We start from the raw sequence: 45867 nt of genomic DNA, 5'->3' as shown, positions 1-45867 counted from the left end.
CCCAAGCCCGCCGCAGGCGACTCCCCCACCACCCCCGCACCGCCGCTCTCAACCTCTCTTCCTCAGCCCGCCGCAGGCGCATCCCCACCACCCCTCGCACCACCACCCTCAACCCCCCTCCCCCAAGCCCGCCGCAGGCGACTCCCCCACCGCCCCCCGCACCGCCGTGCGGAAGGCGATCGGCGTGGTGCCGGTGCGCTGGTGGAAGAACTTGGCGAAGTTCGCGGCGTCGGCGAAGCCGAGGTGGTCGGCGATGCGGGCGGCGGAGCTCTCGCTGTGGGCGAGCAGGCGTTTGGCTTCCAGGACGACGCGGCGGTCGACGAACTCCTTGGCGCCGACGCCCGCGGCGGCGAGGGTCGCCCGGGAGAGGGTGCGCGGGGAGTAGCCGAGGAACTTCGCGTAGTCCTCGACCCGGCGGGTGCGGGTGAAGTGGTGTTCGACGGCCTGCCGGAAGCGCCGGTAGGTCTCGCCGGGTTCGGTCGCGGCGCTGCCGCACGGCGCGGGCGGGTTGGCGAGGCGCAGCAGGAGCGCGGCGAGCAGGTGGCGCAGCAGGGCGTGGTGGATCTCGGCGGGCAGGTCCGCGCCGGAGGCGTACTCGCGGTGGAGGTGCCGCACCGCGTGCCGCAGCGCTTCGCGTTCCGGCCCGTCGGTGTGCAGGACGGCGGCGGCGAAGGGGTCGTCGAGGCGGGCGGCGGCGACCGTCGCGGGGTCGGGGAAGCCGGGTTCGAACAGGACCAGGGTGCCGTCGGCGTCGCCGAGCTCGCCCCACTGCTGGACCTGTCCGGGCCGGACCCACAGCCAGCTGCCGGGTCGGACGGTGTGCGCGGTGAAGTCGACGGTGTGGTGCAGGGTGCCGCGGTCGAGGGTGAGCAGGTGGTGGAAGGCGGGGCGCTGGGGCCGGTGGAAGTCGCCCGCGGCGGCCGCCGCGGTGGCGCGGCGGGTGCGGAGTTCGGCGAGGGTCATGACTTCGACGCCGACCGGTCCGCCGGGTGGCGCGGTGAACGGGACCTCGGGGATCGCCGTCCCGGACGCCTGGGGTTCGTTCGCTCGCATGGTCACCACATCCGCTGCCAGGCTACCTCCGGTTGATCTTCCACCGGGAGGGCGATCGACCGCGCCGGGGAAAGGGCGCGGCGGCGGTGGCCGGCCGACCCTTGACTACCCGCGGGTAACCGTTGGAACGTGGCCCCACCCCACCCGGCCCACCGAGGAGCGCGCATGGCCCCCCAGTTCGGCGACTACCAGAACGAGGTCTATTTCGAGGCGCTGTTCGGCGTCGCCCCGAAGTTCCCCATGACGTACGAGGGCCTGGCCGAGCGGGCGCGGCACGCGCTGACGCCGGAGCTGTGGTCGTACGTGGCGGGCGGGGCGGGTGACGAGCACACCCAGCGGGCGAACGCCGCGGCGTTCGAGCGGTGGGGGCTGGTGCCGCGGATGCTGGTCGGCGCGAAGGAGCGGGACCTGCGGGTGGAGCTGTTCGGGCTGGAGCTGGCCTCGCCGCTGTTCCTGGCCCCGGTGGGGGTGGTGGGGCTGTGCGCGCCGGACGGGCACGGGGACCTGGCGACGGCCCGGGCGGCGGCCCGCACGGGGGTGCCGATGGTGGCGTCCACGCTGTCGGTGGACCCGATGGAGGCGGTGGCGGCGGAGCTGGGCGGCACGCCCGGGTTCTTCCAGCTGTACACGCCGACCGACCGGGCGCTGGCCGAGTCGCTGGTGCACCGGGCCGAGGCGGCCGGGTTCAAGGCGATCGTGGTCACCCTGGACACCTGGGTGACCGGCTGGCGGCCGCGCGACCTGGGCAGCGGCAGCTTCCCGCAGCTGCGCGGCCACTGCCTGGCGAACTACACCTCCGACCCGGTGTTCCGGGCCCGGCTGCAGGACCCGGACGGGGACCCGCGCGGTGCGGTGATGGACTGGGTGCAGATCTTCGGCAACCCGCTGACCTGGGACGACCTGCCGTGGCTGCGTTCGCTGACCAGCCTGCCGATCGCACTGAAGGGCCTGTGTCACCCGGAGGACGTGCGCCGGGCGAAGGACGCGGGCGTGGACGGGATCTACTGCTCGAACCACGGCGGGCGGCAGGCGAACGGCGGGCTGCCCGCGCTGGCGTCGCTGGCCGAGGTGGTCGAGGCGGCGGACGGCCTTCCGGTGCTGTTCGACTCGGGCGTGCGCAGCGGCGCGGACGCGGTGAAGGCGCTGGCGCTGGGCGCGACGGCGGTCGGCGTGGGCCGGCCGTACGTGTACGGGCTGGCGCTGGGCGGCGAGGCGGGGGTGGTGCACGTGCTGCGCTCGCTGCTGGCAGAAGCGGACCTGCTGATGGCGGTGGACGGGTACCCGTCGCTGCAGAGCCTGCGCGCGCCGGGCGCACTGCGGAGCTGCTGAGCGCCCCCGGGGCCGCCGGGCGCCTGCCGGGCGCCTGCCGGGTGCGTCGCGTCCGACGGGCCCGGCGGCCCGCCTTATTGCGACTTACTTGCAATAACTCTGAGCGTGCAGCAGAGTGGAGGCTGCGGGGTCGTCCGACGATCGTCTTCCCAACCGGCGTCCGCCGGGACGCGGCGCCGGCCCCGCGCCAGCCTTCGGCGCCGCGCGCTCAGCACTCCAGCGGGAGCCGCACCAGCATGGTCTTGCCGCCGCCGTCCTCGTCCGCGACGGCCTCCGCCGCCCCGCCCGCCAGCGCGGCCAGTTCGTGCACCAGGGCCAGGCCCCAGCCGCCGCTGCCGTCCTCGTGCGGGACCTCGCGGCGCTGCGGACAGTGCGGGTGGCGGTCGTGCACCCGGACGGTCAACTCCCGCTCGCCGAAGTCGAGTTGCAGCGTGGTGCGGGGCGAGCGGGGGGCGGCGTGGCGGACCGCGTTGGTGACCAGTTCGCTCACCACCAGCAGCACCGTGTCGGTCAGCGGGTGGTCCGCGTCCAGTCCGCGGGCGGCCAGTTCGGCCCGCACGCCGCGGCGCGCCTCGGGCACGGACGCGGGTACGGTCGCCAGGCTCAGGCGGTAGCGCACGGTCTGGGGTGGGTCCGCGACAGCCATGGTCGGTCCCTTCACGAACGGGGGCGACCGGGTGGGAGCGGAAGGGCGCCGTTGTCCGGCCGCGTCGGGGCTCGGCAGCCCTGCCCCGTCCGAGTGAACCGGACAGATTACCGATACTCAGTACGGTAAGGCCGAACGCCCTGAACTGCGGCGGCGGATGCTGGACAGTGGCCACAACTCGCCAACGCCCGCCATATCCTGGGGATCATGTCCGACGACCTGCTGGAGCCCCTCGGCCTCGGCCCGCTGGAGAGCGCCCTGTACCTGCGGGTGCTGGCCGCCCCGCGCTCCACCTCCGCCCGCCTCGCCGACTCGGTGGACGCCGCCCCCAGCGCACTGCGCACCGCCCTGCACCGCCTGGTGGCGGCCGGCCTGGTGACCAGGCTGGCCGGCAGCCCGACCAGGTACACCGCCGCCCCGCCGGAGGTCGCGGTGGACGCGCTGGCCACCCGGCGCCAACAGGAGCTCGACCAACTACGGGTGCGGGTCAGGGAACTGGCGGTCACGTACGCCGACCTCGGGCCGTCCGTCTCCAGCAAGGGGGCACCTCCCGGCCGAAGGCTGGGGGATGGTCGAACTGGTCGAAGGACAGGACGCGTTGCGGCACCGCGCCGAACAGCTCCAACTCGGCGCCCAGCAGGAGATCCTGGCGATCGACTGCCCGCCGTACTTCGACAGCCCGACCGACAACCCGATCGAGTTCCAACTGCTCGCCCGGGGCGTGGAGTGCCGGGTGCTGTACGACGCGCCGGGCCTGGAGAGCGCCGACAAGCGGGAGTTCGTGCTGCGCTGCGTGGACGCCGGGGAGCAGGCCCGCAGCCTGCCCTCGGTGCGGATGAAGATGCTGGTCGCGGACCGGCGCTGTGCGATGATCCCGCTGAGCTTCGAGGCCACCGAGTCCACCGCCGCGCTGTGGATCCGCCCCTCCCCGCTGCTGACCGCCCTGGTCACCTGCTTCGACCTGCTGTGGGAGCGTGCCACCCCGCTGGCCGCGGACCGGCCGCGCGACGAACTCGACGACAAGGACCGCGAGTTGCTCGCCATGATGGCGGCGGGCGCGAAGGACGCGGCGATCGCCCGCAGCCTGGGCATCACCCAGCGCACCATGACCCGCCGGATCGCCCAGCTGATGGGCGAGTTGAACGCCCAGACCCGCTTCCAGGCCGGCCTGCAGGCCGCCAAACGCGGCTGGCTATAAGCGGATTGACGGCGTATTGACGATGGGTCAGATCTTCGGACCGCCGCCCGGGACCCGCTCGAAGACCAGGTTGGTGCGGGTCTGCGCGACCGCCGGGTGGGCCGTCAGGTGGTCGACCACGAAGCAGCGCAGCGCCTCCGGGTCGGCCACCGCCACGTGCAGCAGGTAGTCGTCGCTGCCCGCCATGTGGAACACCGCCAGCACGCCCGGCAGGTGCGGCGCGGCGGCCCGGAAGCTGCCGTTCTGCTCCCGGGTGTGCGCCCGCAGCCGCACCGAGATCATCGCCTGCAGCGGCAGCCCGACCGAGGGCAGGTCCACCTCCGCGTGGTAGCCGGCGATCACCCCGCGCTCGCGCAGCGCCCGCACCCGGGCCAGGCAGGTGGACGGCGCGACGCCGACCCGTTCCGCCAGCGCGTTGTTGGGCGTCCGGGCGTCGGCCAGCAACTCCCGGACGATCGCCCGGTCGACCGCGTCGAGCCCCGCCGCGCGGCCCCGTGGAATGTTCGGCACGCCCCCAGCGTGGCGGCCCGCGCCGAACATCCGCAAGAGCGCCCCCGCCCGGACCGAATCATCTGCCGCCGCCCTGGCCATTCAACACTTCCAACTTCACCATCACGGCCATGAGCCGACTCGACACCCGAGCCGTGCACGCCGGCCGCGAGGACCTCGCCGGACTCGGCACGCACGTCCCCCCGCTCGACCTGTCCACCACCTACCCGGTACCGGACCTCGGCGCCGGCGGCGACGCCTACCAGGCGCTGGCCGGCGGCGGACGGCCGCCCGCCGCCGGCGGCCTGGTCTACCAGCGGCTGTGGAACCCCACCGTCGCCCGCTTCGAACGGGCGCTGGCCGAACTGGAGGGCTGCGCCGAGGCGGTGGCCTTCTCCTCCGGCATGGCCGCGCTCTCCGCCTGCCTGCTGGCCGCCGCCGCGGACGGCCGCCGGCACGTGGTCGCGCTGCGCCCGCTGTACGGCGGCTCCGACCACCTGCTGGACTCCGGCCTGCTCGGCACCGAGGTGACCTGGGCCGCCCCCGACACCCTCGCCGCGGCGCTGCGCCCCGACACCGGGCTGGTCCTGGTCGAGACCCCGGGGAACCCCACCCTGGACCTGCTCGACCTGACGGCGCTCGCCGAACGCTGCGGCGGCGTGCCGCTGCTGGTCGACAACACCTTCGCCACCCCGGTGCTGCAGCGGCCCGCGGCGTTCGGCGCCACCCTGGTGCTGCACTCCGCGACCAAGGCGATCGGCGGCCACGGCGACGTGCTCGCCGGGGCGGTCGCCTGCACCCCCGACTGGGCGGAGCGGCTGCGCCGGGTCCGGGCCGTCACCGGCGCGGTGCTGCACCCGCTGGCCGGCTACCTGCTGCACCGCGGCCTGCAGACCCTCCCGCTGCGGGTGCGCGCCGCCTCCGCCACCGCCTTCCGGCTCGCCGACTGGCTGGCCGGGCGGCCCGAGGTCACCGCCGTGCACTACCCGGGCCGGTCCGGTTCGCCGCTGCTCGGCCGCCAACTGCTGGGCGGGGGCAGCGTGCTGGCCTTCGAGGTCGCGGGCGGGTTCGCGCACGCCGCGGCGGTCGCCGAGCGCTGCGAGCTGATCACCCACGCCGTCTCGCTCGGCGGCGTCGACACCCTGGTCCAGCACCCCGCCTCGCTCACCCACCGCCCGGTCGCCGCCGCCCACCGGCCGTCCCCGGCGCTGCTGCGGCTGTCCGTCGGCCTGGAGGACCCGGACGACCTGATCGCCGACCTGACCTCGGCCCTGGCCCCGGCCCCGGCCCAGACACAGGCCCCGGCCCCGGCTCCGGCCCCGGCCCCGGCCCCGGCCCCGGCCCGCTGAGCGAGGCGGTCGGGGCCGTACGTCCACGGGCGGCCGGACGCCGGTACGAAGCCTCCTCGTACGAAGCGCGGACGGAGGGGCGTCGTCCGGTTCGGGACACGCGCCCGGAACGGACCGGTCGCCCCTGCTCCGCGCCGGGGCGACCGGGTCAATACGCGGATCTGCCCGGTACCCCGGGGGCGGCGGCGCGGGACAGGGTGTGACCGCACCGCCACGCGGAGTACCGCACCCGACCGGCTCCGCGACCCGACCAGACGGAAGTGGGGAAGTCCCAGCATGCCCTTGACCGCAGCCGACCTCGTGAAGCTCGGCGACGTGCCCGTCGCCATCCAGTCCGCCTTCTTCCACAACATCTTCGTGCGCCTGGACGGCACCGGCGTCACCTCCGCCACCGACGGGGGCGGCGGCACCGTCAACGCCCAGTACGGCCTGGGCCCGCTGACCACCTTCAAGGTCCGCGCGCAGGCCGACGGCTCGTTCGCCTTCGAGTCCACCGCCTTCTCGAACGTCTTCCTGCGGCTGGACGGCACCGGCGTCCCGGCCAGCCAGGCCGGCGGCGGCAAGGTCAACGCCCAGTTCGGGGCCGGCCCGTACGAGAAGTACCGCGTCCTGCCGCAGACCAGCGGCACCGCCTCGTTCGAGTCGGCGGCCTTCCCCGGCACCTACCTGCGCCTGGTCACCGGCAGCGGCGTCACCACCGCGACCGGCCCCGGCGGCACCGTCAACGCCCAGGTCAACGCGGACGGCGGGGAGAACGAGACGTTCTACTTCGTGGTCGCCTGACCGTCGCGCCACCACCTGCGGACGGCCGTCACGCCCCGGCGGCCGTCCGCAGGTGCGCCAGCACCACCGGGTCGATCCGGCCCTCGGCGAGGCGGCCCTCCAGGTTCTCCAGGCCCGCCCAGCGGTCCAGCGAGTCGTACCCGAGAGCGCCCAGCAACTCCCGTACCTCGGCGGCGAGTTCGCCCTCCAGCGGAAGCAGCTCCGCCGGGTCCGACGCCCCGTGCAGCACCTCGTGGACGGCCAGCAGCCGGCGCAACTCGGCCACCGGATCGGCGTGGTCGTCCACCCGCAGGTCGTACGCGGTGTCCCCCCAGCCACCGACCCCCCGCCCCGGGTCGACCACGTACAGCGCGGCGCTCTGCCGCCCCCGGGCGTCCCCGCCCGCCGCGTCACCCGCCGCGAGCGCGGCCACCAGCCGTTCCGCGAACGGCAGTTCGGCGGAGGCCAGCCAGACCGCCGCCGTGTCCCGGACCACCTCGGGCCCGGTCAGGACGTTCCCCTGCACCGCGTAGCCGTCCCCGGCCAGCCCGCCCGCCCAGGGCAGGCACTCCTCCCCGGTGTACGTCACCGCGGTCCCGTCCGCCCCGACCACCCCCAGCTGCCGGTGCGCCCGCCCCTCGTCCGCCGCCAGCAGCGCCGCCAGCGCCCCGGCCGGCCCGACCCCGCTGCGCAGCATCGCCAACCCCTGCGGCCGGTACGCGACATTGGCCCACGCCTGCGTCGCGAGCGCGCCGACACCGACCTCGGCCGCGGGCACCAGCGCACCGACCGACAGGAACTTGCTCGCCACGGCGACACCGAGCGCGGTGCCCTGACGGGCCACGATGGAGAAGGTCACGACCCGCGACGATAGCCCTCGCCGGGCGGTTCGTCCACGCCCCGAACGCACCCGGCAAACCCCGGCAAGAACCGCCGGAAGGCGAAGGCAGCGGGCCTCAGAGGTCGAACTTGCCGCGCTTGTCCGCCGGCACCAGGTCCACGTACTCCGGGTGCTTGGCGATCCAGCCGCGGATGAACGGGCAGTACGGCAGGACGCTCGCGCCGCGCTCGCGGACGGCGTCCAGCGCGGCGCGGGCCAGCTTGCCGCCGAGGCCCTGCCCCTCGAAGGCGGGGTCGATGACGGTGTGCACGAACGCCACCGTGCTTCCCCCGTCGCGGAGTTGGTACTCGGCGAAGCCGGCCTGCCCGGCGTCGGTGCTGATCTCGAAGCGGGACTGCTCGGTGTTGTCACGGACCTGGGGTTCCATGGCCGTACCTCCTGGGTGTCAGTGGGCGCGCAGCGCCGCGAGTTGCTGGGCGAAGGGGACGACCTGCTCGGCCGCCCGGGCACGGGGGGCCGCGGCGGGCCGGCCGGCGAGGCTCTCGGCGAGTTCGCCGGCCGCGCGGGCGATCCGTCCGGCGAGGGAGCCGTCGGCGCCGTCGGCGCCCCAGTCCTCGGAGGCGGCGAACACCGCGGTGGGGAGGACCACGGCCCGCAGGTAGGCGAACAGCGGCCGCACGGCGTGTTCGAGGGCGAGGCTGTGCCGGGCGGTGCCGCCGGTGGCCGCGATCAGCACGGGCTTCCCGGTCAGCGCGTCCCGGTCGAGCACGTCGACGAAGGACTTGAACAGGCCGCTGTAGGACGCGGAGAAGATCGGCGTGACCGCGATGATCCCGTCCGCCTCCTCCACCGCCCGGACGGCCTCGGCCAGCGCGGGCGGCGGGAAGCCGGTGACCAGGTTGTCGGCGACGTCCCGGGCGAGTTCGCGCAGTTCGACGGTCCGGACGTCCACCTCCCGCCCGGCCTCGCGCAGGTCGCGGGCGGCGGCCTCGGCGAGCCGGTCGGCGAGCAGCCGGGTGGAGGACGGGACGCTGAGCCCGGCCGTCACCACGACGAGCTTGAGGGTGCTCACTTCGCCGCCACCTCCTCCGCCCGGGCGGCCGCGACGCGCGCGGCGTGGGTGGGCCCGTCGGGCACCCCGGCCGGCCGGTTCTTCGCGAACTCGGCGCGCAGCACGGGGACGACCTCCTCGCCGAGCAGGTCGAGCTGTTCGAGGACGGTCTTGAGCGGGAGCCCGGCGTGGTCCATCAGGAACAGCTGGCGCTGGTAGTCGCCGAAGGTCTCGCGGAAGGCGAGGGTCTTCTCGATGACCTCCTGCGGGCTGCCGACGGTGAGCGGGGTCTGCTCGGTGAACTCCTCCAGCGAGGGGCCGTGGCCGTAGACGGGGGCGTTGTCGAAGTACGGGCGGAACTCGCGGACGGCGTCCTGCGAGTTCTTCCGCATGAAGACCTGCCCGCCGAGGCCGACGACCGCCTGCTCGGGGGTGCCGTGGCCGTAGTGGGCGTAGCGCTCCCGGTAGAGGTTGATCAGCTTCTGGAAGTGCTCCTTGGGCCAGAAGATGTTGTTCGCGAAGAAGCCGTCGCCGTAGTAGGCGGCCTGTTCGGCGATCTCGGGGCTGCGGATGGAGCCGTGCCAGACGAACGGCGGCGTTCCGTCGAGCGGGCGCGGGGTGGAGGTGAAGGACTGCAGGGGGGTGCGGAAGCGGCCCTGCCAGTCGACGTTCTCCTCGCGCCACAGCTGGTGCAGCAGCGCGTAGTTCTCGACCGCGAGCGGGATGCCCTGGCGGATGTCCTTGCCGAACCAGGGGTAGACCGGGCCGGTGTTGCCGCGGCCCATCATCACGTCGACCCGGCCCTCGGCGAGGTGCTGGAGCATCGCGAAGTCCTCGGCGATCTTCACCGGGTCGTTGGTGGTGATCAACGTGGTGGAGGTGGAGAGGATCAGCTTCTCGGTGCGGGCCGCGACGTAGCCGAGCATGGTGGTCGGCGAGGACGGGACGAACGGCGGGTTGTGGTGCTCGCCGGTGGCGAACACGTCGAGTCCGACCTCCTCCGCCTTGAGCGCGATGGCCACCATGGCCTTGATCCGCTCGTGCTCGGTGGGGGTCCGCCCGGTGGTGGGGTCGGTGGTCACGTCGCCGACGCTGAAGATGCCGAACTGCACCGCTCTCAACTCCTTCGAGGTTGATTCAACATTCAACCACTCGCGACAACGGCACGCCACCCGCCCCTATTCCCGCCCCTCCCGCACCGCCTCCCCCACCGACCCGCTCTCCCCCAGCGCCTCGTCCAGCCAGGCCAGCCAGAACGACTCCAGCTGGATGCCGCCGCGCAGCACCAGGTGCTGCAGCCGGTTCTCCCCGGCCGCCGCGTCCGGCGGGAAGTCCCGCCGCTCGATCTCCAGGTACTCCGCCAGCTGCGCCCGGTGCAGCTCGCGGTGCCGGGCCAGCTCCTCCGCCAGCCCGTCCAGCCCCAGCACGGCCGCCGCCCGCAGGCGCAGCAGCAGCGGATCCCGGACCGGCTTCGGGTCCTGCGGCAGGGCGGTCCAGCGGGCCAGCTCGGCCCGCCCGTCCGGCAGCACCTCGTACTCCTTGCGCTGCCCGCGTCCCGCGCCCGGCCCGGACGCCCGGACCAGGCCGGCGCCCTCCAGCCGTCCCAGCTCGCGGTAGATCTGCTGGTGGGTGGCCGACCAGAAGAACCCGATCGACCGGTCGAACCGCCGGGTCAACTCCAGCCCCGAGGACGGCTTCTCCAGCAGGGCGGTGAGGATCGCGTGCGGCAGTGACATGCGGCAGATCGTACGGGCAGGCCGGGCGCCGGCGGGTGCGCCGACCCGTGACGTCGGCTCAGGAGGGTTGCCGCGAAACGGCGTTGCCGACCGACCGGTCGGACGGGAAAGCGCTTACGGGGTCTTGCGCGGTCGCGCCGGACGTCCGCATACTCCCGGGTAGCGCCTGTCAGGGTCAGATCAAGCACCGGGCCACGAGCCGGTGCCGACCTCCCCTGCCCGCGCCTCACGGCCCCTACCCCAGGGCCTCTCCCACTCCCCCAGGAGGAGATCTGTGAGGACCACGCGCACCACCTCCCGCCCGCGCCGCACCGGCGACCGCCTGCTCGCCGTCGCCGCCGCCCTCGCCGCGGCGACCGCCCTCGCGGTGCCCGCCGCCGGGGCCGCCACCGCGGCGCCGGACGCCACCGCCGCCCTGGCCCGGGTCAGCGACTCGGTCGAGCTCAGCGGCGTCAACGGCATCGCCTGGCACACCGATCCGGCCTCCGGGAAGGTCGTGGTGACCGCCGACAGCACCGTCACCCCCGCCGCGCTGGCCCGCCTCACCGCGGCCGCCGGGGCGGACTCCGCCCGGCTGAAGGTCGAGCGCGCCCCCGGCACCTTCAGCCCGAAGCTGTCCGCGGGCGCCGCGATCTACGGCGGCGGCTACCGCTGCTCGCTGGGCTTCAACGTGGTCAAGGGCAGCACGTACTACTTCCTGACCGCCGGGCACTGCGGCAACATCGCGAGCACCTGGTACACCAACTCCGGCCAGAGCACGGTGGCCGGCACCACCGCCGGGTCCAGCTTCCCCGGCAACGACTACGCCCTGGTCCGCTACACCAACACCTCGCTCAGCCACCCGGGCGGCTTCACGGCCGCGAACGCGTACGTCGGCGAGGCCGTCAAGCGCACCGGCTCGACCACCGGCACCCACAGCGGCAAGGTCACCGCGCTGAACGCCACCGTCCGCTACTCCGACGGCGGCACCGTCAGCGGCCTGATCCAGACCACCGTCTGCGCCGAGGGCGGCGACTCCGGCGGCCCGCTGTACGACGGCACCAAGGCCCTGGGCCTGACCTCCGGCGGCAGCGGCGACTGCACCTCCGGCGGCACCACCTTCTTCCAGCCCGTCACCGAGGCCCTCTCCGCGTACGGGGTCTCGCTCTACTGAGCACCGCCGACGCCCACCGGAGCCCCCGGCCCCGGTGGGCGTCCGCGCGTCCGCGCGCCCGCACCCGGCACCCGCGGCCCGGCCCGCGGGGCCGCTCTGTACGATTCCTTCACTCCGCCCCCGCTCCCGAACCCGCAGGTGGCCGTGAAGAAGCACGAGAGCCCGTCGCCGCGGTTCACCGGCCCCCTCCCGGTGCTGCCCGGCCGCCCGGACGCGCCCCCGGCGGGCGCCCGGTGAGCGGCGCCGAGTCCGCCTGGCGGGCGCTGACCGTGCTGTCGGTGGCCGCCGCCGTCGCGGTCTGCCCGCTCACCCGGCTGCGCCGCCGGCTGTCCCCCGCCGTCCTGGTGCCGCTGCTCGTCGGCTGCCTGGCGGTGGCGGGCACGGTCGCCGCCCTGCACCCGCCCGCCCGCGGGATCACCGGCTTCGCCCTGGTCTTCGGCGCGGCCTGGCTCACCTCCCTCTGGGGCTTCGACGCCCAGCGGGACCAGGCCGCCCGGGCCGAACGGGGCCTGCCGCCGCTGCTGAAGGGCGACGCGGTCACGCGCAGCCGGTTCGACCCGGTCTGGCTCCACCGCTACCGCCGCCGGATGCGCGCCACCCCGCTCCCGGAGCACCGGCCCGAACCGCCCGTACGACCCGAGCAGCCCCGGAGGACGCCGTGACGCGCCCGAAGAAGTACACGAACCCGTGGTACCCCGTGCTGGGCGTGCTGCTCGGCGCGCTGGGCGCCGTGCTGCTGGTCGGCGCGCCGGAGCAGCACGGCGCCGAGCAGGTGCTCGGCCAGGGCGGAGTCGGCCTGGCCGCCCTGCTCTGCGCCGTCCGGACGGCCCGGCTGGCGGTGATCCCGACCCCGGCGGGGGTGCTGGTCCGCAACCTGTTCTTCACCAGGACGGTGCCCTGGGACCGGATCGCGGGCTTCTCGCTGGTCCGGATCCTGGACATCGACCTGCTGGACGGTGGCACCGTCACCTGCTCCGCCGTCCAGCGGGGGCCCTCCCACCGGGCCGGCGGCTACACCGACCGGGCGCTGGCCGCGCTGGAGGCCGCCCTCGCCGCCCACCGCACGGCGGCCCCCTCCCCCGCGGCCGACCGGTGAGCACCGGCGCGCCGGACTACCGCAACCGACCACCGGCGCTGCTCGGCCGGCCGGGCCTCGCGGGAGCGGCCGCGGGCTTCGGGCTGCTCGCCGGCTGACGGCCGCCCGGCGCGCCGGTCCCGGCGCGTGCCGGTCCCGGCGCGTGCCGCTCAGAGCACGCGCCGGTCAGCGCACGTGCCGGTCAGAGCGCGGCGGCCAGCCGGGTGCCCTGGTCGATGGCGCGCTTGGCGTCGAGCTCGGCGGCCACGTCCGCGCCGCCGATCAGGTGGGGTTCGACGCCGCGCTCGCGCAGGGCGTCGAGCAGGTCGCGGCGGGGTTCCTGGCCCGCGCAGAGCACCACGGTGTCGACGGGGAGCAGCCGATCCTCACCGTCCACGGTGACGTGCAGGCCCGCGTCGTCGATCCGCCGGTACTCGACGCCGGGGACGCTCACCACGCCGCGGTGGCGCAGTTCGGTGCGGTGGATCCAGCCGGTGGTCTTGCCGAGTCCGGCGCCGACCTTGCCGCTCTTGCGCTGGAGCAGGAAGACCTGGCGCGGGCTCGCGGGCCGCTCGGGGGCGGCCAGGCCGCCGGGGCCGGCGTACGAGCGGTCGACGCCCCACCGGGCGAGGAAGTCGGGGGCGTCCGCGCCCGGGTCGGTGAGGTACTCGGCGACGTCGAAGCCGATGCCGCCCGCGCCGATCACCGCGACCTTCGCGCCGGCCTTCGCGCGGCCCTGCAGCACGTCCAGGTAGCCGAGCACGCTGGGGTGGTCGACGCCGTCGATGGCGGGGGTGCGCGGGGTGACGCCGGTGGCCAGCACCACTTCGTCCCAGCCGGTCAGCTGCTCCGGGCCGACGACCGCGCCGAGGCGCAACTCGACGCCGGTGCGGGCGAGTTCGTGCCGGTAGTAGCGCAGCGTTTCGTCGAACTCCTGCTTGCCGGGCACCCGCCGGGCGACGTTCAGCTGGCCGCCGACCTCCTCCGCGGCGTCGAACAGGGTGACCCGGTGGCCGCGGCCGGCGGCGGCGGTGGCGAAGGCGAGTCCGGCCGGTCCGGCGCCGACCACGGCGATCCGCTTGGCGCGGCGGGTGGGGGCGAGGACGAGTTCGGTCTCGTGGCAGGCGCGCGGGTTGACCAGGCAGGAGGTGATCTTCGCGCTGAAGGTGTGGTCCAGGCAGGCCTGGTTGCAGCCGATGCAGGTGTTGATGGCCTCGGGGGTGCCCGCGGCGGCCTTGTTCACGAAGGCGGGGTCGGCGAGCATCGGCCGGGCCAGCGAGACCAGGTCGGCGTGCCCGGTGGCGAGCAGCTCCTCGGCCAGCTCGGGGGTGTTGATCCGGTTGGTGGTGACCAGCGGGATGCCGACCCGCCCCATCAGCTTCCTGGTGACCCAGGCGTAGGCGCCGCGCGGCACCGAGGTGGCGATGGTGGGGATCCGGGCCTCGTGCCAGCCGATGCCGGTGTTGATGACGGTGGCCCCGGCGGCCTCGACCTCGCGGGCGAGCCGGACCACCTCCTCGAAGGTGGAGCCGCCGGGGACGAGGTCGAGCATGGAGAGCCGGTAGACCAGGATGAAGTCCGGTCCGACCCGCTCGCGCACCCGCCGGACGATCTCGACCGGGAAGCGCATCCGGTTCTCGTAGCCGCCGCCCCACTCGTCGGTGCGGTGGTTGGTCCGCGCGGCGGTGAACTCGTTGATCAGGTAGCCCTCGGAGCCCATCACCTCGACGCCGTCGTACCCGGCGGAGCGGGCGAGTGCGGCGCAGCGGGCGAAGTCCTCGATCGTCTGCTCGATCTGCTCGGCGGTGAGCTCGTGCGGGACGTACGGGCTGATCGGAGCCTGCAGCGCGGACGGGGCGACCAGGTCCTCGTGGTACGCGTACCGGCCGAAGTGCAGGATCTGCAGGGCGATCTTCCCGCCCGCGGCGTGCACGGCGTCGGTGATCGCCCGGTGCTCGGCGGCCTCCTGCTCGGTGGTGAGCTTGGCGCCGCCCGCCCAGGGCCGCCCGGCCTCGTTGGGGGCGATGCCGCCGGTGACGATCAGGCCGACGCCGCCGCGGGCGCGCTCCGCGTAGAAGGCGGCCATCCGCTCGAAGCCGTGCTCGGCCTCCTCCAGCCCGACGTGCATGGAGCCCATCACCACCCGGTTCGGCAGGGTGGTGAACCCCAGGTCCAGCGGGGCCAGCAGGTGGGGGTACGCAGCGGTCATCGACGCCTCCGGTCGGGATTTGTTACCCAACGGTAGGGCGCGACGGACCGAGCGTGCAACTAGTTGCAAAAAGGGCGGCCCGACTAGAGTCGTGCCATGAGTGCGGACGAGGTGAGCGTGCGGATCGACAGCTGGATCTGGGCGGTCCGGCTGATCAAGACCCGCTCGGCGGCGGGCGCGGCCTGCCGGGCCGGGCACGTGAAGGTGAACGGGGCCACCGCGAAGCCCGCGCAGCACGTCAAGCCGGGTGACGACGTGCGGGTGCGGATCGAGGGCCGGGAGCGGGTCGTCCAGGTGGTGCGGCCGATCGCCAAGCGGGTCGGCGCCCCGGTCGCCGAGACCTGCTACGTGGACCACAGCCCCCCGCCGCCGCCGCGCGAGGAGCGCCCGGCGGCGGGCGCCCAGCGCGACCGCGGCGCCGGGCGGCCGACCAAGCGCGAGCGGCGCGACCTCGACCGGCTCAAGGACGGCTACCGCCCGTACTTCTGAGCCGCCGCCGGGCTCCGGGGGCCGTCACTCCTCCATCGCCCTCTCCTTGGCGATCCGCACCTGCTCGGCGAACTGCTCGGCGGAGATCCGCTCCACCGGGGCGCCGTACTTCGCGGCCAGTTCGTCGGCGGGCCCCTCGTGCTGCTCGGTCAGGTAGACCACCAGCAGCGCCTTCCCGTTGTCGACCCGCGAGGAGAGCACGATCAGGCCCGCGCCGCCGTCGGTGATCTCGGCCTGCTCGGCGGCGTTGCCGATCACCGCGCCGGCGGCGAACCCCAGCAGCACGCCGATCGGGCCGCCGAGCAGCCCGACCAGGCCGCCGACCAGGCCGGACCCGACGGTGGGGACGCCCGCGCCGCGGATGTGGCTCTCCGGGATGTCGACGATCCCCTCGGCGTCGCGCTCCAGCACCGCGACCTGCCGGAGCCCCGGCAGGTGCATCGCGTCCTCGTAGGCGCGGCGGCAGTCCGCCGGATCGGTGAAGCCGAGCAGCAGCACGTTGTGGTGGTGGTCGCTCATCGCGGTTCCCTTCGCCTCGCCGACGGTCGTCCATCCGGTGCCGCGCCGGGCGCGGCACGCGCCCATCCTGCCCGCGCCGCCCGGACCCATGCCTGCGCCACACCGGGGCGAACCAGACAAAAGTCGACAATCACACTGCCGGGACGGGGGCCCGGCCGCGCGATAATGGACCACATGGCCCGCCGACGCACCCCCGCCCCCGCCCCCGCCGCGCCCGCCGACTGCCCCTGCGGCCGGTCCGCCCGGTACGCCGAGTGCTGCGGCCGCCTGCACCGCGGCGAGGCCGCGGCGAGCAGCGCCGAGCAGTTGATGCGCTCCCGGTTCAGCGCCTTCGCGGTCCGCGACGAGCCCTATCTGCTGCGCTCCTGGCACCCGGAGACCCGGCCCGCCTCGGTCGACTTCGACCCCTCGCTGCGCTGGGAGCGCCTGGAGATCCTGGGCGCCACCGAGGGCGGCCCGTTCCACACCGAGGGCAGCGTCGAGTTCCGCGCCCACTACCTGGAGGGCGGCCGGGCCGGCGCGCTGCACGAGCACAGCCGCTTCGTCCGGCACGGGGGCGAGTGGGTCTACCTGGACGGCGACGTCCGGGCCTGAGGCCGCCCGACGCCACCCCGATCCCCGTCAACCCGCCTTCCGCAGGCGGTGCTTGAGCGCGAGCAGCGCCCCGCCGGGGCCGTGCGGCAGCAGCCAGCCGGTGTCGGTCCGGTCGACCGCGCCGAACCGGTACTTGTACGGTTCCCGGCCGCGCAGGAAGTCGAAGGTCCGCACGCCCTCGGCGGCGCAGTTGCGGATCGCCGCGTCGACCAGCGCGGTGCCCAGCGACTCGGCGGCCCAGCGCGGGTCCCAGCCGGTCTGGTAGTAGGCGAACCGGTCGGCCCAGCGGAAGCCGTAGAGCACGCCGACGAGTTCGTCGCGGTGCCGGGCGATCTGGAAGGCCGGGCCGCGGCCGGGCGCGGCGCCCCGGAGCAGCTGCCGGTGCAGCGGCAGCCGGTCGGCGGCGAAGCTGCTGGCCCCGCCCGCGACGGCCTGCCGGCGCAGCCGGTGCAGGTGCAGCAGGTCGTCCAGCAGCCCGGGCTCGGCGGTGCCGGGCGGCAGCCAGTGGAAGCTGACGCCGGCGGCGGCGAGGCGGCGGTGGGCGCGCCGGTTGGCGGCCCGGAAGTCCCGGGAGCCGAGCCGGTCGGGGCCGTCGGTGAGGTCGGCGCGCGGGCAGGCCGAGCGGTCGACCGGCCGGGCGCCGGGCGGCAGCAGGTCGTCGTGCGCGGCGTCCAGTCCGGGCAGCCACAGGGTGGTGCGGCGGGAGCGTTCGGCCAGCCACGCGGCGACCTCGGCGCGCCGGTGCGGGCGGACGGCGGGGCCGCAGTGGTCGGCGGCACCCGGCCCGGTGCCGAGCAGGGTGAGCGCGGGCACCTCGACGGGCAGTCTGCGGTGCGCCCGCAGCCGGACGGCGGCGAGCGGCAGCACCGCCTCGGCCCGGCCGTCCGGTCCGCGCCACACCGCGACCTCGCCCGGCTGTCCGGCGCCCAGGGTGCGCCACCAGGCGAGCACCCAGTCCGGCCCGGCGAACCAGGATCCGTCCGGGTCCTGGTCGACCAACTCGCGCCAGTCGTGCACGAGTTCGCCGTCCAGTTCGGGCGTGCGGTGGATCTCCGGCACTGCTCCCCCCTCCTCGGTGTGCTCAGCGGCCGCCGCGCAGCCGGTGCACGGCCGGGTGCAGTCCGGACAGGATGGTGTCGAAGCGGTCCCGTCCGGTGTGCGAGTTGACCCGCAGCCGGCTGATGCGCAGCCGGTGTGCCGGGGCCAGTTCGGCGTGCCGGTGGTCGAACAGGAACCCCGTACGGTACCCGAGGGTGCGCAGCACCCGGTCGGCGCGCGGGTCGTAGTTGCCGTTGGGGTAGGCGAAGCTGGTCGGCGGGCGGCCCATCCAGTGCGTCAACCGGTCGTGCGAGCCGACGAGTTGGGCGTCGATTTCGACGTCGTCGCAGCGGTCGAGGCAGGGGTGGGAGGCGGTGTGGTTGCCGATCGCCACTCCGGCGTCGGCCAGGGTGTGCAGTTCCGCCCGGCTCAACTGGCGCTGCCTGGGGGCCTGGTGTTTCGCGGTGGCGCGCAACTCGGCGATGGCCGCTTGCCGTTGGGCGTCGGGGAGGGTCTTGAGCCGGCGGACGGCGGCGGCCGGGTCGAGGCCCTGCAGGGCCGCGGCGCGGCCACCGCCGCGGGCGAGCAGGTGGGCGGCCTCGGTCCACCAGTACGGCTGGTCGCCGTCGATCAGGTCGGTGATCACGTAGGCGGCGGCGGGGATGCCGAGCCGGACGAGGACGGGCAGCGCCTCGGTGAGCACGCTGCGGTCGCCGTCGTCGAAGGTGACCAGGACGCTGCGGGCGGGCAGCGGGCGGCGGTGCTCGGCGGCCCGGGCGACCTCCTCCGGGCCGACCGGGCGGGCGGTGCGGGCCAGGCGTTCCATCTGGGCGCGGAAGGCCGCCGGGTCGTCGATGCCGTGGTAGGCGAGCACGGCGAGCCGGCGGGCGGCGCGGGCCCGGAAGACGGGCTGCAGCGGGGAGCGGCGCAGCAGCGCGTCGATGCCCCGGCGTCCGGCGGCGCGGTCCGCGATCGGCATGGCCCGTCCCCCTCGGGTGGTGCGCGCGGGCGCCCCGGGCGGTCGGCCCGGGGTGTCCGCTGGAGTCAAGGTCATCAGAGTCCCATGAACGGGTAATGCCTGTCCCAAGTTCCTGGAAGCCGGCTGGGAACCGGCCGGATGCGCGCCCCGCCACCTGTCCGGATCATCCGCTTAGCGACCGGTATCACCCGTTGGCATAGTTCGGGGGGACCGCTGCCCGCCCGCCCATGGGAGTGCCTCCGCGATGACCGTGCCCGGCTTCGGCTCTTTCGGCTCCGACGACGCCTTCTCGGACCTGCTCAACCGCTTCTTCGGCCTCAACCCGGCCGCCTCCCCGCCCGCCGTCCAGCGGGTCCCGATCGGGCGGCTGCTGACCGAGTCCGCCCGCGACCTGATCGCCCGCGCCGAACTGCGCGCCCAGGAGGACGGCAGCGCCGACCTGGACACCCCGCACCTGCTGTGGGCCGCCACCCGGGTCGAGCCGTCGCGCGGCCTGCTCGCCCGGGCCGGTGCCGACCCGGACGAGCTGGCCGCCGCCCTGGAGCGCAGCCTGCCCGCCGGCTCCGCCGACCCCTCGGTGGACCCGGGCCTGACCCCCGCCGCCAAGCGGGTGCTGATCGGCGCGCACGCCCGCTCGCAGGCCGCCGGGGTCTCCTACATCGGGCCCGAGCACATCCTGGCCGCGCTGCTGGACGACCGGGACTCGGCGGTCGGCAAGCTGCTGGACGCCCGGGGCGCCGACGCCTCCCGGCTGCGCGGCGCCACCGAGGCCGCGGCCCGCGGCGAGCGCCCGCCGGCCGGGGCGGAGAGCACGACGCCGACCCTGGACGAGTACGGCCGCGACCTCACCGAGGAGGCCAAGCTCGGCCGGCTGGACCCGGTGGTCGGCCGGGCCGAGGAGATCGAGCAGACCGTCGAGATCCTCTCCCGCCGCTCCAAGAACAACCCGGTGCTGATCGGCGAGCCCGGCGTCGGCAAGACCGCCATCGTCGAGGGCCTGGCCCAGCGGATCGTCTCCGGCGACGTGCCGTCCACCCTGAAGGACCGCCGGGTGGTCTCGCTGGACCTGTCCGGGCTGGTCGCGGGCTCCAAGTACCGCGGCGAGTTCGAGGAGCGGCTGAAGAACGTCATCGACGAGGTCCGCGGGGCCGCCGACTCCACCGTGCTGTTCATCGACGAACTGCACACCGTGGTCGGCGCGGGCGCCGGCGGCGAGGGCGCGATGGACGCGGGCAACATGCTCAAGCCCGCGCTGGCCCGCGGCGAGCTGCACGTCATCGGCGCCACCACCATCGACGAGTACCGCAAGCACATCGAGAAGGACCCGGCGCTGGAGCGCCGCTTCCAGCCGGTGCTGATCCCGGAGCCCTCGGTCGAGGAGACCGTGCAGATCCTGGAGGGCCTGCGCGACTCCTACGAGGCCCACCACCAGGTCCGCTTCACCGACGAGGCGCTGCGCGCCGCCGCCGACCTCTCCGACCGGTACGTCTCCGACCGCTTCCTGCCGGACAAGGCGATCGACCTGATCGACCAGGCCGGCGCCCGGGTCCGGCTGCGCGGCCTGGGCCGCTCCACCGAGGTGATCGGCCGCGAGGACGAGCTGGCCAAGCTGCGCCGCGAGAAGGACGAGGCGGTGGCCGCCGAGGACTTCTCCCGCGCCTCCGAACTGAAGGCCCGGATCGCCGACCTCCAGGCGCGGACCGCCGAGGTCGAGGAGCGCCGCGAGGGCGTGGTCTCGGTGACCGTCGACGACATCGCCGACGTGCTCTCCCGGCAGACCGGCATCCCGGTCTCCCAGCTCACCGAGGACGAGAAGGCCCGGCTGCTCAAGCTGGAGGACGAGCTGCACGCCCGGGTGATCGGCCAGGACCGGGCGGTGGTCGCGGTCTCCGAGGCGGTGCGCCGCAGCCGGGCCGGGATGGCCGACCCGGACCGGCCGGTCGGCTCGTTCCTGTTCCTCGGCCCGACCGGCGTCGGCAAGACCGAACTCGCCAAGGCCCTGGCCGAGTTGATCTTCGGGGACGAGGACCGGCTGGTCCGCTTCGACATGAGCGAGTTCCAGGAGAAGCACACCGTCTCCCGCCTGGTCGGCGCCCCGCCCGGGTACGTCGGCTACGACGAGGCCGGGCAGCTCACCGAGGCGGTCCGCCGCCGCCCGTACAGCGTGCTGCTGTTCGACGAGGTCGAGAAGGCCCACCCGGACGTCTTCAACGCCCTGCTCCAGGTCCTCGACGACGGGCGGCTGACCGACGCGCAGGGCCGCACCGTCGACTTCCGCAACACCGTGGTGATCATGACCTCCAACATCGGCTCGCAGCTGATCCTGGCCCACAAGGGCGAGACCGACGAGATCCGCGACCGGCTGATGGAGGAGCTGCGCGGGCGCTTCCTGCCCGAGTTCCTCAACCGGATCGACGACATCATCGTCTTCGACGCGCTGGACGCCGACGACCTGCTGCGGATCGTCGACCTGATGCTGGCCAGCTCCGAACGCCGGGTCAAGGCCCAGGGGATGGAGCTGGAGGTCACCGAGGCGGCGAAGAACTGGCTGGTCGACAAGGGCCACCAGCCCGAGTTCGGCGCCCGCCCGCTGCGCCGCACCATCCAGACCCAGCTCGACAACCGCCTCGCCACCATGCTGCTCGGCGGCGACCTGCGCCCCGGCGACACCATCGTCGCGGACGCGCGGGACGGCGAACTGATCTGCTCGATCGGCCGTCCCCAGCCGTCCTGACCGCCCCTCCCCGGAGCCCCGGCGCACCCCCGCCGGGGCTCCGACGCATCCGCCGACAGTGCCGCATGGCACCCTACGGATCATGAACATCACTGCCGCGCCCACGAGTTGGGACGCATGCGTCGCACTCTTCGACTCCCGCGCCCTGCCCGTCTCCAGCTACGAGAACCTCTACGACGTGCACACCGGCGCGCTGACCGTCCCCGGCCCGCTCGACCTGGACGCGCTGGACCTGCACGGCACCGGCCTGGTCGTCGACGGCGACCTGACGGTCGAGGGCGCGGTGCTCAACGCGGACGACGGCTGCCCGGCCCTGGTCGTGCTCGGCGACCTGACCGCCGCCGCCGTGCACCTGGAGGGCGACGCCAAGCTGCTGGTGCGCGGGAGCGTCCGGGTCGGCGCGTTCGTCGGCCACCTGACCGACAAGCTGGTGATGATCGGCGGCGACCTGGCCGCCGGAGTGACCGTGCTCTCCGCCGGCTTCTTCCCCGACCTGGTCGGCGGCACCCTGACCGGCCCCGTCCTGGCCCCGCCGTACGCACTGGCCGAACTCGGCCACGAGGTGGCCGCCCCGCCCGCCGCCGAGGTCCTCGCCCCCGGGGTCCTGCTCGCCGACGGGGAGCAGGAGCCGGACAGCTGCTTCGACGCCCCGGGCGTCCACGGCGACCGCCTGTACGACCACCTCGCGGCGGGGCGCTCCGTGCTGCGGAGCTGACGCCCGCTGTCCGGGGCCCGGGGCGGCACGGCCCCGCCCGGGCTCCCGTCGGTGACCCGTCGTCACGAGATCGTCGCGGGACTCGAAGCGGAGGTTCCAGGCAGGTGGCGACACGGGCGCTTCACGTTGTCAGTCCGCACCGAGAGCATCTGCTGGTCGAAGCCCACCAACCCGGTCGGCGACTCACGGAAATCAGGTGCGATCCATGACCCCTCGGAATTCGGGCCCGCGCACGGCACGGTCCTCCGCCCCGACGGCGCGGCAGTTGCCGCGCCTGATCGCCCTGGTCGCCTCCGGCGCCCTCGGGCTGGGCCTGCTCGGCGTCCCGGCCACCGCCACGGCGGCCGGGGAGCAGGTCGTCACCTACGGCGACGTCACCCGAGACGGGCTCCCCGACATCCTGCTGCCGGACGGCGCCGGCGACCTCCGCGCCGTCCAGGACGCCACCGGCACGGTCGACACGGGTCAGCTCGTCTCGTACGCGGCCAGCTCGCCCACCGGCACCTGGCAGGACGTCCAGTTCACCCACCGCGGCACGCTGCGCGGGGGCATCTACTTCGACGAGCTGATCACCCACATAGCCGGGGGCCAGCAGCTGTACCTCTACCAGAACTCGGCCACCGGCTTCTCCTCCAGCACCTCGTTCTACCTCAACGGCAGCACCATCCAGGGCGCGGTCACCTGCGTCGACGGCGTCGGCAGCGCCATCGCCTGCCCGCCCGAGCTCGGCACCGACTGGAGCAACGCCACCCAGGTCCTCGCCGTCGGCTCCGTCAGCAACGAGACCACCGGCACCCCGGCCAGAACCAACCTCGTCGCGGTGATCGGCACGAAGCTGTGGCTGTTCTCGCCCGGGAGCAACAACGTCAAGCTGCTCTCCACGACGGACACCCTGCTCTCCGGCCTCGACTGGAGCGGCTACGACCTGATCGGCCCCGGGCCCGCCAACGGCACCACCACCTGCACCGACGCCGCCGGAACGACCACCACCACCGCGCAGGCCACCCTGTGGACCCGCGAGCGCGGCACCGGCCGGATCCTCGCGTACCCGATCACCCGGAACCCCGCCGCCAACTGCTCCGTCGACCTCTCCGCGCTGGCCGACCCGGCCCGGGGCACCGTCATCGGCGGTGGCGTCGATCCCGCCGCCTACCCCGTCGTCGGTTCCGTCGGCGACCTGACCGGTGACGGCGTCCCGGACCTGTACGGACAGGACCCGGCGGGCCGGGTCACCGTCTGGCCGGGCACGGCCGACGACCCGGCCGGACGCCCGGGTGCCGTCACCGGTTTCGCGGCCCCGTCGGCCCCCTAGCGGTCAGCGGGGCGCGGAGTGCCTGCTGCGGCCCATGCGCATGCCGGCCACCAGTAGGGCGCCGACGAACAGCACCGCGCCGATGACCAGCAGCCACAGCAGGCCCTTCGCCAGCACGCCGACGAAGCCGCACACCACGGCGATCAGGACGACGAGCAGCAGCCACGCCATGTCGGCCTCCCTCGGTCCGTTCCGCCCGCGGGGCCCGGCCCGGGAGCCGGGCCCCGCGGGAGCGGGTCAGCGGTGACGCCCCTGGCCGGGGGTGTCCTTGCCGGTGGTCGGCGGCAGCTTGTGCTCGCCGTCGGGCAGTTCGGCCTCGATGCGCTCCTTGCGCACCTCGCCGGTGACGGTCCGCTGCTCGACGTGCTCCTCGGTCACCAGCCGCACCCGTTCCACCGGGACGGCCTCGGTGCGCACCACCGGGCGCTCGCCGTGCAGGGTGACGTCGTACTCGGCCTCCGAGATGGGGTCGCCGGACAGCGCCTCGCCCCGGTTGGCCTCGGTGATCGGCTCGCGCTCGATCCGGACCTCCTCGTGCCGCACCGGCACGGTCTGCTGCTCCTCCTCGGTGACGACGTACTTGCGCAGCCGGGCGTGCCCGGTCTCGTACCGTTCGATGCCGACGTGCATCCGCTCCTCCGAGCGGGTCATCGCGTCGTCGCCCCGCTCCGGCCGGCCGGTGTCCCCGGCGGCGTGGCGCGGGGTCCCGGGCCGGGTGGACGCCGCCGTGACGCCGGCCGCGGTCGGGGCCCCGGACAGGCCGGCGGTTCCGGCGGTTCCGGTGCCGCCGGCAGCGGAACCGGCCGCGCCGGGGGTGGCCGGGGTGCCGGTCAGCCGGGTGTCGGCGGGTCCGGTGCCGGCCGCGGTGGGACGGGCCGTCGTGGGCTTGGCCGTCGTGGGCTTGGCCGTCGTGGGCTTGGCCGTCGTGGGCTTGGCCGCCGCCGCGCCGGCCGCACCGGCCGCGCCCGCGGCTCCGGCGGTCCCCGCCGCACCGTCGCCCTTGCCGCCCGCGTGGGCCCAGCCGCCCTCGCCCGGTTCGTTGGCCGCCTTCCAGGCGTCGTCCCAGGCGATGCCGTAGTGGCGGTACAGCCGGCGCTCCTCCTGCTCGGAGAGGTGGCCGCCGTTGTCCACGTCCACGTTCGGCGCGTCCTTGACCTTCTCCTTCTCGTAGGGGACCTGGAGGTGGCCGTCGACCACGTGCGCGTCCCGGATCGGGACGAAGGACTCGCTGGAGCCGAACCAGCCGGTCTTGACGCTGACCCACTCGGGCTTGCCGGTGGAGTCGTCGAGGTAGAGGTGATCGGCCTTGCCGATCTTGTTGCCCTGGGCGTCGTGGACGGGCTGGTGCAGCATGGAACGCATCTGTTGCTCGGTGATCATTTGCACACGCCTCCTTCACATTCCAGCACTGGCACGCGTGGCCCGCTGCGGCGAAACGAAACACGGCCGCGCGCCGCGCCCCCGGATCGGCATATGCCAAACCGGGACGCGACCGGCGTGCGCGCAGAGGAATCCTCAGGCGTTCTCGGCCTCCACCTCCCCGGAGGCGACGGCGGCGGCGAGCCGGGCGTGGTCGGCGTCGTTGAGCTCGGCGTAGTGGTGGGCGAAGGCCGCGATCGCCCGGTCGAAGGTGTCGCCGCGGCCGAGGTAGGCGGCGATCGCGACCCGGTCGCCGGAGCGGGCGTGCGCCCGGGCCAGCGCGGCGCCGCAGAGGGCGGCGTAGGCGCGCAGGCCGCGGGTGGTCATCTCGCCGACCTCGGCGGAGCCCTTCATGTCGCGCAGCTGGCGCCAGTAGAAGTGGCGCCCGGCCGGGCCGGTCATCCAGCCGAGGAAGATGTCGCTGGCGGCCTGGGTGAGCCGCTGCCCGGCGACCACCCGCTGCCCGTGGTGGGAGTACTGGCTGGGCCCGGCGTAGGGCTCCAGGACGGACGCCTGGGCCTCCTTGACCTGGAGGACCAGCGGGTCGTCGGCGTCCCGGCCCTGGAGCAGGACGACGAAGCAGCGGGTGCCGACGCTGCCGACCCCGACCACCTTGCGGGCCGTGTCGACGTACCGGTAGCGGTCGAGCAGCCGGCCGCGCTCCTCGGGGAGGGTGGCCCGGTAGTCGGCGAGCAGCGAGCGCACCTCGTCGGTGTCGAAGCCGACGTGCTCGATCAGCGGGGGCTGGTCCTTGAAGCGGCGGCGGCCGCTCGCGGTGGTCTCGGTGAGCTTGCCGGCGGCCTGCAGGCTGTCGCGGCGGCGGGCGGCGGCGAGGTCGGCCTCGATCTGCCGCCGGGGCCTGCCCTTGAGGCTGGTGAGCAGTTCGTCGGCGTCGATCCGCTGGTACCAGACCGGGAGTTCGCCGAGTCCGGCGAGCTGCCGGATCCGCTCCCGGTAGGCGCGGACGGCCCCCAGCACCACCCGGTGGGCGTCCTCGGGGCTCTCGCCGTTCTCGCGGGCGGCGACGGCGAGGCTGGCGGCGAGGCGCTGGACGTCCCACTCGAACGGGCCGGGCAGGGTCTCGTCGAAGTCGTTGAGGTCGAACAGCAGGGCGCGTTCGGGCGAGGCGAACAGCCCGAAGTTGACCAGGTGGGCGTCGCCGCAGAGCTGGACGGTCAGTCCGCTGTCCGGGGCGGTGGCGAGGTCGCCGGCCATCACGGCGGCGGCGCCGCGCAGGAAGGCGAACGGGGAGGCGGCCATCCGGCCGTTGCGGATCGGCACCAGGTCGGGCAGCCGGCTCCGCGCCTGGGCGCGCAGCACCTCGACCGGGTCGGGGCGGTCGGCGGCGGGCCGCCAGTGCCCGGAGGTGGAGCGCGGGGCCCGGCGGCGGGCGGCTCGGCCGGCCTCGGCGCGCTCGTCGACCGTCAGGTAGGGGGCGGTGGCGTCCATCGGAGGGCTCCTCACGGCGTCGGGGCCCCAAGACGTACCGCCCCGGCGCGCTCCCGTACCGGCGGGAGGCGACGGGGCGGCGCGCGCTCACCCGAACGGCGGTGCTACATGTTGATCATGTGACCGGCGAGGCCGTGGACGGCCTCCTTGACGGCCTCGCCCAGCGTCGGGTGGGCGTGCACGTTGCGGCCGACCTCGTGCACCGTCAGGTCCCACTGCTGGGCCAGCGTCAGTTCCGGCAGCAGCTCGGTGACCTCGGGGCCGATCAGGTGGGCGCCGAGCAGTTCGCCGTGGGTCTCGTCGCTGATCACCTTGACGAAGCCGACCGGGTGCCCGAGGCCGTGCGCCTTGCCGTTCGCGGTGAACGGGAACTTGGCGACCTTGACCGCGTAGCCCTGCTCCCGGGCCTGCGCCTCGGTGTAGCCGAAGCTGGCGACCTGCGGCTGGCAGTAGGTGGCGCGCGGGACCATCACGAAGTCGATCTCCATGGTCTCGGCCCCGGCGATGGTCTCGGCGGCGATCACGGCCATCGCCTCGGCGGCGTGCGCGAGCATCAGCTTCGCGGTGACGTCGCCGATCGCGAAGATGTGCTCGACGCTGGTGCGGCCGCGCCCGTCGACGGCGATCGCGCCGCGCTCGGTGAGCTGCACGCCGGTGACCTCCAGGCCGTAGCCCTGGACCCGCGGCGCGAAGCCGATCGCCTGCAGGACCTTGTCGGCCTCCAGCACCTCCTGCTTGCCGTCCCGGGTGACGGTGACCTTCACCGGCCCCGCCGGGTCGGAGTCGTCGATCGCGTCGACCCGGGTGGAGGTGAGCACCTGGATACCCAACTTGCGGTACTGCTTGGCGAGTTCGGCGGAGACGTCGGCGTCCTCCAGCGGCACCATCCGGTCCAGGAACTCGACGATGGTGACCTTGACGCCGTAGTTGTGCAGCACGTACGCGAACTCGACGCCGATCGCGCCGGCGCCCGCGATGACGATCGACTCGGGCAGCCGCTCGGTGAGGATCTGCTCCTCGTAGGTGACGACCCGTTCGCTGAGCGAGGTGCCCGGCAGCAGCCGGGTGGTGGCGCCGGCCGCGACGATGCAGTGGTCGAAGGTGACCACCTCGAAGCCGCCGCCGTTCAGCGCGACCTGCAGGGTGTGGTCGTCGACGAAGGTGCCCCGGCCGTCGTACTCGGTGATGCCGTTCTTCTTCATCAGGTAGTGGACGCCCTTGACCCGGCCGTCGGCGACCTGCCGGGAGCGGCTGAACGCCTTGCCGTAGTCGAAGGACACCTTGCCGTCGACCTCGATGCCGTACAGCTCGGCCTCGTTCAGGACGGTGTGCGCGAGCTCGGCGTTGCGCAGCAGGGCCTTCGAGGGGATGCAGCCGACGTTGAGGCAGACGCCGCCCCAGTACTTGGCCTCGATCACGGCGGTGCGCAGGCCGAGCTGGGCCGAGCGGACGGCGGCGGTGTAGCCGCCGGGGCCGGCGCCCAGGACGACCACGTCGTAGTGCGTGCTCATGTTCCTCGATCCTTCAGGAAGCGACGGACGGCCTCGCGGCCCATGCCTCCCAGTACACCAGGCCGGGGCTCCGCGGCCGCTCCCGAGCGCTCGGGCGGGGCGGTGGGCGTCGGCAGCGCGGGCAGCGCGCCCCGGTGCAGCCAGGCGTCGAACAGCGGGCCGAGCGGGCGGTCGGTGTAGCGGGCGGCGTGCGCGGCGAAGTCGGCGGTGGTGACCACCGCGTGCCGGTAGGCGGTGGCCCAGTCGCGCAGCAGCCGGAAGAACTCGGCGTCGCCGAGGGCGCAGCGCAGCGCGTGCACGGTCAGGCCGCCGCGCTCGTAGACCCGGTCGTCGAACATGTGCCGCTTGCCGGGGTCGCCGATCGCCAGGTCCTGCGGCAGCGCGCGCAGTTGCTGGTGGGCGTCGGCGGCCCTGCGCTGGGCGGTGGGGCCGCCGGTGCGCTCGGACCAGAGCCATTCGGCGTACTTGGCCAGGCCCTCGTTGAGCCAGATGTGCCGCCAGTCGGCGACGGTGACGCTGTTGCCGAACCACTGGTGGGCCAGCTCGTGGGCGACCAGGCGCTCCCAGCCGCGCCGCCCGTCGACGTGGTTGCGGCCGAAGGTGGCCATGCCCTGCGCCTCGACCGGCACGTCGAGGTCCTCGTCGACCACGGCGACGGTGTACCCGTCGAACGGGTACGGGCCGAACAGCTCCTCGAACAGCCGCATCATCTGCGGCTGCCGGGCGAAGTCGTGCTCGAACCGGGCCACCAGCGGCTGCGGCACCCAGCCGCTCTGCGGCACCGTCCCGGGGGCCCGCTCGGTCAGCGGCACCTGGCGCAGCGGGGCGAGCGCCAGGCCGACCAGGTAGCTGGCGGTGGGCGCGGGCTGCTCGTACACCCAGGTGGTGGCGGAGGAGCGGGTGGTGCGGCTGAGCAGCCGGCCGCCGGTGACCACGGCGTACGGGGACGCGGTGGTGACGGTCAGCTGGTAGGACGCCTTGTCGGCGGGGCGGTCGTTGCAGGGGAACCAGGACGGGGCGCCGGTGGGCTGGGAGGCGACCAGCGCGCCGTCGGTGATCTCCTCGAAGCCGAGGCCGCCCCAGGGGCTGCGCACCGGGCGCGGGTTGCCGGACCAGTGCACCTCGCAGGTGAACACCGCCCCGGCGGCGGGGGCCTTGGCGGGCTTGACGCGCAGCTTGCCGTCCCGGTGGGCGTACTGCGCGGGCTTGCCGTCGACCAGGACCTTGCCGATCCGGAAGCCGGCCAGGTCGAGGGTGAACTCGCGCAGCGGCTCGGGCCCGGCGATGGCGGCGATCCGGGCGGAGGCGGCCAGCCGGTTGGGGCCGGGCCGGTAGTCGAGCGCGAGCTCGTACCGGTGGGTGCGGTAGCGCGGGTCCCCGTGCCGGGGGAAGTACGGGTCGGCGGCGGGGGCCTGCTCGGTGCTCAACGCGGGGGTTCCTCCTGGCGCGGGGGCGGTCACTGCGGTGCTTGCCAGGCTTCGATCGGGTTGCCGAGCCAGCGGGTGTCGGCGGGCACCGTCTCGGCGCGCATCACCAGGGAGGCCGGGCCGAGGGTGGCGCGCTCGCCGACGGTGCTGCCGGGCAGCACGATCCCGCCCGGGCCCAGGGTGGCGCCCTCGCGGAGCTCCACAGTATCCAGTCGCATGATCCGGTCGTGGAAGAGGTGGGTCTGCAGCACGCAGCCGCGGTTGACGCTGACGCCGTCGCCGAGGGTGACCAGGTCGGCCTCGGGCAGCCAGTAGCTCTCGCACCACACGCCGCGGCCGATCCGCGCGCCGAGCGCGCGCAGCCACAGGTTCATCAGCGGGGTGCCGGCGGTGCGGCCGACCAGCCAGGGCACGGCGAGCACCTCGGTGAAGGTGTCGGCGAGCTCGTTGCGCCACACGAAGCCGGACCACAGCGGGTGCTCGACCGCCCGGAACCGGCCGACCAGCAGCCACTTGGCGGCGGCCGAGACCAGGCAGGCGGCCAGGCCCGCGGCCAGCAGCACCAGACCCGACAGCAGCGGCTGCCCGAGCGCGCACAGCGCGGCGGCGGTGAGCACGGCCAGCGCGGCGGAGGCCAGCACCGGCACGATCCGGGCCAGTTCGGTCAGGCCGCGGGCCCAGCGCAGCCGGGCGGGCGGCTCGTAGGTGAGGGCGAGGTCGGCGGTGTCGGCGGCCCGGGGCAGCTTGACCGGCGGCATGCCCAGGTAGGAGCTGCCGCGCTTGGCCTTCTTCGGCGTCGCGGACAGCACCCCGACCAGGCCCCGGTCGGGCACGGCCCGGCCGGGCGCGGTCATCCCGGAGTTGCCCAGGAAGGCCCGCTCGCCGATCTCGGCCCGCCCGATCCGCACCCAGCCGCCGCCGAGCTCGTACGGGGCGATCAGGGTGTCGTCGGCGAGGAACGCGCCGTCGCCGACCTTGGTCAGGCTGGGCAGCGCCAGCACGGTGGACACCTCGGCGCCCTTGCCGACCCGCATGCCCAGCAGCCGCAGCCACACCGGGGTGATCAGCCCGGCGTACAGCGGGAACAGCGTCTCGCGGGCCAGGTCCATCAGCTGGCTGACCGTCCACGCCTGCCAGCCGATGCGGCCGTGCAGCGGGTGGTAGCCGGTGCGCAGGCCGAGCGAGAGCAGCCGGACGCCGGCCAGCACCAGCGCGGCGTAGGCCAGCCCGTACGAGAGGGTGGCGGGGACGAGGGCGATCAGGGCGCCGCGCAGGGCCTGGGCGAGGCCGTCGCCGGGGTGGACGAACCGCCCGGCGATCAGCAGGCCGGGCAGCGCGGCGAGCAGCGGCAGCAGGGTGAGGGCGAAGCCGGTGGCGCCGTAGGCGGCGGCCCAGCCGGGGGTGCGCGGCGGGCGCTGCTTCGGCCAGCCGCGTTCGGCCTTGCCGGTCTTGGCGGCGGGCGCGCCGGCCCAGCGCTGGCCGGTGGGGACGGCGCCGGTGACGCCGGAGCCGGGGGCGACCTCGGCGCGCTTGCCGACCTTGGCGCCGGGCAGCAGCGTCGAGCGGGTGCCGACCACGGCGCCGGCGCCGATCCGCAGCGCGCCGATCTCCAGCCGGTCGCCGTCCAGCCAGTAGCCGGACAGGTCGACCTCGTTCTCGACGGCGCAGCCCTTGCCGAGCCGCAGCAGGCCGGTGACCGGCGGCAGCGCGTGCAGGTCGACGTCGGGGGCGACCCGGCAGCCGAGCGCCCGGGCGTAGCGGACCAGCCAGGAGCCGGAGAGCTCGACCGCACCGGTGGCCTCGGCGAGCCGTTCGGCGGTCCACAGCCGCAGGTGGACGCCGCCGCCGCGCGGGTACGTGCCGGGGCCGACTCCGCGCAGCAGCAGCCGGGCGCCGCCGGCGGCGAGCGCCAGGCGGCCGGGCGCGGAGTACAGCAGGACGGCGCCGGCGGCCAGCAGCCACCAGGGCGCGACGGGGGCCCACGGGTAGTCGCCGAGCAGGTTCAGCACGGTGCCGAGCACGCCGAGGGCGAGGCTCCAGCGCAGGCCGGTGAGGGTGGCCAGCGGCAGCGTCAGCAGCAGTTGCAGCGCCTGGGCGCGGCGCGGCGTCGGGGCGACGCGGCGGGTCGGGCCGCCGGCCTGGGCGGAGTTCTCCAGCAGCCGGGCGAGCTTGCGCAGGGTGGGCTGCTGGTAGACGTCGAGCACCGAGACGGCCGGGTAGCGGCCGCGCAGCAGGGTGGTGAGCTGGGCGGCGGCCAGCGAGCCGCCGCCGATCGCGAAGAAGTCGTCGCCGGCGCCGCGCACCCGGGTGCCGAGGATCTGCGCCCACTGCTCGGCGAGCCACGCCTCGGTGCCGTACAGCTGCTCGGCGGGGCCGGAGGTCTCCAGGTCGGGCAGCGGCCAGGGCAGCGCGTCCCGGTCGACCTTGCCGGAAGTGCGGGTGGGCAGGTGCTCGACGGTGGCGAGCAGCGGGACGAGGGCGGCGGGCAGCTCGGCGCGCAGCCGGGCCACGGCGGCGTCCCGGTCGAAGCCGTCCTGGGCGACCAGGTAGCCGACCAGCAGCTGGTTGCCGCCGCGGGCGGTGCGCACGGCGGCGGCCGCGCCGGAGACGGCGGGCAGCGCCTGCAGAGCGGCGTCCACCTCGCCCAGTTCGATCCGCCGTCCGCCGAGCTTGATCTGCTCGTCGGCGCGGCCGAGGAAGACCAGGCCCTCGGGTTCGGCGCGCACCAGGTCGCCGGAGCGGTAGGCGCGCTCCCAGCCGAGGGAGGTCAGCGGGGCGTACTTCTCGGCGTCCTTGGCCGGGTCGAGGTAGCGGGCCAGGCCGACGCCGCCGATCACCAGCTGGCCGCTGCCGCCCATCGGGACGGGCTCGCCGGCCTCGTCGACGACGGCGAGCTCCCAGCCGTCCAGCGGCAGGCCGATCCGGATCGGGGCCCGGCCGGTCAGCAGGGCGCCGCAGGCGACCACGGTGGCCTCGGTGGGGCCGTAGGTGTTCCACACCTCGCGGCCCTCGGTGACCAGGCGTTCGGCGAGTTCGGGCGGGCACGCCTCGCCGCCGAAGATCAGCAGCCGGACCTCGTTCAGCGCCTCGGCGGGCCAGAGCGCGGCCAGCGTCGGGACGGTGGAGATGACGGTGATCTCCTGCTCGGCCAGCCACGGGCCGAGGTCGGCGCCGGCGCGGACCTGGGCGCGCGGGACGGGCACCAGGCAGGCGCCGTGCCGCCAGGCCAGCCACATCTCCTCGCAGGAGGCGTCGAAGGCCACCGACAGTCCGGCCATCACCCGGTCGCCGGGACCGATCGGCTCGTCCTGGAGGAACATCGCGGCCTCGGCGTCGACGAACGCGGCGGCGCTGCGGTGGCTGACGGCGACGCCCTTGGGCTTGCCGGTGGAGCCGGAGGTGAAGATGATCCAGGCGTCCTGCCCGGGGCCGGGCGCCTGCGCGTCGTGGCCGGACGGCTTGACCCGGTCCAGGGCGTAGTCGGCGCCGATCACCGCGTTGACGTCGGCCTCGCCGAAGACCAGCTCGGCCCGCTCGTCCGGGTCCTCGAAGTCGACCGGCACGTAGGCGGCGCCCGCGGCGAGCACCGCCAGGATCGCCACGTACAGCTGGTTGCCGCCGGAGGGGACCCGGACGCCGACCCGGTCGCCGAGGCCGACGCCCGCCTTGGCCAGGTGCCGCCGCACCCGCTCGACCTCGGTGAGCAGCTCCGCGTAGCGGAGCGTCTCGCGCCCGTCGTCCAGCGCGGGCTCCTGCGGGTGCGCGGCGGCGGTGGCCGCCAGCACGTCGACCAGGGTGCGCGGTGCGGGCGCGGCCTGGGCGCGGAACAGCGCGGCGTCGGGGGCGGTGATCATGGCTGCACGGTCCTCGTCCTGGGGTCCCCGGCGGCCGGTCGAAGGTGGTCAGCCGAAGGCGTCGAAAGCGCGACAACCTGGGCAAGTTTACCGGTCAGGACGGGTGGACGGCCGGAAGCGCGGGCGCCCGGGGCCGTCGCTCCGGACCCCCGCGCGGGGCGGCGCGAGCCGACGGGCCGTCAGCCCGCGGCACGGAACGGCAGGTTGCGGGGGTCGGACGGCAGTTCGACCTGACTGGTGATCAGGTTCCCGACACGCCGCCGTACTCCGGGAGTTCACCCACTGTTCATGCCCCTGCCTTCTCCGCGTGGCCGGCGGGACGGGTGGCTGATGGCCGGTGGCTGGCGGCTGGCGGTCAGTCGGCGGCGGGCAACCGGGCCTCGATCGCGGCCAGCGCCGCCCGGATCGCCGCCACGTCGTCCTTGTCCGCGACCTGGTCGCCCTCCTTGAGCTCGACCAGCAGCGTCCCGCCCGGCTCCAGCACGATCAGCGCGGTCTCCTCGATCGCGTCACCGCCCTGGTGCCGGACGGCCACGTCCAGGTCCGCCGCCCGGATCCCCTGCCGAGCGATCGTCCGCCGGTCGTACGCCCCGTCCCGGGCCAGCACCGTCGGCGTCCCGTCGAGCAGCCGGTTGAACCAGTCCCAGCGGGCCGCCTGCCGCACCAGCACCCAGTCGGTGAGCAGCAGCACCACCGCCCCGAACAGGCCGCCGGTCACCGAGTTGTCGTCCCCGATCACCGCGTTCTGCACCACGTTCGACAGCAGCAGCATGACCACCAGGTCGAAGGTGTTCAGCTGGGCCAGCCCGCGCTTGCCGATCAGCCGCAGCAGCACCAGCAGCGCCAGGTAGACCAGCACCGTGCGGAGGGTCTTCTCGGCGTACGGGATCCCCGCGACGAACATGGCCTGCCACATGGCGGCCACCGTAGGCGCCGGTGCGACCGCCGCACCGGCCCCCACGCCCGCCGTCCCCCCGACGGCCTACGGGGGCGACGGCCTACGGGAGGCGGGTGGCCAGCAGCAGGCCGGTGGAGCAGTCCAGGTACGTGGCGTGCAGCAGCGGGTCGGTGGTCAGCCGCTCGACCAGGGCGGTGACGGACGAGGCGTGGTCCTCCGGCCAGGTCGGCTGCGGCAGCAGGTCGTCGATCAGGTAGAGGCCGCCCGGGGCGAGCAGCGCCAGCGCCTGGTCGAGGTGGTGGAACTTGCCCGGCCAGGTGTCCGCGAAGACCAGGTCGAAGCTGCCGGGCGCCAGCGAGTCGATCAGCGCCGCGCCGTCCCCCGTCACCAGCTCCAGCCGCGGATCCGCCCCCAGGTGCTCGGCGGCCACCGCCGCCACCGCCTCGTCCAGCTCCACGCTGACCAGGGTGGCCCCCGCGTCCATCCCGCTCAGCAGCCAGCTCGTCCCCGTCCCGGCGCCCGTCCCCAGCTCCAGGATCCGCCCCCCGGGCCGGGCCGCCGCGAGCGTCCGCAGCAGCTGCCCGGTGGTCAGGTCGCACGACATGGCGAACCCGAGCGCCGCACAGCCCTCGGTGATCGCCGCCAGCACGGCGGGGTGGGATTCGGTCGTGAGCGTCATGGCGCGGCCCTCCGAAGGTGACAGTCCGTCAGTGATCTCGACACGCTAGCGACGCCACCGGGACCTGCCCACCGAGTTTCGCCCTGCGGACAGCCCCCGGGGGCCGCCGCTGCCGCCGCCGGGGGCTGGCAGATGCCACGCCCCCGCGAGGCCGCCGCAGGCGCTGTCGCCGCCGGGTGCCCGGCGGGTGCCACGATCCTGCGAGCCCGCCGCAGGCGGTGCCGCGGCCGAAGCGCTCGGCGGACCGCACGGGCTCTCCAACTCCCCACGGAGCCCGCCGCAGGCGCTGCCGCTGCTGGGTGCCATGCCTCCGGGGGCCCGCCGCAGGCGTCTCGGCGGCGGAGGCACTCGGCAGATCGCCCAAGCTCTCCGCTTTCTCCCGCGAGGCCGCCGGAGGCGTCTCCGGGGGCAGGTGCTTGGCAGATGCCTGGTAAGCGATAAATATGACTTATGTGACCTTTTTCCCTTCTGGTCGCTCCGGGTCTCTGAAAACCTTGCTCCCACCGGACCTGCCGAAGGAGACCCCCGTGACCGGCACCCCCCGGCGCGCCGTTCGCCTGCTGCTGGTGGCCGCCGCCTCGCTGTGCGTGCTGCTGCCGCTGCTGCGCGGCGCCACCGCCGCGGGGGCGGTCGTCGAGTTCGGGTTGGGGCGCACCGAGGGGGTGGCCGCGGAGCTGGGGTCGGCGTTGGCGATGCTGACGGCGTTCCTGGTGGCGGGGCGGGCGGTGGACGCCTGGGGGTGGCCGCGGGTGCTGCGCTGGACGCTGGGGGCGATGGTGGTCGGCGGCACCGTCGCGGTGACCGCCGACCGTCCCTGGACGTACCTGCTCGGGCGGTCCGTGGAGGACGCCGGCGCGGCCGGGGTGCTGATCGCCGCGCTGGCCTCCGTCCCGGTGCTGAACCTGCCCGGGCGGATCACCCGGGTGGTGGGCGGGGCCATCGCGGGTGTCGCCACCGCCTTCGTGCTGGGGGCGAACCTCGCGGTGCGGATCGACTCGCTGGCCGGCTGGCGGCTCGGCGAGGCGGTGCTGCCGGTGGCCGCCGCGCTGCTGCTGCTCGCCTCGCTGCGCCTGCTGCCGCGCGACCGGCTGCCGAGATCCACCGTCCGCTCGGGGCCGGTGTGCGGGCCGGGCGTCGCGGTGGCGGCGCTGCTGGCGGTGGCCGGCCTGGAGCTGGGCCCGTTGCGCGACTGGTCGGACCCGCTGGTGGGGGTGCTGCTGTGCACGGCCGTGGCGCTGTTCGCGGCCTGCCGGGCCCGGAGCGTGCTGCTGGCCCGGCGGCGTCCGGAACCGCCGGTGCCGGGGGTGCCGGTCCGGGCGGCGGGCGGGGCGATGGCGGCGGGCGCGACCCTGGGCTTCACCCAGCTCGCGCTGAGCGCGGCCGTGCCGGTGGTGCTGCTGCAGCGCGGGGTGACGCTGACGCACGTGACGCTGGCGATGTCGGGGTACGGGCTGGGCATGCTGGCGGCCGGGCTGGTGGCCCGGCACTGGCGGCTGACCCCGCTGACCGGCTCCTCGCTGGGCCTGCCGCTGACCGCGGTCGGCCTGGCCTCGCTGCACTTCCTGCCCGCCGACGCCGGGCAGGCCGCGCTGCTGGCGGGGGCCGTCGCGGTGCTGGTCGGGTTCGGCCTGGTGGTCGCGCAGATCCCCTACCTGGCCGGTTTCCTGGCGGCGCTGCCCCGGCAGCGCCGGGCGGCGGCCTCGGCGCTCTACCCGGTGGCGATCCTGTTCGGCGGGGTGCTGGGGCAGACCGTGCCGGGCAGCACCGCGCTGGTCACCGGCGAGGGCGGCCCCCGGGAGCTGGGCGCCGTGCTGTGGGTGGCCTGCGGGGTGGTCGCGCTGGTGGCGATGCTGCTGGGCCGCCCGGTGGTGTCGCTGACGGTCGCGGCGGCGGCCGGCACGCAGCACCTGCTGCTGGTCGCGCTGGCCGGCGAGCGGGTCGCGGACCGTCCGGGGGCGGCGGTGGCGGCGCTGGCGGTGGGCGCGGCGATGGGGCTGGTGGCCTGGAGCCGGCGCCAGCAGTCGGAGCGGCTGGCGCGGGCGCGGGCCAGCGAGATCGCCCTGCAGCAGGCCGTGCTGCACCCGATCCCGGCGCACCTGGGCGAGCTGCGGCTGACCGGCCACTACCAGCCGGCGACGGCGGGCACCGGGGTGGGCGGCGACTTCTTCGAGGCGGTGCGCACCCCGCACGGCACCCGGCTGCTGATCGGGGACGTCCGCGGCAAGGGCCTGCAGGCCGTGCAGACCGTCACCGAGCTGCTGGGGTGCTTCCGCTCGCAGGCCCACGAGACCGCCGACCTGGGCGAGCTGGCCGCCCGGCTGGACCGGCAGCTGTCCCGGCTGGCGGCGGCCCGCGGCGACGAGGAGCTGTTCGCGACCGCGCTGCTGCTCCAGCACCGGGACGGCGTCGACCAGGTCGAGGTGGTCAACTGCGGGCACCTCGCCCCGCTGCGGGTCGGCCCGGACGAGGTGCTCACCACCCCCGTCCCGGCCCTGCTCCCGCTCGGCCTCGGCGCGCTCGGCCTCGGCCCGGCGCCCGTCCCGACCCCGCTGGCCCTGCCGGACGGTTCGGCGCTGCTGCTGCACACGGACGGGCTGAGCGAGGCCCGCAACTCCTCCGGCGAGTTCTACCCCCTGGACGAGCGGCTCTCCGTGCTGCGGGCCGCCGACCCGGGCCGGCTGGTGCGCGGCCTCGCCGAGGACGTCCGCGACTGGACCCACCAGCTCTCCGACGACATCGCCCTGATCGCCCTGACCCGGGCGTAGCCGCCCGGCGCGCCCGGGCCGCCGGCTCCCGGCCGCCGTGTCCCGGTGGCGGATCCGGGGCCGCGCCGGGAGGGTGGCTGGCGGGGGGCGCAGCGGATTTCCCGAACCGGAAAGAGCGAGAGATGCCCGAAGTCACCACCCCGTACGCGACCGGCACCCCGTGCTGGGTCGATCTGATGGCGAAGGACCAGCAGGCGGCGCTGGACTTCTACCGCGACCTGCTCGGCTGGCAGGGCGCGCCCGGCCCGGCCGAGTTCGGCGGGTACGCGGTCTGCGAGCTGGACGGCCGGGCCGTCGCCGGCATCGGCCCGGCGATGGCGCCCGAGGGGATGCCGGAGCCGCCGACCGTGTGGACCAGCTACCTGGCGACCACCGACGCGCGGGCCACCCAGGACGCGATCGTCGCGGCGGGCGGCACGCTGATCGTCCCGACCGTGGACGTCGGCGACCTCGGCCGGATGCTGGTCGCCGCGGACCCGCAGGGCGCGGTGTTCGGCGTCTGGCAGCCGGGCGAGTTCTTCGGCGCGCGGGTGGTCAACGAGGCCGGCGCGCTGACCTGGAACGAGCTGCACACCAGCGACGTGCTGGCCGCGACCGCGTTCTACGGCGAGGCGTTCGGCATCGAGATCGAGCCGCTGGACGGCGCGGACTCGTACTGGGAGCTGCGGGTGGGCGGCCGCGCGGTCGGCGGGGTCACCCTGCTGGCCAACGACCCGCCCGGCACCCCGGCGCACTGGCTGACCTACTTCGCGGTGGACGACGTGGACTCCACCGTGGACGCGCTGGTCAAGCGGGGCGGGACGGTGCTCGCGCCGCCGTTCGACATGATGGCGGGCCGGATGACGGTGGTCGCCGACCCGCAGGGCGCCCCGTTCGCGATGATCAGGCCGCAGCCGCTGGCCTGAGCCTGATCCCCGTACTGCCCGTACCGCCCGCCCGTCCCGGTTGCCGTCCGGGGCGGGCGGGCGTGCGTGGTCGGCCCGGCCGGGCGGCCTCTAGCCGAGCGGCGGGGCGAGGTACTCCAGGGCGTAGCCGTCGGCCGCCCTGGCCACCCGGGCGACGCCCGGGGAGTCGAGGTGGGCGCCGGCCACGTAGTGGTCGGGGGCGGTGAGGCGTTCGAGCAGGGCCAGGCGGGCGGCGCGGGCCCGGGGGCGGTCGGCGTCGTACTCCCAGGTGACCCCGGGGCGGCCGAACTGGAGGGTCGGGACGTGGACGGTGTCGCCCCAGACCAGGAGGCGGCCGGCGGTGCCGCCGATCTCGTAGACGGTGTGGCCGGGGGTGTGGCCCGGGGCGGGGAGCGCGGTGGCCCAGTCGTTGACGGCGACCCGCCCGGTGACGGGGACGACCCGGTCGCGGAACGGGGCGAGCCGGCCGGTGAGGACCCCGGTGTCGCCGGCGCCGATCCAGAGCCGTTCGAGCCCGGGGAAGGTCTCCGTGCCGTCGGGGGCGACCAGGCCGCCGACGTGGTCCTCGTGGTGGTGGGTGATCGCGACATCGGTGATGCCGGCCCGGTCGACGCCCGCCTCGGCGAGGGCCTCGGGCAGCAGGCCCATGCCCGGTTCGGGCCAGACGTCGGAGCCGCCGGTGTCGACCAGCAGCGAGCGGGTGCCGTCGGTGACGTGGAAGGCGTTGACCGCCAGCCGCAGGTTGCCCCCGACCAGCGGGACGCCGTCGGGCAGGGCGTCGAACCCGCACCCGTCCTCGTGCCGGAGCCGGGTCGGCGGCATGTCGATATGGCCGTCCCGCAGCGCGACCACCCGCAGCTCGCCGAACTCGAACGCGGCGTGCAGCCGGCCGGTGGAGATCAGGCGCATGGAACCCCCCTCGTGACGGGACGCGCATCGCGCGTCTCCGATGGAAGAACGAATCTTCGATAGGAGAAACACTACACTGGGCCCGTCGGACAGGCACCCCAGCGATCGAGGAGCACGGTGGCCGGACAGGACGGAACCGCGGCCGCACCACCGCACGGCGAGGAGCTCGCCGGGGCGTTCGGCGGCCGGGTGCGGCGGCGGCGCGAGGAGGCGGGCCTGACCCTGGAGCAGCTGTCCGTGCGGTCGGCGGTCAGCCGGGCGATGCTCTCCAAGGTCGAGCGCGGCGAGAAGAGCCCGACGATCGGCGTCGCCTCCCGGATCGCCCACGCGCTCGGCGCCACCCTCTCCGAGCTGACCGGCACCCCGGGCACCGCCCCGCCCGGCGTGGCCGTGGTGCTGCGCGCCGAGCACCGGCCGGTCTTCCGCGACCCGGAGACCGGCTTCGAGCGGCACGTGGTGTCGGCGGCCCCGGGCGCGGGCGGGGCCGAGATGGTCCTGCACCGCCTCCCCGCGCGGGTCTCCACCGGGCTGCTGCCCGCGTACCCGGCGGGCGCCGAGAAACAGCTCCTGGTGCTCGCGGGCACCCTGACCGTCGAACTCGGCGGCGCCGCCGAGACCCTGCGGGCCGGTGACTCGCTGTTCCTCCAGGCCGACGCCGACCACGGCTTCGCCAACCGGACGGACGACCCCTGCGAGTACGTCATGTTCATCTCCCGCCGGGCCTGAGCACCTGTTCCGCCGCGCCGCCGCCCCTGGGAGACTTGCCGCCCGGGGCCGGCCGACGACCGGCCGGTGGCGGAGGGGCGGGGACCGATGGAGATCACCGGCGGCGCGGGGGACGGCGAGCTGCTCCTCGCCGGGTCGGCAGAGGAACTGCGGCGACTGGCCGGACTGGTGAGCGCCGGGACGGGGCTGCTGCCCGCGCACGGCAGCCTGCTCGGGATCGAGGTGCGGGCCTCGGCGGGCGGCGTGCTGGTGGCGGTGGACGAGGAGCGCTCGCTGCTGGTGATCGGCGGCGGGGACGCCCGGCGGGCGGTGTTCGCGGAGGAACTGCGGGAGATCGCCGCGCTGGAGGACGGCAGCCACTTCCACATCGAGCACCACCCGGACCACTTCTACCTGGCCGGGGGCTCGCTGCCGCTGGTGGTGGACAGCCCGCACGGCGGCGTGCCCCGCCGCTGAACGGCCCGGAAACCACTGGCCGGGGCCGAGGCCGGGCGGTCGGGGTGGGCCGCGCAGTCGGGGCCGGCGGTCGGGGCGGGGGGCGGTTGTGTCAGGATCTTCGCAGGTCAACGGGGCAGTGTCGCTCCGGCCGGATCGGAGAGAAGTCGTGGGCACCCTCGTCGCGCCTGAGCCCCTGCTGCTGCGGGACGGGCGTCCCGCCGCCGCCGGGTGGTCGCTGGACCCGGGGATGCGGCACCTGAACCACGGGTCGTTCGGGGCGGTGCCGCTGGTGGCGCAGCGGGAGCAGCAGCGGCTGCGCGAGGAGATGGACGCCTCGCCGGTGGTGTGGTTCCCCGGGCTGCCGCGACGGGTGGCGGCGGCGCGGGCGGCGATCGCCGGGTTCCTCCGGGTGCCGGCCGACCTCACCGCGCTGGTGCCGAACGCGAGCGCCGGGGCGAGCGCCGTGTACGGGAGCCTGCCGCACCGGGACGGCGGGGAGGTGCTGGTGACCGACCACGGGTACGGGGCGGTGACCATGGGGGCGGCCCGGCTGGCCCGGCGCTGGGGCGGGGCGGTGCGCACGGTGCACGTCCCGCTGGGGGCCGGGCCCGAGGAGGCCGCGGCGGCGGTGACCGGGGCGGTGACCGGGCGGACGGCGCTGATCGTGCTGGACCGGATCACCTCGGCGACCGCCCGCTACCTGCCGGTCGACCTGGTCGGCGGGTTCGCCCGGGAGCGGGGCGTGCCGCTGCTGGTGGACGCCGCGCACGTGCCGGGGCTGGACGAGGACCCGCTGGCGGGGGCGGACTGCGACGCCTGGGTCGGCAACCTGCACAAGTTCGGCTGCGCGCCGCGCGGCACCGCCGCGCTGGTCGCCCGGGGCGAACTCCGGCACTCGCTCTACCCGTTGATCGACTCCTGGGGTGCGGAGGAGCCGTTCCCGGAACGCTTCGACACCCAGGGCACCCTGGACGTCACCGGCTACCTGGCGGCGCCCACCGCGCTGGACTTCGTCGCCGAGCAGTGGAGTTGGGCCGGGGCCCGCCGCTACATGGGCGAACTCGCGGACTACGCCGAGCAGTTGATCGGCGCGGCGATCACCGCCGCGACCGGGGAGCCGGCCGCGGCGGACGTCGGCATGCCGGTGAACGCGCTGCGCCTGGTCCGGCTCCCGGCCGGGCTGGGCCGCACCCGGCTGGAGGCGGACGCACTGCGCGACCGGCTGGCCGCCGAGTTCGGCGTGGAGGCCGCGTTCACCAGCTTCGGCGGGACGGGGTACTTCCGGCTGTCCACGCACGTGTACAACACCGCCGAGGACTACGAGTACTTCGCGGAGCGGTGCGTGCCGGTGCTGTGCGCGTGGGCCCGCGGGCACTGACGCGCACCGCACCGGCGTCGTCGGGCGGGGCCTACTCGGCGGGCAGCGTGTAGTCGAGGTGGATGTGGTGGGTGCCGTCCTCGTCGACGACGATGTCGCCGGTGCCGGTGATGCCGGTGAGGGCGGCGGTGCCGCTGCCGGGGACGATGACGAAGTACTCGTCGTCCCGGGCGGTGCCGAGGGTGGTCGCGGAGTGCGCGAAGTTGAAGGTGCCCGCGACGCCGTGCAGGCTCCCGGCGAAGGACTCCATCGCCAGGTAGGTGCCGACGCCCGCGGCCTGGTCGTAGGCGGCGGTGAACAGGGTGTCGGAGTGGCCCTCGACCTCGCCGGCGAACTCCTTGCGCATGGTGGCCACGCCGACGCCCGCGCCGGTCCTGACCCCGCTCTCCGGGACGGGCGCGGGGGTGAAGTCGAGGACGGTGAAGGTACCTGATGCTCGCATGCGCGCGATGCTAGGCGCCCGCACTGACAATCCGTCAGGGCTCGCCGGGACGCGTCAGGGCCCTTCGGGGGCCGTCGGAGCCGTCGGAGCTTCGGCCGGGGCCGGGACGGCGGGCGGGGCCGGGAACGGTGCGGCGGGCGGGCCGGCCGGGGTCTGGCCCAGGACCCAGGCCGGGTAGCCGGCGGGCTGCGGCGGGTCGGTGCGTCGGCGGCGGGCGATCAGCGAGAACACCAGGGCGACCGGCAGGAGCAGCAGGCCGAGCACCAGGAGCAGGCCGATGGTGGTCAGTGCGGCGTCGCTGCCCTGGTCGCGGCTGATCACCGAGCTGAGCGGGAAGGTGCCCCGGTACCGGGAGTCGAAGGAGAGGCCCCGGTTGTCGCCCATCGTGAACATCTCCCCGGCGGGGACGGTGACGTCGAAGCAGCGCTCGCCGCCGGGCTTGTTGCCCCGCAGGTAGGGCTCGTCGAGCGGACTGCCGTTCAGCTGGACGGGCTGGTCACCGCACTGGGAGACGTGGTCGCCGCCGAGGGCGATCACCCGGTTGAGGACCCGCACGGGCGGACCACCGGGTTCCATGGCGGTCGAGAAGAGCACCACGTCACCACGGCGGACGTCCCCGGGTTCGACGGCGTAGGTCAGGACCCGCTGGCCGGACCGGTAGGTGGGGGCCATGCTGTTGCTGCCCAGCACGATCGAACGCGGCCCGAGGGTGAACCCGTAGGCGATCGCGCCGATCGGGAGCAGCACCCCCGCGATCAGGACGACCAGCGCGGCCTTGCCGAACCCGCTCCACCGTCTCATGCCGTTCCCACTCCCCTGCCCGCCGGGCGGCGCACCCCGTCACCGTGCCGTTCGCACGGGATCGAGCGGGGAGCTTAGCGAGCGCCCCGGGCGCCGGTGCGTGGGGGGCGTCACCAGTCGCCCTCCGGGTCGTCGTCCAGCTCCGGGTCGTCCGGTTCCGGGTGGGCCGACGTCGGGTCGGCGACCCAGCCGGCGGCCAGGACCAGGCGGGAGGTGCGTTGGACGGCGAGGAAGGCGAAGGGGCGGTCGAAGGCGACGGTGAGGCGACGAGCCAGGTACGGGGGCGGTGCGGGAATCCCGGCGGCGGCCATCCCGAAGGCGGTGACCGAGGCGGCCCGGAAGCCGCGCGGGCCGAAGACGGCGGTGGTGGTCTGCCGGGCCGACTCGACCGCCAGCGGCTCGGTGCTGATGCCGGGGAAGTGGCCGCGACCGGTGTCGGCGGCGGTGCGCAGGCCGAACAGGTCGGGCCGTTCCAGCAGGTCGTGGTCGTCCGCCAGGTCGAACTCGACGGTCTCGACGTGGAGCACGGGCTCGCGGGAGTGGCTGCGCACCCAGCGGGCGTCCAGCCCGGGGCCGGGGGCGCCGTCGGGGAGTCCGGTGCCGGGGCGCACCGTGCGGGGGTGCGCGGCGGTGCCGACGGCGGCGGCCAGGACGGCCCCGGGGTCGGCGTCCTCGGGGCCGAGGCAGAGGTGGACGTCGACGCCGCGCCGGCCCAGCACCTTGAGCACGGTGAGCGGCCCGGCGGCGGTGTCGGCGACGCCGACCCGGTCGAGCAGCCCGGTGCGCCGCCACAGCCCGGCGAGGTCGCGGCCCTGCCAGGGGCCGGCCTCGGGCTGCTGGGAGCAGGGCCAGAAGCGGCGGATCCAGTCGGCGCGGACGGTGAGCGCGCCGGCCAGCAGGAGTGCGGTGTCCGGGGTGACCGCGGCGGGCATCCGGGGGATCGCCCCGGCCGTCCGGTCGGCGGCCCAGCGGTCGAGGGCGGCCCGGTCGGCGTCCGGGTCGCCGGTGATCCGGCCGTGGCTGTGCGGGGGCAGGGCCGCGGTCCAGGCCGGTTCGAGCGGGAGGCGGTCGGCGGTCCACAGGCCGAGGGCGGCGGTGACGCCGGGCGTCCGGTCGAGGGCGGCGAGCAGTTCGCGGCCGGATCCGGCGGCCAGGTCGAGCGGGACGCCCAGCGCGTCGGCGAGTTCGCGGGCGGCGGGGCCGGCGGCGCCCGCGGCGAGCAGGGCCAGCGGGGCCCAGGCGGCGGGGGCACTGAGGGCGGTGTTCCGTCCGGCGGCGGGGGCGGCGCGGCCCCAGCGGGCGGTCAACTCGTTGACGGCGCGGACGGTGCGGTGCATCGGCACGGTGCGGTTCTCCCCGGTGGCGGTCCTGGACCGGAGGTTAGGCGCTGCGGCGGCGGGGGCGCGAGGGGTTATCGGGGCCCGGCCTCGCCGCCCCGCCGGTGCACCGAGCGGGTGGGGTGGTTCCGGGGCGGGCGGCGAGGGGTTCGCGGACGTGCCGGTGCGGGGCAGGCGCTGCGCGGGGCCGGACGTGCGGGGCCGGACGCGCAGTGCCGGACGTGCGGGGGTCGGGAGGGCGGTGCGGTGCGGTGCGGGTCGGTGGGGCGCCATGACGGCCCGGGCACCCCGCGCTCGGGCCGTCATGGCGCTCGGCAGGCACGGACCCCGGTCTCCCGGTTTTCCCCTCCCAGGGAGTGGGGCCGTGCCGCCGCTTCGGGTGGCTGTCGCCGCTGACCGTCCGCGTGGGGGTGGGGCCGGTCAGCGACGGGACCGGGGGCCGGTCAGCGGCGCTGCCACAGGGCCGGGACGTTCGGCGGCTCCCAGCCGGCGTACGCGATGTGCCCCTGGATGCAGACGTAGGTGACCCCGTTGTACGTGACCACGTCGCCGGCCTTGTAGCTGGTGCCGACCTTCCAACTGGTGGTGCCACCACCCGTGTTGCTCGGGCTGGGGCTCGGCGAGCCCGGGTTCGAGCTGCTCGGGCTGGGGCTGGGCGAGCCGGTGCCGTTGACGTTGAGCACGAAGTCGAAGCTGGCTTCGCTCCCGTTGCCGACCTGGCGGACCGTCATCAGCAGGGCCGGGTCGTAGATGGTGTCGGTGGCGTTGCGCGGCTCGTTCGGGAAGTACAGCTGGGTGGTGAGGATCGGCTGGTTGGGCGCCTGCACCTTGACGTGGATGTGCCGGGTGCGGCCCGGGTAGAGGCCCGGGATGATCGTGGTCAGCGTGTACGCGCCGTTGGCGGCGCTGAACTGGTGGCCGCGGAAGGTGTACCCGGAGTTGTCGTAGTTGCCGTTGGTGTCGGCCTGCCAGAAGTCCAGCAGGGCACCGGCGATCGGTACGCAGTTGCGGCCGAACACGTAGCCGCTGACGGTCAGCGGGGTGCCGGGGGTGCCGCTGGTCACCAGGTTGGTGCGCAGCGGGGAGCCCGGCTTGAAGTACGGGCCCTCGATCTGCTCGCCGGTGACGTGTCCGTCGGTGCATTCGGGGGTGAGCGGGGCCGGGACGTCGGCGGCGGCCGCTTCGCGGGCCAGCGCGACTCCGCCGCCGACCAGCACGGGTGCGGCGGCGGCCGCGGCGGCCGCCTTGAGCAGGCCCTTGCGGCTGATCTTGCGCTCGGCCAGTTCTCCCAGGCCGTCCAGCGGGTTGTGGGGGGTGGGCATGGCTCTCCGTTCGACTGCTTCGTTGGTCGCCGCACGCCCGGATTCCCTTGGATGGGACATGACACCTGGAGAGGTCGGGTCTCCCGACACGGCGGCGCTGTGGGGTGCCTCAGACGCTAGGCCCTGCCCGCCGGGGCCGTCGATGGACGGGGGCGGCGGGACGTGGTGCATTCCTCAGCCGCCGTCGCGCACCGTTCGACCGGGCGTCAACCGGGATTCGGGCGGCCGTCGGCCGGGCTTAGGCCCTGTCTCGTAATTGATCTTGTTGTGGGTCATTGTTCCTCGGCTCGCAGCCACAGGATCAGCGAGGCGAGGACGACGCCGGCCCGGTAGCGG

Annotated in this window: 42 protein-coding genes and 1 pseudogene; 18 read left to right on the top strand and 25 right to left on the bottom strand. The window is 75.2% G+C overall.

Annotated elements, in window-relative coordinates; genetic code table 11:
• Positions 1 to 108: 108 nt before the first annotated feature.
• Positions 109 to 1053, bottom strand: coding sequence for a helix-turn-helix domain-containing protein (locus ABD345_RS32745; protein ID WP_344557509.1), 945 nt, complete (start codon positions 1051 to 1053; stop codon positions 109 to 111).
• A gap of 165 nt (positions 1054 to 1218) precedes the next feature.
• Between ABD345_RS32745 and ABD345_RS32740 the strand changes: the two genes are divergently transcribed.
• On the top strand, positions 1219 to 2382 hold the full coding sequence (locus tag ABD345_RS32740) for an alpha-hydroxy-acid oxidizing protein (RefSeq protein ID WP_344557508.1): 1164 nt from the start codon (positions 1219 to 1221) through the stop codon (positions 2380 to 2382).
• A 208-nt stretch (positions 2383 to 2590) separates the two neighbouring features.
• Here ABD345_RS32740 and ABD345_RS32735 read toward each other — a convergent pair whose 3' ends face one another.
• Positions 2591 to 3028, bottom strand: a complete 438-nt coding sequence (locus ABD345_RS32735) for an ATP-binding protein (protein ID WP_344557507.1) — start codon at positions 3026 to 3028, stop codon at positions 2591 to 2593.
• A 207-nt stretch (positions 3029 to 3235) separates the two neighbouring features.
• Between ABD345_RS32735 and ABD345_RS40370 the strand changes: the two are divergent.
• Together ABD345_RS40370 and ABD345_RS32730 are read left to right on the top strand one after the other, a co-directional pair.
• Positions 3236 to 3442, top strand: a pseudogene (locus tag ABD345_RS40370) (helix-turn-helix domain-containing protein); the annotation flags it as partial.
• Between the two features lie 154 nt (positions 3443 to 3596).
• Positions 3597 to 4226: a TrmB family transcriptional regulator gene (locus ABD345_RS32730; protein ID WP_344557506.1), complete on the top strand. Its 630-nt coding sequence runs from the start codon at positions 3597 to 3599 to the stop codon at positions 4224 to 4226.
• Between the two features lie 27 nt (positions 4227 to 4253).
• Here ABD345_RS32730 and ABD345_RS32725 read toward each other — a convergent pair whose 3' ends face one another.
• Entirely contained in the window at positions 4254 to 4736 is a 483-nt protein-coding gene (locus ABD345_RS32725; protein ID WP_344557505.1) for an Lrp/AsnC family transcriptional regulator, read from the bottom strand.
• A 110-nt stretch (positions 4737 to 4846) separates the two neighbouring features.
• Here ABD345_RS32725 and ABD345_RS32720 point away from each other — a divergent pair, with 110 nt between their 5' ends.
• The gene (locus tag ABD345_RS32720) at positions 4847 to 6064 is read left to right on the top strand and encodes a trans-sulfuration enzyme family protein (protein WP_344557504.1); all 1218 of its coding nucleotides are present in this window, start codon (positions 4847 to 4849) and stop codon (positions 6062 to 6064) included.
• A 276-nt stretch (positions 6065 to 6340) separates the two neighbouring features.
• Positions 6341 to 6847 carry a fascin domain-containing protein gene (locus tag ABD345_RS32715; protein WP_344557503.1) on the top strand — a complete coding sequence of 169 codons (507 nt, stop codon included), beginning with the start codon at positions 6341 to 6343 and terminating at the stop codon, positions 6845 to 6847.
• Between the two features lie 28 nt (positions 6848 to 6875).
• Here ABD345_RS32715 and ABD345_RS32710 read toward each other — a convergent pair whose 3' ends face one another.
• The 5 genes from ABD345_RS32710 to ABD345_RS32690 form a co-directional block, all read right to left on the bottom strand.
• Positions 6876 to 7685, bottom strand: a complete 810-nt coding sequence (locus ABD345_RS32710; protein ID WP_344557501.1) for a DUF1028 domain-containing protein — start codon at positions 7683 to 7685, stop codon at positions 6876 to 6878.
• Between the two features lie 97 nt (positions 7686 to 7782).
• Complete coding sequence (locus ABD345_RS32705) at positions 7783 to 8094, bottom strand: GNAT family N-acetyltransferase (RefSeq protein ID WP_344557499.1); 312 nt, start codon at positions 8092 to 8094, stop codon at positions 7783 to 7785.
• A gap of 18 nt (positions 8095 to 8112) precedes the next feature.
• Positions 8113 to 8739, bottom strand: a complete 627-nt coding sequence (locus tag ABD345_RS32700) for an FMN reductase (protein WP_344557497.1) — start codon at positions 8737 to 8739, stop codon at positions 8113 to 8115.
• A complete protein-coding gene (locus ABD345_RS32695; RefSeq protein ID WP_344557495.1) occupies positions 8736 to 9830 on the bottom strand; it encodes an LLM class flavin-dependent oxidoreductase in 1095 nt (364 codons plus the stop codon). The genes ABD345_RS32700 and ABD345_RS32695 overlap by 4 nt, the downstream gene beginning before the upstream one ends.
• A 66-nt stretch (positions 9831 to 9896) precedes the next feature.
• The gene (locus ABD345_RS32690) at positions 9897 to 10454 is read right to left on the bottom strand and encodes a PadR family transcriptional regulator (RefSeq protein ID WP_344557493.1); all 558 of its coding nucleotides are present in this window, start codon (positions 10452 to 10454) and stop codon (positions 9897 to 9899) included.
• A 274-nt stretch (positions 10455 to 10728) separates the two neighbouring features.
• Here ABD345_RS32690 and ABD345_RS32685 point away from each other — a divergent pair, with 274 nt between their 5' ends.
• The 3 genes from ABD345_RS32685 to ABD345_RS32675 all read left to right on the top strand — a co-directional run bounded on the left by ABD345_RS32685 (position 10729) and on the right by ABD345_RS32675 (position 12703).
• Positions 10729 to 11607, top strand: coding sequence for a S1 family peptidase (locus tag ABD345_RS32685; protein ID WP_344557491.1), 879 nt, complete (start codon positions 10729 to 10731; stop codon positions 11605 to 11607).
• Between the two features lie 233 nt (positions 11608 to 11840).
• Positions 11841 to 12269, top strand: coding sequence for a hypothetical protein (locus ABD345_RS32680; protein WP_344557489.1), 429 nt, complete (start codon positions 11841 to 11843; stop codon positions 12267 to 12269).
• On the top strand, positions 12266 to 12703 hold the full coding sequence (locus ABD345_RS32675; RefSeq protein ID WP_344557487.1) for a PH domain-containing protein: 438 nt from the start codon (positions 12266 to 12268) through the stop codon (positions 12701 to 12703). Before ABD345_RS32680 ends, ABD345_RS32675 begins: the two co-directional genes overlap by 4 nt.
• A 181-nt stretch (positions 12704 to 12884) precedes the next feature.
• Here the strand turns inward: ABD345_RS32675 and ABD345_RS32670 are convergent, their stop codons facing one another.
• Positions 12885 to 14891 carry an oxidoreductase gene (locus tag ABD345_RS32670; RefSeq protein WP_344557485.1) on the bottom strand — a complete coding sequence of 669 codons (2007 nt, stop codon included), beginning with the start codon at positions 14889 to 14891 and terminating at the stop codon, positions 12885 to 12887.
• A 96-nt stretch (positions 14892 to 14987) separates the two neighbouring features.
• On the opposite strand from ABD345_RS32670, the gene ABD345_RS32665 reads away from it, so the two are divergent.
• Positions 14988 to 15380, top strand: coding sequence for an RNA-binding S4 domain-containing protein (locus ABD345_RS32665; RefSeq protein WP_344557483.1), 393 nt, complete (start codon positions 14988 to 14990; stop codon positions 15378 to 15380).
• A gap of 24 nt (positions 15381 to 15404) precedes the next feature.
• Here ABD345_RS32665 and ABD345_RS32660 read toward each other — a convergent pair whose 3' ends face one another.
• Entirely contained in the window at positions 15405 to 15899 is a 495-nt protein-coding gene (locus ABD345_RS32660) for a hypothetical protein (RefSeq protein ID WP_344557482.1), read from the bottom strand.
• A gap of 174 nt (positions 15900 to 16073) precedes the next feature.
• Here ABD345_RS32660 and ABD345_RS32655 point away from each other — a divergent pair, with 174 nt between their 5' ends.
• A complete protein-coding gene (locus ABD345_RS32655; RefSeq protein WP_344557481.1) occupies positions 16074 to 16493 on the top strand; it encodes a YchJ family protein in 420 nt (139 codons plus the stop codon).
• Positions 16494 to 16520: 27 nt separating this feature from the next.
• Here the strand turns inward: ABD345_RS32655 and ABD345_RS32650 are convergent, their stop codons facing one another.
• On the bottom strand, positions 16521 to 17552 hold the full coding sequence (locus ABD345_RS32650) for a GNAT family N-acetyltransferase (protein WP_344557480.1): 1032 nt from the start codon (positions 17550 to 17552) through the stop codon (positions 16521 to 16523).
• A gap of 22 nt (positions 17553 to 17574) precedes the next feature.
• Complete coding sequence (locus ABD345_RS32645; RefSeq protein WP_344557479.1) at positions 17575 to 18510, bottom strand: polysaccharide deacetylase family protein; 936 nt, start codon at positions 18508 to 18510, stop codon at positions 17575 to 17577.
• A 244-nt stretch (positions 18511 to 18754) separates the two neighbouring features.
• On the opposite strand from ABD345_RS32645, the gene ABD345_RS32640 reads away from it, so the two are divergent.
• The 3 genes from ABD345_RS32640 to ABD345_RS32630 all read left to right on the top strand — a co-directional run bounded on the left by ABD345_RS32640 (position 18755) and on the right by ABD345_RS32630 (position 23271).
• Positions 18755 to 21244, top strand: a complete 2490-nt coding sequence (locus tag ABD345_RS32640; RefSeq protein WP_344557478.1) for an ATP-dependent Clp protease ATP-binding subunit — start codon at positions 18755 to 18757, stop codon at positions 21242 to 21244.
• A gap of 82 nt (positions 21245 to 21326) precedes the next feature.
• Positions 21327 to 21959 carry a hypothetical protein gene (locus ABD345_RS32635; RefSeq protein ID WP_344557476.1) on the top strand — a complete coding sequence of 211 codons (633 nt, stop codon included), beginning with the start codon at positions 21327 to 21329 and terminating at the stop codon, positions 21957 to 21959.
• Between the two features lie 205 nt (positions 21960 to 22164).
• Positions 22165 to 23271, top strand: coding sequence for a hypothetical protein (locus tag ABD345_RS32630; RefSeq protein WP_344557474.1), 1107 nt, complete (start codon positions 22165 to 22167; stop codon positions 23269 to 23271).
• 3 nt (positions 23272 to 23274) lie between these two features.
• On the opposite strand, the gene ABD345_RS32625 is transcribed toward ABD345_RS32630, so the two are convergent.
• The 8 genes from ABD345_RS32625 to ABD345_RS32590 all read right to left on the bottom strand — a co-directional run bounded on the left by ABD345_RS32625 (position 23275) and on the right by ABD345_RS32590 (position 34508).
• Complete coding sequence (locus ABD345_RS32625; protein ID WP_344557472.1) at positions 23275 to 23442, bottom strand: hypothetical protein; 168 nt, start codon at positions 23440 to 23442, stop codon at positions 23275 to 23277.
• 66 nt (positions 23443 to 23508) lie between these two features.
• Positions 23509 to 24651, bottom strand: a complete 1143-nt coding sequence (locus tag ABD345_RS32620) for a PRC and DUF2382 domain-containing protein (protein ID WP_344557470.1) — start codon at positions 24649 to 24651, stop codon at positions 23509 to 23511.
• Positions 24652 to 24786: 135 nt separating this feature from the next.
• The gene (locus tag ABD345_RS32615; RefSeq protein ID WP_344557468.1) at positions 24787 to 26139 is read right to left on the bottom strand and encodes a DUF2252 domain-containing protein; all 1353 of its coding nucleotides are present in this window, start codon (positions 26137 to 26139) and stop codon (positions 24787 to 24789) included.
• A gap of 104 nt (positions 26140 to 26243) precedes the next feature.
• Positions 26244 to 27650 (bottom strand): dihydrolipoyl dehydrogenase, encoded by a 1407-nt coding sequence (gene lpdA / locus ABD345_RS32610; RefSeq protein WP_344557465.1) that lies wholly within the window; start codon positions 27648 to 27650, stop codon positions 26244 to 26246.
• Positions 27647 to 29077: a M1 family metallopeptidase gene (locus ABD345_RS32605; protein ID WP_344557463.1), complete on the bottom strand. Its 1431-nt coding sequence runs from the start codon at positions 29075 to 29077 to the stop codon at positions 27647 to 27649. The genes lpdA and ABD345_RS32605 overlap by 4 nt, the downstream gene beginning before the upstream one ends.
• Positions 29078 to 29106: 29 nt before the next feature.
• On the bottom strand, positions 29107 to 32931 hold the full coding sequence (locus tag ABD345_RS32600; protein ID WP_344557461.1) for a Pls/PosA family non-ribosomal peptide synthetase: 3825 nt from the start codon (positions 32929 to 32931) through the stop codon (positions 29107 to 29109).
• Between the two features lie 355 nt (positions 32932 to 33286).
• Complete coding sequence (locus ABD345_RS32595) at positions 33287 to 33847, bottom strand: DUF421 domain-containing protein (RefSeq protein ID WP_344557459.1); 561 nt, start codon at positions 33845 to 33847, stop codon at positions 33287 to 33289.
• Between the two features lie 82 nt (positions 33848 to 33929).
• Positions 33930 to 34508 carry an O-methyltransferase gene (locus ABD345_RS32590; RefSeq protein ID WP_344557457.1) on the bottom strand — a complete coding sequence of 193 codons (579 nt, stop codon included), beginning with the start codon at positions 34506 to 34508 and terminating at the stop codon, positions 33930 to 33932.
• 527 nt (positions 34509 to 35035) lie between these two features.
• Here ABD345_RS32590 and ABD345_RS32585 point away from each other — a divergent pair.
• Positions 35036 to 37273, top strand: coding sequence for an MFS transporter (locus tag ABD345_RS32585; protein ID WP_344557455.1), 2238 nt, complete (start codon positions 35036 to 35038; stop codon positions 37271 to 37273).
• Positions 37274 to 37395: 122 nt separating this feature from the next.
• On the top strand, positions 37396 to 38178 hold the full coding sequence (locus tag ABD345_RS32580) for a VOC family protein (RefSeq protein ID WP_344557453.1): 783 nt from the start codon (positions 37396 to 37398) through the stop codon (positions 38176 to 38178).
• Positions 38179 to 38268: 90 nt separating this feature from the next.
• Here the strand turns inward: ABD345_RS32580 and ABD345_RS32575 are convergent, their stop codons facing one another.
• Positions 38269 to 39087: an MBL fold metallo-hydrolase gene (locus ABD345_RS32575; protein ID WP_344557451.1), complete on the bottom strand. Its 819-nt coding sequence runs from the start codon at positions 39085 to 39087 to the stop codon at positions 38269 to 38271.
• 117 nt (positions 39088 to 39204) lie between these two features.
• Between ABD345_RS32575 and ABD345_RS32570 the strand changes: the two genes are divergently transcribed.
• The 3 genes from ABD345_RS32570 (at position 39205) to ABD345_RS32560 (ending at position 41629) form a co-directional block, all read left to right on the top strand.
• Positions 39205 to 39813, top strand: a complete 609-nt coding sequence (locus tag ABD345_RS32570) for a helix-turn-helix domain-containing protein (RefSeq protein WP_344557450.1) — start codon at positions 39205 to 39207, stop codon at positions 39811 to 39813.
• A gap of 87 nt (positions 39814 to 39900) precedes the next feature.
• Entirely contained in the window at positions 39901 to 40269 is a 369-nt protein-coding gene (locus tag ABD345_RS32565) for an Imm32 family immunity protein (RefSeq protein ID WP_344557449.1), read from the top strand.
• Between the two features lie 148 nt (positions 40270 to 40417).
• Positions 40418 to 41629, top strand: a complete 1212-nt coding sequence (locus ABD345_RS32560; RefSeq protein WP_344557447.1) for an aminotransferase class V-fold PLP-dependent enzyme — start codon at positions 40418 to 40420, stop codon at positions 41627 to 41629.
• A gap of 31 nt (positions 41630 to 41660) precedes the next feature.
• Here the strand turns inward: ABD345_RS32560 and ABD345_RS32555 are convergent, their stop codons facing one another.
• From ABD345_RS32555 to ABD345_RS32540, 4 genes are all read right to left on the bottom strand, one after another.
• Positions 41661 to 42071, bottom strand: a complete 411-nt coding sequence (locus ABD345_RS32555; protein ID WP_344557445.1) for a DUF3224 domain-containing protein — start codon at positions 42069 to 42071, stop codon at positions 41661 to 41663.
• 54 nt (positions 42072 to 42125) lie between these two features.
• The gene (lepB, locus tag ABD345_RS32550) at positions 42126 to 42872 is read right to left on the bottom strand and encodes a signal peptidase I (protein WP_344557443.1); all 747 of its coding nucleotides are present in this window, start codon (positions 42870 to 42872) and stop codon (positions 42126 to 42128) included.
• A 110-nt stretch (positions 42873 to 42982) separates the two neighbouring features.
• Positions 42983 to 44209, bottom strand: coding sequence for a serpin family protein (locus ABD345_RS32545; protein ID WP_344557510.1), 1227 nt, complete (start codon positions 44207 to 44209; stop codon positions 42983 to 42985).
• Between the two features lie 443 nt (positions 44210 to 44652).
• Positions 44653 to 45531: a dioxygenase family protein gene (locus ABD345_RS32540; protein WP_344557441.1), complete on the bottom strand. Its 879-nt coding sequence runs from the start codon at positions 45529 to 45531 to the stop codon at positions 44653 to 44655.
• Positions 45532 to 45867 lie beyond the last annotated feature (336 nt).

It is taken from the genome of Kitasatospora saccharophila (assembly GCF_039529925.1).
Classification (GTDB): domain Bacteria; phylum Actinomycetota; class Actinomycetes; order Streptomycetales; family Streptomycetaceae; genus Kitasatospora; species Kitasatospora saccharophila.
Note: the sequence above shows the minus strand (reverse complement) of the source record. Positions and strands in the feature narration are given on the sequence as shown.

Bases quoted from the DNA above. Each gene is read 5' to 3' on its own strand.
- ABD345_RS32590 (WP_344557457.1), bottom strand. From the start codon at position 34,508: ATGACGCTCACGACCGAATCCCACCCCGCCGTGCTGGCGGCGATCACC.
- ABD345_RS32565 (WP_344557449.1), top strand. From the start codon at position 39,901: ATGGAGATCACCGGCGGCGCGGGGGACGGCGAGCTGCTCCTCGCCGGG.
- ABD345_RS32735 (WP_344557507.1), bottom strand. From the start codon at position 3,028: ATGGCTGTCGCGGACCCACCCCAGACCGTGCGCTACCGCCTGAGCCTG.
- ABD345_RS32555 (WP_344557445.1), bottom strand. From the start codon at position 42,071: ATGCGAGCATCAGGTACCTTCACCGTCCTCGACTTCACCCCCGCGCCC.
- lpdA (WP_344557465.1), bottom strand. From the start codon at position 27,650: ATGAGCACGCACTACGACGTGGTCGTCCTGGGCGCCGGCCCCGGCGGC.
- ABD345_RS32600 (WP_344557461.1), bottom strand. From the start codon at position 32,931: ATGATCACCGCCCCCGACGCCGCGCTGTTCCGCGCCCAGGCCGCGCCC.
- ABD345_RS32665 (WP_344557483.1), top strand. From the start codon at position 14,988: ATGAGTGCGGACGAGGTGAGCGTGCGGATCGACAGCTGGATCTGGGCG.
- ABD345_RS32720 (WP_344557504.1), top strand. From the start codon at position 4,847: ATGAGCCGACTCGACACCCGAGCCGTGCACGCCGGCCGCGAGGACCTC.
- ABD345_RS32630 (WP_344557474.1), top strand. From the start codon at position 22,165: ATGACCCCTCGGAATTCGGGCCCGCGCACGGCACGGTCCTCCGCCCCG.
- ABD345_RS32580 (WP_344557453.1), top strand. From the start codon at position 37,396: ATGCCCGAAGTCACCACCCCGTACGCGACCGGCACCCCGTGCTGGGTC.
- ABD345_RS32645 (WP_344557479.1), bottom strand. From the start codon at position 18,510: ATGCCGATCGCGGACCGCGCCGCCGGACGCCGGGGCATCGACGCGCTG.
- ABD345_RS32635 (WP_344557476.1), top strand. From the start codon at position 21,327: ATGAACATCACTGCCGCGCCCACGAGTTGGGACGCATGCGTCGCACTC.
- ABD345_RS32670 (WP_344557485.1), bottom strand. From the start codon at position 14,891: ATGACCGCTGCGTACCCCCACCTGCTGGCCCCGCTGGACCTGGGGTTC.
- ABD345_RS32545 (WP_344557510.1), bottom strand. From the start codon at position 44,209: ATGCACCGCACCGTCCGCGCCGTCAACGAGTTGACCGCCCGCTGGGGC.
- ABD345_RS32575 (WP_344557451.1), bottom strand. From the start codon at position 39,087: ATGCGCCTGATCTCCACCGGCCGGCTGCACGCCGCGTTCGAGTTCGGC.
- ABD345_RS32640 (WP_344557478.1), top strand. From the start codon at position 18,755: ATGACCGTGCCCGGCTTCGGCTCTTTCGGCTCCGACGACGCCTTCTCG.
- ABD345_RS32595 (WP_344557459.1), bottom strand. From the start codon at position 33,847: ATGTGGCAGGCCATGTTCGTCGCGGGGATCCCGTACGCCGAGAAGACC.
- ABD345_RS32715 (WP_344557503.1), top strand. From the start codon at position 6,341: ATGCCCTTGACCGCAGCCGACCTCGTGAAGCTCGGCGACGTGCCCGTC.
- ABD345_RS32705 (WP_344557499.1), bottom strand. From the start codon at position 8,094: ATGGAACCCCAGGTCCGTGACAACACCGAGCAGTCCCGCTTCGAGATC.
- ABD345_RS32660 (WP_344557482.1), bottom strand. From the start codon at position 15,899: ATGAGCGACCACCACCACAACGTGCTGCTGCTCGGCTTCACCGATCCG.
- lepB (WP_344557443.1), bottom strand. From the start codon at position 42,872: ATGAGACGGTGGAGCGGGTTCGGCAAGGCCGCGCTGGTCGTCCTGATC.
- ABD345_RS32690 (WP_344557493.1), bottom strand. From the start codon at position 10,454: ATGTCACTGCCGCACGCGATCCTCACCGCCCTGCTGGAGAAGCCGTCC.
- ABD345_RS32730 (WP_344557506.1), top strand. From the start codon at position 3,597: ATGGTCGAACTGGTCGAAGGACAGGACGCGTTGCGGCACCGCGCCGAA.
- ABD345_RS32745 (WP_344557509.1), bottom strand. From the start codon at position 1,053: ATGCGAGCGAACGAACCCCAGGCGTCCGGGACGGCGATCCCCGAGGTC.
- ABD345_RS32615 (WP_344557468.1), bottom strand. From the start codon at position 26,139: ATGGACGCCACCGCCCCCTACCTGACGGTCGACGAGCGCGCCGAGGCC.
- ABD345_RS32540 (WP_344557441.1), bottom strand. From the start codon at position 45,531: ATGCCCACCCCCCACAACCCGCTGGACGGCCTGGGAGAACTGGCCGAG.
- ABD345_RS32620 (WP_344557470.1), bottom strand. From the start codon at position 24,651: ATGATCACCGAGCAACAGATGCGTTCCATGCTGCACCAGCCCGTCCAC.
- ABD345_RS32740 (WP_344557508.1), top strand. From the start codon at position 1,219: ATGGCCCCCCAGTTCGGCGACTACCAGAACGAGGTCTATTTCGAGGCG.
- ABD345_RS32625 (WP_344557472.1), bottom strand. From the start codon at position 23,442: ATGGCGTGGCTGCTGCTCGTCGTCCTGATCGCCGTGGTGTGCGGCTTC.
- ABD345_RS32655 (WP_344557481.1), top strand. From the start codon at position 16,074: ATGGCCCGCCGACGCACCCCCGCCCCCGCCCCCGCCGCGCCCGCCGAC.